This is a genomic window from Parasynechococcus sp. (genome assembly GCF_042954325.1).
Classification (GTDB): Bacteria; Cyanobacteriota; Cyanobacteriia; order PCC-6307; family Cyanobiaceae; genus Parasynechococcus.
Genome location: NZ_JBGKDS010000025.1, coordinates 1 through 54,741, shown reverse-complemented (window position 1 = coordinate 54,741; position 54,741 = coordinate 1). Strand labels below are relative to the sequence as shown.

Here is a 54,741-nt window from a genome sequence, read left to right as displayed (position 1 = left end):
GCCGATACCGCCATGCCCGCTGCCGATGCAGGCGGCGGTGAGGATCTGGACGCTCCGATTGCTCCGCCGTCTCAACCAGCCGCCCCCGCGGGTAAGCCCCGCCGTTATTTGCCGGGACTGAACCCGCGATATGTGTTCAGCCGTTTCGTGGTGGGTCCGAACAGCCGGATGGCCCATGCGGCGGCCTTGGCGGTGGCTGAAGCACCCGGTCGGGAATTCAACCCGCTGTTCATTTGCGGTGGGGTGGGCCTCGGCAAGACCCACCTGATGCAGGCGATCGGTCATTACCGGCTGGAAATCGATCCGGATGCCCGGGTGGCTTATGTCTCCACCGAAACGTTTACGAACGACCTGATTCAGGCCATCCGCAAAGACGGAATGCAGGCGTTCCGGGATCGCTACAGGGCCACGGATCTGATCCTGGTGGACGATATTCAGTTCATCGAAGGCAAGGAGTACACCCAGGAAGAGTTTTTCCATACCTTCAACGCCCTCCATGAGGCTGGTCGTCAGGTGGTGATTGCCAGTGACCGTCCTCCCAGTCAGATCCCCCGGTTGCAGCAACGACTGATCTCGCGCTTTCAGATGGGCCTGATTGCGGATATCCAGGCTCCAGATCTGGAAACACGCATGGCGATCCTGCAAAAGAAGGCGGAGCACGAGCGGATGGCCTTGCCCCGGGATCTGATTCATTACATCGCGGGTCGCTTCACTTCAAACATCCGTGAATTGGAGGGAGCTCTGACCCGTGCGGTCGCCTTCGCATCGATTACGGGATTGCCGATGACCGTTGAGTCGGTCGCTCCGATGCTTGATCCCACGGGTCAGGGTGTGGAGGTCACGCCCCAGCAGGTGATCGACAAGGTCTCGGAGGTGTTCGCCGTGACGGCCGAGGAGATGTGCAGCAGCACCCGCCGTCGCGCGGTGAGCCAGGCCCGCCAGGTGGGGATGTATTTGATGCGTCAGGGCACCGATCTGAGCTTGCCCCGGATTGGGGAAACCTTCGGCGGCAAGGACCACACCACCGTGATGTATGCCATCGATCAGGTCGAGAAGCGGCTTGCCAATGACCCGCAGCTCGCCAGCCAGGTGCAGAAAGTCAAGGATCTGCTGCAGATCGACTCCCGTCGCAAGGGCTAGGCGTTTCAGCCGGTGGGTGTGTCCTAGGCGTCGTCGGGTTTGGCGCCACGCCAACCCGGCATCTCGGCAGCGGCACAGGATCGGACCAGGCGTCGGGCCGGGGGCAGGGCAGGCTCAAGGGCCCGTGAGCTGAAGGGAGGTAGTGGCCGCCGCCGCAACCATGCCCCCCAGCGGAATTCGTGATATGGGATCTGGGGTTGAGGTGTAATCAGCCCTTCTTTCTTGAGCTTCCAGACCAGCGAGCGATAGGGGTCGTCATCCAGCTCCATCAGCGATGTCGGTAGCTCTCTGGGTTGATGTGGGCCGTTGCCACGGCCATCGATCAGATACAGCCAGCCCTGTTCTTGCAAAAAAGCCAACAGCTCGGCTGCGCTGGAGTGGGAGCGGTCCTCGATCAGATAGGCCCAGGTGGTTGCGGCCGGGTTTTGCTCGAGCAGGGCTCGCAAGCGGTGATGGCGGTCCAACATCCAGAACGTGCCGTTGCCGTCCTTCACCACCGGCACGGGTTTGCGACGCAGGTAGCTCAGATGCTGCTGTTCGCTTTCCTTGGCGAAATCGCTTTGGCGAGCCCAAATCTCAGCAAACCCGACACTCCATTGGGTCGGATGCAGCGCTGAAATCGGCAGCTTGAACAGCGTGCTGTCGGAGCCTGCCTTGGGGATGGGGGTGTAAGCGGGGTGAGGCCGGGACACACACCACTAAGCAGCGGCTCGCCACTATGGCCGAAGTTGCCTGGGAACGAACATGGCGGAGGTCCTCTCCTGGGAGCAGCTGGCGGAGCATGCCGTGCCCGAGCCGGATCGTGTCAACGGCCCCACCAATGCCCAGGCTGAGTTGCGCCTGTTCGGTCACCCGGAGAGTGCCATCCGCGTGACGCTCTACCGCGACCTTCACGCGTGGTGTCCCTATTGCCAAAAAATCTGGCTTTGGCTCGAGTTCAAGCGGATCCCTTACCGCATTCGCAAGGTCACGATGCGCTGTTATGGCGCCAAGGAGCCCTGGTATCTCGCTCAGGTGCCATCGGGGATGCTCCCGGCCCTGGAGCTTGATGGTGAGCTGATCACGGAAAGCGATGTGATCCTGCTGGCGTTGGAGCGCCGCTTCGGACCGCTGGGGATGTCGCTGGAGTCCGACCAGGCCCTGGCGAATCGTCAGTTGGAACGGCTGTTGTTCCGTGCCTGGTGCCTCTGGCTGTGTTCCCCTGGTCTGAATGCCCGGCAGCAACGCCAGGCCCGCGAGCAGTTCCGTGCGATCGCCCAGCGCGTGGAGCAGGCCTTGTCGATGACGGCCTCACCCTGGCTCGCCTCCGACGGCCCCAGTGGCGTTGATCTGATTTTTGTGCCGTATCTGGAGCGGATGAATGCGTCGCTCGCTTACTACAAGGGCTATCGGTTGCGGCAGGAGCACCCCGCCATCGATCGCTGGTTTTGCGCCCTTGAAGCCTTGGAGACCTACCGCGGTACCCAGAGTGATTTCCATACCCATGCCCATGACTTGCCACCGCAGATGGGCGGTTGTTGGCCTGATGACGATCCGATGGCTGCTGTTCTGGCCGAGACGATTGATCAGGGACAGGGTCTGGTCGACGACGAAACCCGTTGGCCTTCCTCCGCTGAAGATGAGGCTCTGATGGGACGGATCGCCTTGAGTCGTGTGCTCAAACATCGGAGCAGACTTCTGGCGGTTCATCCGTTGGGAGCATCCGGCTTCGATCAACCGTTGCGGGCTGCATTGACCACATTGATCACTCAGCAAATTTGCTTACCAGCATCAGGAAGTGCCGCTGGATTGCGCTACTTACGTGATCGGATTTCAGTGCCAAGGGATATGCCGTTGATGGCTGCCCGGTTGCTGCGTCAGGCCCTTGAAGCAACCGCCCGATGCGATGGTTCAGCTCAGGGTGCTCCGATCCCTGTGAATCATCGCTTCGATCAAGATCCCAAGCCCTTTCAGTCGCGGCCGACGTAAGGCGCATGCAGGATTGAGGCCAGATCATCGACACCGTAGTTTTGCCAGTCGCCAAGTTCGTCCAGTAGCGCTTGGCGATCCGCGAAGCGTCCTTCCCGTTGCAGCTGACCGAGCCGATGGGTCATGTCCTCGGAGGTGATCATCAAAACGATCTCTCTCCGCTGAGCTCGCTGTAGATCAGATGGCTCAGGTAGGTGTGAACGAGCTGGCTGTTGTTTTTTCATTCTTCAGAGACCAGTCAGGGAGAGTGGGCGGGAGATCTATGGGACTTCAAACAACTTCTGTAGCGACCATAACTGTCTCGTTCTGGAAAAGCCCGTGCTTTCCGTCATTGCCCTGAACCAGTCTCCCGAATCGCGTTCTGCATCGATCGATCGGGAGAATGACGGAGATTGGTATCGCTCTGGTGGCTGACGTGAGCCCGACATTGGATCTGGTGGTGATTGGAGCGGGTTCGGGCGGTCTGGCCGCGGCGAAGCGCGCGGCCCGGCACGGAGCATCGGTGGCCCTGGTGGAAGGCGATCGGGTGGGAGGCACCTGTGTGATCCGGGGTTGTGTGCCCAAAAAGCTGTTGGTCTACGGGGCACAGGCCCGTGACCAGCTGCGTGATGCAGCGGCCTATGGCCTGCGGATCGACGGTATTAGCTCCGACGTCGCCGCTCTGCTGGAGCGGGTGCGGCAGGAGGTTGACCGACTGAATGTCCTCCATCTCGGTTTCCTCGAGCGCGCCGGTGTGCAGCTGGTTCGTGGCTGGGGACGTCTCACGGGCCCCCACGCCGTGGGGGTGTCGGAAACCCGTGGGGGTGAGTTGATCCAGGAGCTCCAGGCCAAACGGATCTTGATCGCTGTTGGCGGACAGCCCAATCGCCTGGACATTCCAGGTGTCGAGCTGGCCTGGGTCAGCGACGACATGTTTCTCCAGCAGACCTACCCCGAGGCCGTGGTGGTGGTGGGAGCGGGCTTCATTGCCTGTGAATTCGCATGCATTCTTCAGGGGCTTGGCGTCGCCGTCACACAGGTGGTCCGCGGTCCTCGTCTGTTGCGCGGCTTTGATGCCGAACTGGCCGATGCGGTGCTGGATGGCATGCGCGAGGCGGGGATCACGGTGCGCTTTGAGCAGCAGGTCACGGCGATTCAGGGTGTTCCCGGCGAGCTCACCGCTGTGCTCGATGGCGGCGAGCTCGTGCAATGCGGCGGGGTGTTGATGGCCACAGGGCGCCATCCGTGGCTCAACGACCTTGGCTTAGAGGCCGCTGGGGTTCGCGTCGACCAGGGGCGGATTGTGGTGGATGACGACCAGGTCACATCCGTCCCTGAGATCTATGCCGTTGGTGATGTCACCGATCGGGTCAACCTCACCCCGGTGGCCATCGATGAAGGGCGTGCCCTCGCCGATCGTCTGTTCGCTGGCCTGGAGCGTCGGGTCGATCACGAGCTCGTGGCGATGGCTGTCTTCAGTACCCCGGAACTTGCCAGCATCGGCCTCTCTGAGGACGAAGCGATCAAACGCCATGGCAAGGAGGCGATCACGGTTCATCGTGCCAAGTTCCGCTCGATGGACCGGGCGCTTCCGGCGACGGGCCCGCGCTGCCTGCTCAAACTGGTGCTGGAGCGGGAGAGCGAGCGGGTGCTTGGGTGCCACATGGTGGGTGCCCATGCGGCGGAAATCATTCAGATGGCTGCTGTTGCCGTGACGATGGGCGCAACAAAAGCTGAGTTCGATCGCACGATGGCGTTGCATCCCACCGTGGCCGAAGAATTCGTCACCATGACTTGATGTGTCAAACAATCACTAAGCGAGGGCGTAGGGCGGCGTGATCATCGTCCGCGCGTGATAACGGGCTCAGTGAGATGCATTCAGCATGGCTGCCATACAACAACAAGCGACGCGATTGAAGCTGCACACCAGCATTCACGATGATTCCCCATGCTTGTGCCTGGATTGCCAACGACTTCGGCAGGTCATTGAGCGCAACGCTCGCTGTCATCCCCCTCTGCATCGGGCTGTCTGACCGTTAAGCCAATCGTCAGGTTTCCATGGCGGAATCATTCCGCTTGGTTGAACGCCAGTACATCACGGCCTGGGTGATGATCAAAATCATCACGATGGGCAGCACCAGGCAGAGCATGACAAGCCTGAATTCGTCGGCCCAAGATGACAATGTTGTCCGCGGTAAAACATTGTCCGTGATGTAAAGGATGTAAAGGCCGAGCAGCAAGCCTCCCTCCAGTCGGGAGATGCGTCCTTTCGTCCAGAAAATCGGGAGACAGGCGAGGCTGGTGAGCAGCATGACCGGCAGATCCTCTGAAATCAGTTCCGGGCTGACATCAAGTCCGCGTCCTGCCGCAGCGATCGCGCCACCACCAAGAACCATCATCAGGTTCAGCAGACAGCTGCCGACCACATTGCCGATTGCCAGATCGGTTTTGCCGCGCAGTGCGGCCACAAGAGAGGTGATCAGTTCCGGCATGGATGTCCCCGCCGCAACGATGGTGAGCCCAATCACCGCTTGACTGACGCCCAGGAAGGCTGCCGCCGTTGTCGCGCCGCTAACCAGCACGCGCGACCCCAAGGTCAGCACAGCGATCCCACCCAGCAATTTGAACACCGCCAGAAGCCAGCCACCTTCCCCGGCGGTGTCATCCACATCCGGTTCAGCACGTTCACTGTCGATCGGCTCTTCACGGGCTGTCCTGATCTCCCAGATGGTGTTGATCACCAGTGCCAGCAGCAAGGCGATGCCGGCTTGCCAGGTCAGCCGTCCCGCGGAGGCCATGCCCCAGACCGCTGCTGAAATCGCAATCATCAGGGGGACATCCCGTCTGACCAGGCGACTTTCCACCCGTAGGGGAAGGATCAAGGCGCTGCAGCCGAGCACCACCAGCACGTTGAAGATGTTGCTGCCAATGGCATTGCTGACCGCCAGTGCATCTGCCCCTTGAAGGATGGAGCTCAGGCTGACGAACAGCTCAGGAGCACTTGTTCCCAGCGAGACGACGGTGAGTCCAATCACCAGCTGAGGAATGCCAAAGATCACCGCCAGGGCGACGGACCCCTGCACAAAGACCTCCCCACCTCCAAACAGCAGCGCGATGCCCAGCAGAACCTCGATCGAGGCCCTCAGAAAGTCAGGCATAACGGCCCATGGGATTGAAGGGATTCTGCTTGGTCGTGAATCGACCTAAGGTTCAACGTCGCAAGCGAAAAACTCCCCTTGCTGAATCGCATCAGTGCCAACAACCTTCGGGGCGATGCCTTCGGGGGATTGACCGCCGCGGTGATTGCCCTGCCAATGGCTCTGGCCTTTGGTATTGCCTCAGGTGCCGGCGCTGCTGCCGGTCTCTGGGGGGCCGTGATCATCGGTTTGGTCGCGTCTTTGTTCGGTGGCACGCCGACGTTGATCTCTGAACCCACCGGTCCCATGACCGTGGTGTTCACCTCCGTGATCATCAGCCTGACCGCCACAGCTCCGGATCCGGAAACGGCTTTGGCAATGGCCTTTGCCGTTGGAATTCTGGCCGGCGTTTTCCAGATCCTGTTCGGTCTGTTCAGGCTGGGTCGCTACGTGACGATGATGCCCTACACGGTGATCTCGGGCTTCATGTCCGGCATCGGCATCATTCTGGTTCTGCTTCAGCTGGGGCCGTTTCTGGGCCAGGCCACGCCAAAGGGTGGGGTCATTGCCACGATCACGCAACTGCCTGCCTTGGTTCAGGGCACACGGCCTCTCGAGCTGCTTCTGGCGCTGATCACCCTGGCCATCCTGTGGTGCACGCCATCGGCATTGAAAAAAGTCTGTCCGCCTCAGCTGCTTGCCCTGGTGGCCGGAACGATTTTGTCGCTCACGGTGTTCTCCTCGGCTGAGCTGCGCACCATTCCCGAATTCGCTGCCCAGTTCCCCACTCCAAATCTCGACGGCTTCGGTGTCCTGCTGTCCGGCGGTCAGCTGCGCTTAGTGATTGTGGATGCTGCCGTTCTCGGCATGCTCGGTTGCATCGATGCCTTGCTCACCTCCGTTGTTGCGGACAGCCTCACCCGCACTGAACACGACTCCAACAAAGAATTGATCGGTCAGGGCCTGGCCAACATGATGTCGGGCTTGTTCGGTGGTCTCCCCGGAGCAGGAGCCACCATGGGCACCGTTGTGAACATCCAATCCGGTGGTCGCAGCGCGCTGTCCGGTGTCATCCGTGCTGTTGTCTTGATGTTGGTGGTGCTGCTCGCGGCTCCCTTGGCTTCGAGCATCCCCCTGGCTGTGCTTGCCGGCATTGCCATCAAGGTTGGCCTCGACATCATCGACTGGGAGTTCCTGAAACGCGCCCATCACCTGTCGATGAAGGCTGCAGTGATCACCTATGGCGTGATTCTGCTGACGGTGTTGGTCGATCTGATCGCGGCGGTCGGCATTGGTGTGTTTGTGGCCAATGTGCTCACCATTGATCGGATGAGTGCCCTGCAGTCGCGCGGCGTCAAAACCATCAGCACCACCGATGACGACGTTGAGCTTTCTTCTGCTGAGCAGGAGTTGCTTGATCAGGCCGGTGGCCGGGTGTTGCTGTTCCAGTTGGCCGGTCCGATGATCTTCGGGGTTGCCAAGGCCATCGCCCGTGAACACAACGCGATCGGCAACTGTCAGACCGTGGTGTTCGACTTATCAGAGGTGTCCCACCTGGGTGTCACCGCTGCGATTGCGTTGGAAAATGCCGTCAAGGAAGCACTGGAGGTGGGTCGCGATGTTTTCATGGTGGGAGCGTCCGGCAGCACCGAAAGTCGCCTGCGCAAGATGAAGCTGCTCGAGCGGCTGCCTGAGCAACACATCACCAGCGATCGTTTTGAGGCACTGCAACGTGCCGTCGCTCTGACTCCTGCCAATGCCTGATCGCCTCACGCTGATCGCTCCGGACGATTGGCACGTTCATCTCCGGGACGACACGATGTTGGCCCGGGTGATCCCCCATACGGCCCGGTCGTTTGCCAGGGCGATTGTGATGCCCAATCTGCGTCCGCCGATCACTTCGGTGGATGCAGCGATGGCCTACCGCAAGCGCATCCAGGCGGCCTGTCCGGACGGTTTGACGTTTGAGCCGCTGATGACGGCTTATCTCACCGATCACATTGCGCCTGAGGAACTGGAGCAGGGCTTTGCTGACGGGGTCTTCACCGCGGCCAAGCTCTATCCGGCCAATGCGACGACCAACTCAGCGGCTGGCGTGACCAGCCTGGATGGGATCGATGCGGTCTTCACCTGCATGGCGCGCATCGGCATGCCCCTGCTGATCCATGGGGAGGTGACCGATGCCGATGTGGATGTTTTCGATCGTGAAGCGGTCTTCATTGAGCGTCATCTCAGACCCTTGAGAGAACGTCATCCCGAGCTGCGCATCGTTCTCGAACACATCACTACAGAACAGGCGGTTGACTTCGTCGGTTCCGCAGATCGCAATCTCGCGGCCACAATCACACCGCACCACTTGCAGATCAATCGCAACGCGATGTTCCTCGGTGGATTGCGCAGCGACTTCTACTGCCTCCCTGTGATTAAACGGGAACGGCATCGTCTGGCCTTGCGCCGGGCTGCCACCAGTGGTGACGCACGCTTTTTCCTCGGCACGGATTCCGCTCCCCACCCCCGCGAGGGCAAGGAGACCTCCTGCGGCTGCGCTGGCATCTTCAACGCGCCCTATGCCATCGAGAGTTATGCACAGGTGTTCGATGACGAAGGAGCGCTGGATCAGCTCGAGGGGTTTGCCTCTCGCCATGGCCCCGCGTTCTATGGCCTGCCTGTGAACAGCCATGAGATCACCCTCGAACGTGTGCCCGTTGAGGTGCCCGATCGCATCGACGGCCTTGTGCCTTTCCATGCTGGCGAACACCTTCCCTGGCGAGTCGTTCGGGATCTCTGAGCGGACTGCTGTCGCTAGCGTCGAAGCACTGGGATCAGGTCAGCCATGCATGTGATCAAGTTCAGTTCGGAGGATTGCGGCACCTGCCACCGCATGTCCCATTACGACAGTGCTGTGGCCCAGGAGCTCGGCTGTGAGTTTGTGTCTGTGATGCTTCAGGACACGGAGGCTTACCGCAAATACCGCAAGATCCTGCTGAAGCAGTATCCGAACAAGGAGGGCATGGGCTGGCCCACCTATCTGCTGGTGACCGATCCCGAGGGTGAGTTCGCCATCCATGGCGAACTGAAGGGCGGAATGCCCAAGGGAGATTTCCGCAAACGACTCTCGGCCCTGCTGTCGGAGTGAGCTCGGATGGGGGCAGGGGGACTTGAACCCCCACAGCACTTGCGTGCCAACGGATTTTAAATCCGGTGCGTCTACCGATTCCGCCATGCCCCCGCGACTTCATTCTAGATTTCCATCAACTTGCCGACGACCGTGGATCCCCAGTCTCTGCTCAATTTGATATCTCAGGAGACGTTGCTGGTTCTGCTGGCCTACGGCGCACTGGGTGGTCTGTATCTCGTTGTCGTTCCCTTGGCGCTCTTCGCCTGGATGAACAAGCGCTGGCACCACATGGGCAAGCTGGAGCGGCTGGTCATCTACGGCATGGTGTTTCTGTTCTTCCCGGGGATGATCGTGTTCGCTCCCTTCCTGAATTTCCGCCTGAGCGGGCAGGGAGAGGTCTGACTTGACTCGAGCGAAGGTTTTGCTGGTCGGGCTTGCCGTGCTCGTCCTGGGTGGCGTCGGCTATGTGGCCTTTGATGCGGCTGGCTTTGAGGGGTTCTCAGCAGGCATTGCCGCCCAAGCTGTTCTGGTCCTGATCGTGATGATCTGGACGGGGTCGTATCTGTTCCGAGTGGTGACCGGTCGGATGACCTACATGGAGCAACGCCGCCGTTACCGGGGTGTTTATGACGTCAAAGCGGTCGAGGATCTGGAAGCTCGTTTCGATTCTCTTCCCGAAGAAGAGCAGCAGGCACTGCTGAAAAAGATCGGCATCAAGCCTGATCAGTCGACCGCTGACTCATAGTCTCTAGGCGTTTGACGGCAGTTGCAGGCCTCCCATCGGATCCAATGGCAGACACCATGACCACGACAGCAGGGCGCAACTCAGTGATCGGCCAGCGCTTTGAGCAGCTCAGCCGAGAGGGAAAACTCGCTCTGATGCCTTTTCTGATGGCAGGTGATCCCGATCTGGACAAGACAGCTCAGATCCTGTTGGGGCTTCAACGGGCCGGGGCTGACATGGTTGAGCTGGGAATGCCCTATAGCGATCCCCTGGCCGACGGTCCGGTGATTCAAGCGGCAGCCTCCAGAGCATTGGCTTCGGGGACAACCCCGGGCTCCGTTTTGTCGATGCTGGGGTCGTTGAAAGACCAGCTCACCATTCCGGTGATTCTGTTCACCTACAGCAATCCATTGCTTAACGTTGGCATGGAGATGTTCTGTCAGCAGGCGGCTGAGGCGGGTGCCGCTGGCCTGGTGGTTCCTGATCTGCCCTTGGAAGAAGCCGAACGGTTGGCACCGATCGCGGCGGCGCACGGTCTTGATTTAGTTCTGCTGGTGGCACCGACGACTCCGTCGGATCGGATGGTGCGCATTGCGGAACGCAGCAGTGGTTTCACTTACCTGGTGAGTGTGACCGGTGTCACCGGGGAGCGCGTGGCCATGGAAAGCCGTGTGGAGGGACTCGTGAAACGCTTGAAGCAGGTGTCGCCGGTGCCCGTTGCCGTTGGCTTCGGGATCTCCGGTGCCGATCAAGTGCGTCAGGTCCGCGGTTGGGGGGCTGATGGTGCGATCGTTGGCAGTGCGTTGGTGAAGCGCATTGCTGCGGCATCGCCTGGTTCGGAAGCGCAGGATGCGGAGCAGTTCTGTCGTGAGCTCAGAGCGGCTGCCAACTGAATCGTTGTGCAGGGTCAGAGATGCTTGCTCGACCTGCTTTTGATCCTGGTTGATTGACTGGGATCGCATCGGCAGTTTCTCCTTCAACTTGTACGCTGACGCTCAGCCAAGTGCCGATCAATGGCTCGTTTTGTCCTCTGGGGCACGTATTGCAACGATGCGCTCGAAAAGCGCACTCCGTTCCGTGATGAGCATCTCAGTCGTCTGAGTGAGCTCAAACAGTCGGGACGATTAATTACCCTCGGGCCGACCGAAGGCAGTACTCATGTGTTCGGTATCTTTGAGGCCGACAGCCGTGAGGATGTTCAGGCTCTGGTGGAAGCCGATATCTATTGGACGCAGAAAATCTGGACTCAGATTGAGGTTTATCCCTGGATCCAGGCGTTCTGAGCTTGTTGCCAGATCCAGTCGGCGACCCGCTGATCGTCGCCATCATTGAGAACGTCGCCATAGCCGCTCATTCGACCGACGCCATCGCGTGCAATGGCGGCGATCGCCTCAGGAGAGGCCACATCATTGCGTTCGAGTGCCGCCAGTTTGAGTGTTTTGCCGCGGCGAACGATGTTGCCTCCATTGACATGGCAGCCAACGCAATGGCGCTCGAAAATCGCAGCGCCTTCAGCTGAGGCCTGAAGGGTTGCTGCGTCCACCCCAGCGGGTGAAAGCAAAGCAAATCCAAGCAGCAGGACGATCACCATGGCATGGATCCGCTTGTACATCCGTTCCATCGCCCGATCCCTGGTCTGATGGCATTCTGCAGGAGCTGCCACCGCCGTCTGGGGTGACGCGGCGCCCACCGAAGGCCAGGATCACAGCAGTTGGTTGTCGGTCCGCCGATGTCTGAATCGGATCTCCTCCGCTTTCTCGACAAGGTCGATCAGCTCCAGCAACTGGTGCGCAGCCTGGAGGCACAGCCGGGACGACGGGAGTCTCTCGCAGAGTGCTCGAACCACAATCAAGTGGTGCGTCTCGCCCGATCTTGGGGATTCGAGATTGGGCGACGATGGGGGGAGCCCGACCGCGCTGGGCCTCGAGACGGCAACGTGTTTGAGGCCCTACGTGCTGAGCCGGGTCAGGAGACGTCGCTGCGACTCCATGGGGGATCCAATTGGTCTTTGGACCTCATTCGTTCCAACGCCTATTGCACCCCTGAGGAGGATTGGTTCGATCAGGAAACCCACGAGTGGGTGATGGTGCTACAGGGCAGCGCCACACTTGAGTATCAGGATTCGATTGAGGGTGTGGATCTCAGTGTCGGAGATCATCTTCACTTGCAGCCCCATCGATTGCATCGTGTGGTCCGGACCGATCCAGACCCAGGGACACTCTGGTTGGCGTTGCATTGGCTCGTTTGACCAGCCAGTAGGCCGCTGACAAGGACACCACGGCAATGCCGAGACCAACCAGGAGTTGCGGTTTGTTTTCGGCGCCGGAGGGCAGCACGATCACCTTTCGGGCCACTGCGGTCAGTGCCGTGACCAGAACCAGTTCGATCTGCACCACGTGGCGGCGAAGATAGCTGGTGATGTTCTGGAGCACTTCCAGGGCGATCAGCACCGTGAGCAGATCACCTAGGACCTTGATCAGGTCATCCCCTAACCAGGTGGCCTCTGATCCTGTTAATAACTTCGACCCCAAAGAGATCACCAGCTGAATCAAGGCTGCGGAGATCACCACCGCCGTAATCAGGGTGAGGATTCGCGCAACCTCGCGTTCGCCACCATCCACGAGTCGCAGGAATCTGTTGGCTCCTTTTGGCTTTTTGCGATTCACCGGAGTTAGTCGTTGAAGGGGTTGTAGTACGGACGAGCAGGTGTACCGGTCGTTCGTGGTTTCAGCTCCGTATCGCAGGTGATGCTCCCATCGGACGCGGTGCTGCAGTTGGTGGGGACCACTTCACTGGATTGATCGACACGACTACCGGGTCCGAGCATCCAGCCTTCACTTTGGGCAAGGGCGGCGGTTGGCATGCCGGCGGATAGTCCCAGCAGCACTCCAAGGCCGGGAAGCAGCTTGACCGGATTCATGCACTCTCAGTGAGGTCGTCCCACTTTGCCTCTGATGGGCCCTAGTTGGGAGAGTCCTGGCGGATTTCCTTGAGAAGCAGATCCAGTTGGCCGAAGGGATCGACGGCCTCTCCCTTGGCGGCATCGTCCATGGGGCTCTGGCTCCACTCCGCTTCGACGCGACAGAGTCGTGCGGCCAAAGCGGCCAGGCCCCCCTGTTTGTGCTCGTGTTCCAACACCTCCAGCAACGACGGCATCCGTGTGGACACTGCCCTGAGACTGCGGCGGAGATCGGCTTGGGTTTTGCCCTGCTGCTTCAGCCAATCTTTGAGAACTTGGGTCAGTTCGTTTTCAAAGTCAGGGGTCCAGGCGGCCATTCGGAGCAGAAAGCGAGCGGTGGTGTGGCAGTCAGCCGTGACTGGATTCCACCAAACCACTTTGGATCCCAGTTTTGCGGAGTTTGCGCAGTGCCCGTTGCACAACCTGACGGCAATATTCACGAGAACAGTTCATGTGCCGGGCCACCTCCGCCAGGGTTCTCCATTCGTTGGTGCCATCCAGGCCGAAGCGCAGCGTTACAACGGTGCGTTCTTTTGGGGTCAGATTCGCTTTGTTGAGCAGGGTCCAGACCGATGCTGAACGCTCGGCGATTTCCGCCCGTTCCATCGGTGGAAGTTCATCGCTTGGAAGCACATCCACGAGCTCACTCGGATCTGATTTGGACTTGACGACGCCCTGCAAGCTGACGGTGACGCTGCGCAATTCACAGGCGAGCAAGTCCTCCACTTCGGAGAGGGACAAGGCCATATGTTCCGATAATTGTTCAGCACTGGGGCTCAGGCCGTTGCGCTGCATGAGTCGTGCTTTGGCCGCGCGCAGTTTGGTGAGTTTTTCATTCACATTCACGGGAATGCGAATGGTCCGGCTCTGTGTCGAGAGTGCCCTGTTCAACCCCTGGCGGATCCACCAGTAGGCATAGGTTGAAAAGCGATGGCCTCGCGTTGGGTCATATTTCTCAACGGCCCTGGTGAGCCCCAGGGTGCCTTCCTGGATCAGGTCGAGGAGGTCCAGTCCTTTGCCCTGGTAGCGCTTGGCGAGATTCACCACCAGTCGGAGATTGGAGGTGATCATCTGATTTTTCGCTCGTTCACCGCGGCGAATCACGATCTTTTCTTCGTCGGTATAAATACACTCAGGCCCGCTGCCTCCGGCCAGCATGCAGCGGTCGGTGATGGCCACCATGGCCTGCACTTTCCTTCCCATCATTAATTCCTGCTCAGGTGTGAGCAGCTGGTGGCGGCCAATTTCGCCGAGAAATGCACTCAGAGAGCTCACCATCAGAATTGATTCGCTCTTTTGAAGCTAGAACCAAAGTGTTTTCTTCCTAGGGGTGTAATAAAGACTGCGGAATTTATTTTTAGTGCATGATTAATATTTTCTTCCTGAACCTTGAGAGTTTTGTTTGAGTTGTGGCCACCCAGCCGCTAGGGTCACGGCCTTCACTTGGTTTTCGGTCATGCCGTTGGCGGTTGCGCTCACCACAGACATCGCCAAAAGCGCTGGCGTTGCATACGTTCATTACGTCAGCTTCATGCTCTGTTTCGCAGCGCTGGTGGTGGAGCGTCGGTTGATCAAGCCCAACCCCGATCGCGGCGAAGCCACGGCGATGGTGATCACCGACATCGTTTATGGCATTGCAGCACTGGCGTTGTTGGTCAGCGGCATCTTCCGCGTGATCCACTTCGGCCAAGGGTCAGAGTTCTACACCCAAAACCCTCTGTTCTGGTGGAAGGTTGGCCTCTACCTCTCCGTGGGGGGTCTCTCTCTTTACCCCACGATCACCTACATCCTTTGGGCCATTCCCCTGCGTAAAGGTGAGTTGCCACAGGTCAGCGAGGGGTTGGCCAGCCGTTTGGCGTGGATCATCAATGTCGAACTTGTCGGCTTCGCCTCCATTCCCCTGCTGGCGACACTCATGGCCCGGGGTGTCGGCCTGCCGGCTGCCTGAGCGTGGAGCTTCCCTGCCCCCCGGCCGCTGACATTCGTGTGGTCGAGTCCACCGGATTGCAGCGGCCATCACGATCTGCACCGGCAGACGCTGGTCCGGGGTATTCCGGTCGTCTGGCCACAACTGCGTTCGGTGCCCCGTCCTTATCGCATTGGTGCCTGTGGATCGAGCCCCTGCCCTCGCCTCCCGACCGTTGGAGCCAGCGTTGGTCGCTCGCGGTTGAGGCCGCTCTCACCAGTTGGTCATCCTTGCTTCCAATTCAGCGTGTCGATGATCCGTCCAGGGCGCAGATCGTTGTCCGGCGCCGACGTCCCCCACGGCGTCAGACGCCATCCGGCTGGCGCGCCAGTAATGGGCGCAGCCATTTCAGTATTCGGGAGCTCACTCGGGCGGGGCGTCTGCGTCGTGAGCCCTTCATCGAGGTGTTGATCTCGCCTGGCCAGAGGCCAACAGCCTTGCAATCGACAGCGCTCCATGAATTGGGGCACGCCATTGGTCTCTGGGGACACAGTCCAAACAACGGAGATGCACTGGCTCCGTTCCAGACGGGCGATCCGGTGCTCACCCCATCGGTGTCCGATCGGACCACCCTGGACTGGATCCGCTCCCAACCCAGTCAGTTCGGTGATCTGGCTGAACCAACCGATGATCCCGCTCAGCCGCGTCTTGGTGCGCCACGTCGGGCGGCCAACACGGACTGAACCTGTCGCCAACTCACCCCATGGTGAGCGAGGGCGACCTGCATGTGGAAAATCAGATCCGCTGCTTCTCCGGCAATCTCCTCGGCGTTGTCGTCTTTGCAGGCCATCACGAATTCGGCGCCTTCCTCTCCGATTTTTTTGAGGATGCTGTTGTCGCCGCCGTCGAGCAGCTTGTTGGTGTAGCTGCCCGGTTCTGGGTGATCGCGACGTCGTTCGATCACCCTGGAGAGTTCGGTGCAGGCATCTGTGGGTGGTTGGAGGGCTGTGGGACCTCCAGAGGTGCGTGCATCACCGTCTTCATAGAAGCAACTGCGGGCTCCGGTATGACAGGCCACATCACCCGTCTGTTCGATGCTGAGCAGCAGCACATCCGCATCGCAGTCGTAGCGAACACCGCGAACGATCTGTCGATGGCCGCTGGTCGCGCCCTTGTGCCAGAGCTCCTGGCGTGATCGACTCCAGTAGTGCGCTTCCCCAGAGTCCAGGGTGGTTGCGATCGATTCTCGGTTCATCCACGCCACCATCAGGACGGCTCCATCCAGCCAGTCCTGTGCGACGGCTGGAATTAGGCCTGCTTCGTTAAAACGGAGTTGATCGATGAAGGCGGGACTCAGGGGCTGCATCAGGCCTTGGGGCACACAGGCGCAGACCTGATCCTCCCCCAGCGTGCTCCGCCCACCGTGTCCTTCCCCCGTGTCCTTTGCATCCACCGTCGCGCTTTCACTGTGATTGACCCGCCCACTGGACACACCTGCAGCAAGCACTTCGAGGGCTATCCCTGCTGCCATCGCCAATGGCGACATCCCGGACATTGCCGGTTTGTGCACGGCTATGAGCGATCGTTCACGGTGCATTTCATGGCGACGGAGCTGGATGGCTGCGGTTTTGTCGTGGATTTCTCCGGCCTGCGTCCCCTTGAGCAACAGCTCCGTGCTCAATTTGATCACACGTTTTTGGTCAATGCCGATGACCCGCTCTTGGCGGAGTGGGAGCGCCTGGATGCGCTCGGAGCCTTGGATCTCAGGGTGATGGAGAACGTCGGCATGGAGGCGTCCGCTCAGTTGGTGTGGGCCTGGTCGAATGCGTTGCTGTTGGAGCGTGATGGGGGGCGGTGCTGCTGCTGGTCGGTGGAGGCCCGCGAAAACAGCCGCAATGCTGCGCGTTATGAGCAGGTTCCCGATTGGTTTGGTGCCAAGCAGGCTTCGCTATAACTAAGTGCTCGGTTCCAGTGGTGATCAGCTGCTGGAGGAAACGGGGAAAGTTCGGTGAAAGTCCGGCACTGTCCCGCAGCTGTAAAGCGATTCAAACCGGACGTTTCGGGTTGATCGTCAGTCAGAACGCCCGCCGAGTTTGTTCGACGAGGATCGATTTTTGACTATTTCACGCCAACTGTTTCGACCGGCCCGCTCAGTGATGCTGGCGGGTCTGACCCTCGCTTTGGCTGCATCTCCAGCATTGGCTCATCACCCATTCGGCATGCCTGAGGGTGGTCAGCTGTCGCTGACGCAGGGCTTGATCAGTGGGATTGGTCACCCGCTGCTTGGACCGGACCACCTGTTGTTTCTTGTGGCTGTTGCGCTCGTGGGCTGGGCCCAGCCACGGCGTTGGATGCTGATGCTGCTGGCCGTTGGTTTGCTTGGCAGCGGCATCGCACAGGTTGTTCCCCTCGCCGAGTCGTTGACTCCTTGGGCCGAAGCGGCCGTGTCCCTGACATTGGTCCTGGAGGGTCTTGTGATTCTCGAGAAGCTGCCCGTCATCAGCCTGCTCCCAGCAATCGCTCTGCACGGTTATCTGCTCGGGGGCACCATCGTTGGTGCTGAGCCCACTCCGCTGCTCGGTTATGGGCTTGGCCTTCTGCTGTCCCAGGGGGCCGTCCTGCTGACGGCGGTCTCGATCTCCCGCGGGCTTCAGAGCTGGATCGGTGAACACAACCGTCAGCTTTTGGCAGCGGTTTGGATCGGGATCGGTTCCGCCTTCGCGTGGTCGATTCTGATTCCCTGACGGCTGAATCAATGGTGATCCCGCTCTGGAAAAGAACTCTCCTTGAGGCCTTCGGGACGGGATTCTTGGCCTTCACGGTCGGTCGGCTCAGCAGCACTGAGTTCAACGGCTTTGAACAAGCGGTTTCCATTGGCCTCTGTCTCGCCCTCTTGATCCATTTGCTGGGCCGTTTCAGTGGCGCCCATTTCAACCCTGCAGTAACGCTGCTGCTCAACCATCAACGATTCGGGGTGAAGGCCTTCACCACCAGAGCCGGACTGGTCGAGATTGGGGCCTATGGATCGGCACAGATTCTGGGAGCCTCAATCGGCCTCGGCTTCAATCCACCGGGCATGGCACCGGACGCTGTCCAGCTCGGAGGATTGACCTCCGAGCTGATCTTCACTGTGGTGTTGTTCGCTTTGATTCTGCGTTGGAGCAATGAAGGCAAGATTTGCCCGGTTGCTCAACCGATGGCAGGTCTGGTGATCGGGGCTGGTCTGAGCCTGCTGGTGTTGTTGGGCGGTCTGACCCAGTCCGGCATCTACAACCCCGCCATGGCGATTGCCTTCGGTCTCCATGGCACCGACCGTGTCGGGCTTGTGATTGTTGATCACATGGTTGCGGTGGGTCTGCTGCTGTTGGCGGAACACTTCTGGAGGCCCTCAACGGAGTGAACGCCGTTCGTGTTGTGCGGAAGCCTGAGTCTGGTGGGCTGAATTGTTGAACCAGGGCACATGGATGTGGTGCGAGATCAAGTTGATCTCTGCCGAAGACTATTCCCAGGGCCGGTGTGTTTCTTGCTGGACCGGTTGGGCTGTTTTAAATGTTTCCGGTCAGTCACATCTGGCTTTTGTCACCATTCAGAGTTTGGGCTAAGTTGAATGTATCTGGTGATGTGATTATGTCTGGATTTCGTCTGTTCTCTTTTGTTCCATTCGTCGTTGGCTTGCCTGTGCTGATGGCACAGGGTGTTGATCAAGAGATGCACGAGCGTTGTCTCGCGGCGGCAGATTATTCCGGATGTATTCGGGCGAATACAAGCACCATTCCCGCGGGGAGCGTTGGGGGGTCACAGGCGGGTGAAGAGTGTGATTCCAAAGGTGTGTGTGTTGCGAAGCCTGGCAATGATCAGCTTGGACTGCCCAAAGTGGTCGGTTGGTTCTATCGGTATAAACCTGCTGATAACACTGTGTTTTACTGGGCGCCACAGAGCAAGCGTGTTCCACATAAGGGTCAGCCAAGTCGCTATGTAGCGATCGAAACTGTCCTGCATTACTATCAACAACCTGTGGCGGCAAAGCCTGGTTACTACAGAGAGATTTCGCCGGCTAAAACAACATGTACTCCCACGTATGGCGGTGGGAAATGGGTGAATGGAATTTGGAGGCAAAATCCTACGGGGCAGAGTTGTACGACATCATCTGCTCAGCAGATTTGGGTGGCGGGTACGCCAGGGATCCCCGGAGGACCCCGCTCGATCAAAACTGTTGAAGTTCGCGACTGTAAAGACATGACCCGAGCGTCTTATCAGCAAGGTCGCCTGAGGGGGAATTGGTCAAAAATTGTCGGCTCAGATCGACAGAACACCCGCAAGGTCTGCAAACAAGGGTCCCAGCTCGACGTTTTAGCGATGAAGCTCTAGGGCGATTCAAGGGCCCACGCTTTGATGGCTGTTCTGCGGTACGAACCCGAGCAGAGCATTTTCGAGGCTCTGCTCAGTCTTCGTTGGGTCGATCGTCCTTAGCTGAGTTTGATCCCCTCAGAATTCAAGTCAACTTTGATGGACTGCCCTTCGCTGTAACGGCCAGACAAGATCGCTTTGGCGATGGGTGTTTCCAGGTTCCGCTGAATGGCTCGTTTCAGCGGACGCGCGCCATAAACAGGGTCATACCCCGCGGTGGCCAGCCAGTCGGCGGCCTCATCGCTGAGATCAAGATCGAGTTTGCGTTGCACCAGCCGCGCCCGTAACCGCTCCACTTGAAGGGTCACGATTCGGCGGAGTTCCGCCTGGTCCAAGCTGCGGAAGATGATCCGATCATCGAGCCGATTGAGAAATTCAGGCCGGAAATGGGCACTGAGAGCTTCATTCACCCGGGTTTCCATCGCAGCATGCTGCTCGGGATCGCCGGCCAGCTCCAGGATCGACTGGCTGCCGATGTTGCTGGTGAGAATCAGCACGGTGTTGGTGAAGTCCACCGTGCGGCCCTGCCCATCGGTGACGCGTCCGTCATCAAGGATCTGCAGCATCACGTTGAACACATCCGGGTGGGCCTTCTCCACCTCGTCAAAGAGGATCACGGCGTAGGGCCGGCGCCGCACCGCTTCGGTGAGTTGCCCGCCGGCCTCGTAGCCGACGTAGCCGGGAGGTGCTCCGATCAACCGGCTGACGCTGTGCTTCTCCATGTACTCCGACATGTCGATGCGCACCATCGCCTCATCACTGTCAAAAAGACGGTTGGCGAGGGCCTTCGACAGCTCCGTTTTGCCAACACCGGTGGGGCCGAGAAACAGGAAGCTGGCAATGGGACGGTTGGGGTCGCTCAGCCCTGCTCTGGAGCGTTGGATGGCATCCGACACCGCGGTGACGGCTTGGTTCTGGCCAATCACGCGTTGGTGCAGGTCATCCTCCAACTGCAGCAGTTTCTCCATTTCGCTCTGCACCAGCCGCGCCACCGGGATTCCGGTCCACTTGGCGATCACCTCGGCGATGTCGTCCTCGCTCACTTCTTCGCGCAGCAGGCTCTTGTCGGAACCGTCTTCCTGGGCCAGCTGAGCCTCTTTCTGCTGAAGCTGGGTCTGGAGGTTGGCCAAGGTTCCGTATTCGAGTTCGGCGGCCTTGTTTAGGTCGTAGTTCCGTTTGGCCTGTTCCACCTGCAACTGCACGCGTTCGATCTCTTCCTTGAGTCCGGAGAGGTCATCGATGGCCCCTTTTTCTTGCTGCCACTGGGCATTCAGGGAACTTTGCTGTTCTCCGAGTTCCGCTAATTCCCGTTCGATTCGTTGAAGCCGTTCCTGGCTGGCGCTGTCAGATTCACGCCCGAGGGAGAGCTTCTCCATCTCCAACTGCAGGATCTTGCGATCGATTTCATCGATCTCCTCCGGTTTGGAGGTGATCTCCATCTTCAGGCGCGCGGCCGATTCATCCACAAGATCGATGGCCTTGTCCGGCAGAAAGCGGTCAGCGATGTAGCGGCTGCTCAACACGGCAGCAGCCACCAGGGCACCGTCGGCGATGCGGACGCCATGGTGCACTTCGTAGCGCTCCTTGAGACCGCGCAGGATGGAGATCGTGTCTTCCACTGTGGGTTGATCCACCAGCACTTGCTGGAAGCGTCGCTCCAGTGCAGGATCTTTTTCGATGTGTTGGCGGTGTTCATCCAGCGTGGTGGCCCCGATACAGCGCAGCTCTCCACGGGCCAACATTGGCTTGAGCAGATTGCTGGCGTCCATGGCGCCGCCGCTGGCGCCGGCTCCCACCACCGTGTGGATCTCATCGATGAACAGAACAATTTGCCCTTCCGAGGCCGTGACCTCTTTGAGCACCGCCTTTAGCCGTTCTTCAAATTCACCGCGGTATTTGGCGCCGGCGATCAGAGATCCCATGTCGAGGGCGATCAGCTGACGGTTTTGCAGGGCTTGGGGGACGTCGCCGTTGACGATGCGCTGGGCCAGGCCCTCAACAATGGCGGTTTTACCCACGCCGGGTTCTCCAATCAGCACTGGGTTGTTTTTGGTCCGACGGCTGAGGATCTGAATCGTGCGTCGGATTTCGTCATCCCGGCCAATCACGGGATCCAGCTGACCATCCCGGGCTGCTGCGGTCAGATCCCTGCCGTACTTCTCCAAGGATTCGTAGGTGCCTTCAGGGCTCTGATCCGTCACCGTTTGGTTACCACGCACCGCTTTGATCGCCTCGATGAGTTTGTTGCTGTCGACGCCGGCTTGGCTGAGCAGCTGTCGTCCGCAGCGATCATCGTCGGCCAGGGCCAGCAACAGATGTTCGATGGCGATGTAGCTGTCACCGAAGCCATCACGCCGTTCGGCGGCCCGATCGAAGCAGAGATTCAGCGCTCGGCCGAGGTAGACCGACTCCGGTGCGCTGGTCAGACTGGGCTGACTCTCGAGGTGCGTCTGAACGGAGGAGGTCAGCGTGCTGGGGTCGACCCCGAGTTTGCTGAGAATCCGACTGGCCAGGCCGTCCTGCCTGAGCAGAGCGAGGAACAGATGCTCGGTTTCCAGTTGCTGATGGCGTGAGCTCTGGGCCAACGACTGTGCGGAGACGATGGCGGCCCAGGCTTGTTCGGTGAACTGTTCAGCCGTGGGTTGCATCGCAGAGGAAAATCAATTGACCAAACCGTATGGCTGTTGACGCCGGTTCAGGGCAAGTCAACCGAAGCGAATGGTTCGGTCTGCCCCCCGCCGTGCGGTCAACCGGCTCGGTTTTTAGAGTTCTCCGATCCCTGTGGTGTCGATGACAACTCCTGATCCCGTCGTGGTGGCAGCGCTTGTGGAGAAGTCTTTGGGGCTTTTGGCGACTGCCCGTGGAGAGCTGGAGCGTTGCTGTTGGATGGTGGTGCATGAGCACCATCACGGTGTCAGGCCCAGCGAGTACGACATTCGGGAGATTGATGAGGCGCTCTATTTGGCTGTGCTGGAGGAAGCACGACGCAGCGTGACATGAGAGTCGTTTACAAAGCGAAATAAAGTCGTTAACATTGGTGAAGTCCTTCGGAGGTGTGATGACTGATTATTCCGCTGCCATTGCCGGCCTCGCCGTTGTCACGCTGGTTCTCACCTCTGCTGTGGTGTTTGCGCTTTGCCGACCGAGCGATCTTCCAGCACTTCCCAGTGATCGCTGAGAGCTATGACCTTCAGCCTTGATCTGATCATCAATCTGGCCGCCGGGCTCACCTCACTGGTCGGTGCTATTTCAATCGCCTGGCTTGTCTCAACCGATCGTCTTGCGTCTCAGCAGAACTGAGTCAAGATCTGAAGCCTTTGGGGGGAGTTCTGCGGCTTGAGGCGTCCTCCAGTAAGGAACGTCGCTCGTTGGGATGCCCGACGTGAGGGGCAATCTCAACACCAGCTCCCTTCATCTGCTGAAGCCAGTGCTCTTCCTGTTCTGAACCGGTGTCTGCAGCGAGATAACCCTCAAGGGCTTTGGCACCTTCCTCCGTCCGACAGAAGTACAGGGTCCCGGGTCCACAGCGTTTTGATGTCATCCCCCGGGACCGGCGCTTGTCTTGTACATCCGCCCACAACCGACCCTGACTGGCCGTCATGTAGGCATTCAGATCGGCAACGTCGGTCTCTTCCATCAGCGCCATGCTGGTTCCATCGATGAAATCGCTCAACAACGTGACTGTTGCCGTCATTGGTTCAGACGTGGCGTGCGGATTGCGTTGATTTGGCTGTTGTCGAACCAGGTTTGAAGCCTGCAGTTTTGTTCATCCAGCTGAAGATCCTGTTCGGTGATGGCAAAGCCATAGCGCTGAGCCACGTCCATGAGGTCACGTGAATCCTCGCAAAGCCGAACATCGCGTCTCAGCCTGCTGCTGTGATCAATGGAATGGAGGAAATCGTTCAGGCCTTCTCGGGACATGAATCACCACCCTTGTTCCGCTTGTTGTTCCACGTAGGTGGCAACCGCAATGATCTCCTCTTCGGTCAATTTGTCGGCGTAGGCGGGCATGGCATTTTTTCCATCCTCGATTTGATGTTCGATGGCTTCCAGCGGGGTTTGTCCATATTCCTCGAGGTGTTCATTGAGATCTCCGATCTTCAGCGTTCGGCTGGCTTGAATCACGTTGCCGCCGCCCATGTGACAAGCCGCACAGTTGCTGGCGAAGATCTGCTCACCTTGCTCAAGGGAGTCCGTCGTCAGGGCATGGCCCGCTGGTGCCAACCACAGAGCGGCGATCACGACGATCGAGGCGAACAACTGGGGGAGACGTCTCATGGGCAGAGCTGCATGGTCTCCACGCTATCGATCTCCACGTCCAAATGAAACAACCGCAGGCTGTGAGTGCAACATCACAACCTGCGGTTTTGTTGGTTCAGCGTTGAGCGCTCAACGGGTTCAGCCAGGGAGTCCCTTGATCTGACTCAGCTGAGGATCATTCGACGATGACTTTGCCGACCATGCCAGCACCACGGTGGGGCTCGCAGTAGTAGTCATAGGTGCCAGCGGCAGAGAAGGTCTCTTCCCAGGATTCGCCGGGGGCGAAGGCCAGATCAGAGTGACTCAGTTCGTCGTGGCCCTCAAAAACAGCGTTGTGGGGGGCCAGCTTGTTGTTGATGAACTTGACGGTGTCACCGGCACTGATGGTGACGGTGCTGGGTTCGAAAGCGAGCATGCCGGCATCGGTGCCCAGCTTCACTTCGACAGTTGCAGCCTGAGCGGAACCAACGTTGAGGCCGATCAGCATCAGGAGGGCGCAGCAAGCAGCTGCAAGCGTGCGAATCACGGACCGCATTGGGATCTAGTGGTTACTCAAATATTACGACTGCTTCTGGGCTGGCCGCGATTGGGCAGCCCAGAATCGATAAGAACTGTTTCCAGGGTGGGAGTGTGACTGGTCCCGCCAAAGCGCTCGGGTGAAGTGACTGGCTCGTGAATGAAGTGGCGTTGCCGAATGCTGAAGCGATCCCAGGCGTTGACTTCGATCGGTAAAACCCGGATCAGGGTTTCGATCAGCCATGGCCACAGCGGGATGCCAGGTGTGCGGCGCACGCCGCGCCAGCGGCAGAGCGTTGCCACAGCCTCGTCAACGCTGATGTTGGGCTGCCCCATCACGATGCGACGCAATGCTCCCTGTCCTGGTTCGCGATTCGCCGTGTGGGGATGCGTGGCCAACAGCCCGCAGATGCGAGCGATGTCTTCAGCATGGATGAAATGGAAGCTGGCATCGGCGCGAAGCCAGCGGGCCAGCCAGAGCCAACGGCTCACGTCCGAGAGCCCTTGCGTGAGGTAGCTGGTGGGGAAGGGGCTGGTGCCATCCACTCGGCCGCCGAACACAAGCGTTGGGAAAACGGCAATGATTCGATCGGCCAGGGGATGTTGTTCCAGATCCTCCAGGCATTTGGCTTTGGTTTGGATGTACTCCGTTCCGTAGGCCAAAGCCTCCGGTAACGGACGCAGGTCACGGTCAAGAATGCTGGCCGTGGAGAAGTAAATGATCTGCTCCACCACGGCAGGGTTCAACAGCTGAAGCATTCGCTTCACTGCCACAACATTGACCTGGTGGGCCCGTTCTGGATCCCCCCAGGCCGTAGCGGTGTGAATGACCCTGGTCACCGTGGCCAGATCAGCAATGAAACGGTCCGTTTCCCTGAGATCGCCGACAAGCAGTCGAATCCGTGGGTGGTCAGCCGGCACAGCAGTGAGCTTTGCCGGGTCCCTCAACCAGAGCAGAAGCTCTGCATCGGAGTTGTCCAGCAACCACCGCGAGACGTATTGACCGACGCAGCCGCTGGCGCCGGTGACCAGGATCCGGCTCAAGCGACTGCCCCAAGGCGATCCATCACGCTCTTGCCGGAGCGGAAGAAGGCCGCACCGTTCTCTTCAGGTGTCCCCGGGAGGATGCCATGCCCCAGGTTGAGGATGTGCTTCCGGCCACGGGCCTTGCGCACGCAGTCATCGATGCGGGCTTCGATCGCTTCAGGCGTGCCAAACAGCAGGCCGGGGTCAACGTTGCCCTGCACACCGATGTGTTCCGGCAGCCTGGCCAGTGCCTCGGCCATATCCACGGTCCAGTCCAGCGAAATAATGTCGACGCCGGTGGTTGCCATGCGCTCGATCACACCGGCGCTGCCGGAGATATAGAGGATGAACGGGGTGTCGGGGTGGGTCTTCTTGACCAGGTCAACCACCTTCTTCTGGTAAGGAGCGGCAAAGGTGTCGTAATCCGCCGGGCTCAGTTGGCCCGCCCAAGAATCAAACATCTGCACAACCTGGGCTCCGGAATCGATCTGATAACGGAGATAGTTGGCGATCGATTCGGCGAAGTGGTCGAGCAGCTTGTGCAGGAGCTCAGGCTCCTGGAACGCCATGGCCTTGATCACCGCGTAATTTTTGCTGCTCTTTCCTTCCACCACATAGGCGGCCAGGGTCCAAGGAGCACCGACGAATCCAAGAACAGCGGCTTCATTGCCGACGCTCTGGCGCAGTCGACCCAGCACTTCACCCACGAAGGGCATGGATTCCGCAGGATTCAGCGGGCGGAGAGCATCCACCTGGGCCATGGTGCGAATCGGATCACCGATCTGAGGGCCTTTGCTCTCGATGATGTCGAAATCGATGCCCATGCCCGGCAGGGGCGTGAGGATGTCGGAGAACAGGATCACGCCGTCGGGCTTGAAGGCGTGGTACGGCTGCATGGAGATCTCGTAGGAGAGATCCGGATTTTCCGAGCGTTCGCGGAAGCTGGGGTACTTGTCCCGCAGGTCCCGGTAGATCTTCATGTAGCGACCGGCCTGGCGCATCATCCACACAGGTGGACGCTCCACTGATTCACCACGTGCGGCACGCAGCAGAAGGGGCAGGGAGTCGCTCATCAAGCCGGTTCGGATCAGCCGGAAACCTACCCGAATCGGGATGACTGCTAGTGCTTCAGCCCCTAACTGTCATCTGGTTCGTCACATGACGACGTCGCTGGCGTTCGTGGGCTCCTTCAAAAGGGTCCGCTTCGGGTCGTGACGGAACACCATCAAGCTCAAGGGGGGCAGGCAGAGGCCGAGGGAATGGTCGTAGCCGTGGATGCCCCACTGGTCGGTTTCCTTACCGCCCATGTTGCCCATGTTGCTTCCGCCGTAGCGGCTGGCATCGGTGTTGAGGATTTCCTCGTAGTACCCCTCAAGCGGCACACCAACCCGGTACTCGGCGTGGCTCTGCGGTGTGAAATTAGCCACAACCACGAGCCAGGTTCCGCCACTGCTTTCCCGGCGCATAAAGCTGATGACCGAGTGACGGTTGTCGTTGCAGTCGATCCATTGGAAGCCGAATTGATCGAAATCGTCCCGCCAGAGTGCTGGTTCAGCCTTGTAAAGAACATTGAGATCGTCGACCAGGCGTTGGACCCCTTGATGGGGTTCGTAGTTCAGAAGATCCCATTGCAAATCTCCCCAGACGTTCCATTCAGCTCGTTGGCCGAATTCCATGCCCATGAAGATGGTTTTCTTGCCGGGATGTGTCCACATGTAGGCGAGTAGAGCCCTGGTATTGGCGTACTTCTGCCAGTCATCACCTGGCATCTTGTGCAGGAGATGGCTCTTCCCGTGGACGACTTCGTCGTGGCTCAGGGCCAACATGAAGTTCTCGGTGTAGGTGTACCAGATCGAGAACGTGATGTTGTTCTGGTGGAACTGTCGGAACCAGGGATCAAGCTCGAAGTAATCGAGCATGTCGTGCATCCAACCCATATTCCATTTGAGGTTGAAGCCGAGTCCACCGATGTTGGTGGGCTGCGTCACCATCGGCCAGGTGGTTGATTCCTCTGCAATGGAAAGGGCTCCAGGGAAATGCTGAAACAGCACATGGTTGGCCTGTTGAAGGAAATGAACGGCTTCGGTGTTTTCACGTCCGCCTTGATCATTGGCCAACCACTCCCCATCCGGTCTGAGGTAGTCGCGGTAGAGCATTGATGCCACCGCATCCACACGGATGCCATCGATGTGGAACTGCTCGAACCAGAACACAAGATTGGCAACCAGGAAGTTGCGAACCTCATTGCGGCTGTAGTTGAAGATCAGGGTTCCCCATTCCTTGTGCTCACCAATGCGGGGATCACCGTGTTCGTACAGATGGGTGCCATCGAAGAACGCCAGGCCATGGCTGTCCTTCGGGAAATGGCCCGGCACCCAGTCGATGATGATTCCGATGCCTTCGGCATGGCAGCGGTCCACGAATGCTCTGAATTCGTGGGGTGTGCCATAGCGACTGGTGGGTGCATACCAACCGGTCACCTGATAGCCCCAGGATCCATCAAAGGGATGTTCCGTGATCGGCATCACCTCGATGTGGGTGAAGCCCCGTTCCTTCACATAGGGAATGAGGCGGTCAGCCAGCTCGGCGTAGGTGAGCAAGCGGGCACCGGGCTTCATGTCGGCAGCTGGAACCGGGGTCCGCGCTGTGCCGTCGGGTTGAATCCAGGGCTGCTCCGCGGAGCCATGCATCCAGCTGCCCAGATGCATCTCATAAACAGAGATCGGCTGATCGAGTGGATTGCTGCTGTCGCGCGCCTGCATCCAGGCGGCATCCGTCCAGTTGAAGCCGTCCAGGCGAGAGACGATCGAGCTGTTATCTGGGCGGACTTCGTGTTGGAAGCCGTAGGGATCTGCCTTTTGGTAGCAGTGTCCTTCCTGGGTGCGGATTTCGTACTTGTAGAGCGATCCATTGGCCAGGCCGGGAATGAACAGCTCCCAGATCCCTCCCGTCCGCAATTGCATGGGGTGATGGCGTCCATCCCATGAGTTGAGATCCCCAATCACACCAACGCTCAGAGCGTGGGGAGCCCAGAGGCAGAACATCACCCCGGAGACTCCATTGCGCTCGCAGTGGTGCGCTCCCATCCGTTGCCAGATGTGGTGGTGGTTGCCCTGGGCGAAGAGATGGCGATCTATTTCGCCCATCCACTCATCGCGGAAGGCCCAGGGGTCGTGTTGCTCGTGGGTGATTCCTCCACGCTCGACACGAACGCGATAGTCACTGCCAGGGTCGCCATCGACCGTGGCTTCAAAAACCCAGTTGTGGTGAGGACGCTCCATGGCGATCTCCCGTCCACCGAGCAGCAGAGTCACCGACTCGGCTTCCGGCATCCAGACGCGGACGACGGAGCCGCTATCCGTTGTTTGCGGTCCGAGAACAGACAACGGGTGGTCGTGTCGGCACTCAGCCAGGCGATGAGCGTCCTGAACCATCCAGTCGAGGACTGCGGTGACGCTCATGAAATGCCGAATCAGTGGGCGAGAGCTTAAGCGGAATTTTCAAGCCCTGATCGCTGTGTCGTCAGACGAAGTCGCGGGAAATGTCGACGTTGATGATCCGACCACTCTCATCGAAGATCACGAACAGATTGGTGGTGACGTCGGTGAAGGCAACACTGACCAGCACCAGTTGCTGCTCACCGCCTTGGCCGGCGATCACCGCATCCTTGACGGCGACGAAACCGCCGGAGGTTTTCGCCAATTTGCTCCACTTCCTCTCCAGATCACCGGGTTTGAGCTCTTGCTGGAACTGGAGGGAGAATTTTGATCGCGCTGCCACCCAGCGACCCTGGGCAAGGTCTTCAGCGAATTCCAAGGCGGTCGCTTGGATCGGGACAACCCGGTCACTCCATTTCCAGGCGAGAAGCTGGCCGTCGTTATCCAGAACCATAAGGAGGTTTTCCTCCCCCTGGTCACCCGTAATCACGGCGTCCACCGTTGTGGTGGCGTAGCCCGCTGTCGTGCCAGTCACGCGACCAGCTCGCAGGCGTTGGGCCTCGAGGCGTTGTCGCACCGCGGGGATCGTGGTGTTGGAGCGAACGTCGGGCGCCAGCAGATTGAAGACGGATGTTGCGTCCCGTGTCTCCAGGGCTTTCAAGAGGCGTTCTGCCGTCGATACAGCATCGGCTGCTGAAAGATCGGTTCGGGTCAGCTGCTGTGCCGAAGCAGGACTTTGCAGTCCGTCAACAACACCCAGTGGAGCTGCGAGGGAAAGAACCAGCAGAGCAGCGGACAGCTTCACGGCAGTTGGATCATGTCGTTATCCAGTCTGCCGGAGCTGAAAGGGTTCAGGGTGAGTGCAGAGTCAGCTAAATCCAGTGTCATGGTCACCACACGGTGGTCATGGCTGGGTGCACCGCATGGCACCTCCGGAGACCCAGAATTGACTCCAATGGCGGGCCACGCCGCCGGGGCGATCGAGAGACGCAGCTGATCCCCAGGTTTGAACGTCGCACAGACCGCTTGCAGGTCGATGTGTCTTGGGCGGTTGTGCAAGCAGGTTTCCCCCCGAAGGCGTCGTGTTCCCGTCGTCAGTTGTTCCACGCTTGTGCTGCCTGCCGGCAGGCGTGACAGGGCGACGCAGAGATCAAAACCGGGTTGGTCGGCCCAGGCCCCGAGCTTGAGTTGCGGCTGTCCGATCAGCAGACATGGCTCGTCCAGTGGCTGGCTCGTGAAGGTGACGACATCGCTACGGCCATCGAGTTGCTGGCGATCAACAGGACCGGGTTGGACACCGAGATGGCCGCCGATTCCGGGCACGGGTCGCCAGGGGTCATGAACCAGCGTGACCATGCCCTGCCCGGCACCTCCTGGCTCGAGGCCGCCAATGGCGTTGTCCATGTTGGCCACTCGATTTCCGCGAAGGGCCCAAGGTCCGCGTCGTTCCGGAACGGCTGTGTCCACTGTTGTTGGATCCAGCGTTTGCCAGGTCGCGTCGGTCACATTCCAGATCTGAGCCGGGTTCAGCCGGTTGGCCTCAGGGGGCGCCTGGAGATGGCGTTGGAAAAAGCGCAGCATCAAGGTTTGGGCCTCTGGCCACCACTGCAGATGGGTGGCTGGTCCGATGTGGAGCTCCGGGCGACCTCCGGCATGCCGAGCCCGCCTCCAGAGGTCGAGAATGCCGTTGAGATGGGGATCCCAGCAGCCTCCGATCAACAACATCGGTTGACGCAAGACCGCCGCTGCGACCGGATGCACTGTCCACTCCTCTCGACGATCCGGATCGGACGTCAACCACTGCAACGCCATGCCGTCTGGTGCATGGCGTTGCAGCAGGGCTGGGCCATCTCGGAGATAGGCGTTGCTTTCAAGGCTTGTTCTGAGTTTCAGCCAGGCCTGGTGATCGTTGCGGTGTCGCGCTTCCAGTGCGGCGAGCTGCAGGCCCCAGCCAAGGCCAAGGTGCCACCACTGCGCTCCACCCTCACAACTCCAGTGCTCACATTCATTGAGGCCGGCCATGGCCGGTGCCAGGCAATCCGGCGGGGGACTCTCCGCTGAACTCAGCAGCTGGGTTAATCCTTGATAGGAGAAGCCGTAACAGCCAAGGCGGCCATTGCATTCCGGAAGGGCTCGCACCCATTGCTGGGTTGCTGCGCCATCGGTGGCTTCCTGACGGAACCCCCTGAACTGTCCCGAGGAGTCACCCATCCCGCGGACGTCCTGGACGACGACCAGAAAGCCATGTTCGGCCCACCAGCTGGGGTGGGCATAGGTCACGGTTGAGGCGATGGCCCGTCCATAGGGCTGCCGCATCAAGAGTGCAGGCCAGGGCCCCCCACTGCTCGGGTGCCAGAGCCGAGCCATCAGAACGGTGCCGTCTTCAAGCTGCAGACTGGCGTCTCGGCAAACGACAGGCGGGTTGAACGGCGGGCCGTTAGTGGACATCCGGGCAGTGCATGCCGACCACATAGGTGATCAGAATCTCAGCATCTCCCATCGATATCTTGCGATCTTTCACCACCTGGCGCGTGGTCTTGCGGGAGTAGGGATCGAAGTTTTTGTTCTTGCTCTTGGCCGTCCGGAATTGACGACACATGGCTTTTGCTTCAGCAGGATTGCGCTTGATCGTCTCCAAAACATCTGCCTGAGCCAACGCCGCTGCAGGACCAAGACAGCTGATCAGGCAATACAGAAGTCCAAGAGCCGGTCTCATCCTTCAGACATCAGCTGAAGGTTGTCTACCAACGTTGATTGACGGACTGCGTCTAGCTGGGGTCAGTTCATGGTCCGCCTGGCGTGCTGGATCCAGGTCTGAGCAACCTTCAGATCCACCACGGCTCGCCTGCCACTGCCCAAGGCTCGCTCCAGTCGCCCGGTCTGTCGCACAAGGCGTTCCGGTGTGGAGGTTGCCAGAGCGCTCACGCTGGCAATCCCGGCATGCATCAGTAGCGCAGCATCCTGCGGGGCAAGGTTGAGATCGCAGACCAAGGTTGCGATCCCGCGGAGTCGTTTGAAGTTGCGAACCGAGGAGCGTCCTTGGCGCACCATTCGGCTGATGTCCTGATCATCCAGTCGCTTGAGTTCCCCCCAGCTGTTGATGCCGTTGTTGCGCAGTTGCTTGTGTTCGTCCCTGAAGGATTGCGGTAGATCGACCAGAGGCTGATCATCCATGGCTCAGCGGCACGCGGAAGTCACGTTCGAGTTCACCCCGCACCACCGGTCTGCTGCGGCCATCACCGCTGGTGTCAAAGCTGCGCAGTCGCACGGTGACGGTGCTGGTGCTGCGCCCTGATCCCCGCAGGTTGCCCGCCAGCTGTTGCAACGTCGGTTCGATCGTTGCTTCGCTTGCATCGATCGGAAGTTGCGCGACGACCAGGTCAGCTCCGTTATCGAAGACCACTGGAGCGCGGGTGGCGCCTTCGATGACCACCGGGGGTGTGTAGCTCACGCCAAAGGCCCAACAACTCACCGCAAGCAGCAAGGTGAAACTGCTGACGCCGACAAGGCGAAAGCGCAGCCCCCAACGGGCAAGAAAGGCAATGGCCGTCAGGCCCAGCAGACCGAGACCGCTCCAACCCAGCCAGGGGGCAGCGTTAAGCAACAGCTGATCAAGCGCCATCGAGCCTGGTGTTCGTCAAACAGTCTCCTTATATTGCGCGGGCTCCGGGGCTGGCGACGCTGTTGATGAAGCAAGCGCGTCGCCCACGCACCAGAGCTTTGGTTTCGATCGCTGTGACCGGTGGTGTCGCGGGCTTGGTTGCCGGTACCTGGGCCTTGGATCGGGCCGCAGCGTCGGCTGTTGCCCGGCTGACGCCGACGCTGGAGCGCAGTTTGAGCCGGCCATTGGGCCATCCCCTGCGTCTTGGTGCTTACAAGGGGCTCAGGGTTTGGGGAGTGGCCATCGGCCCTAGCACCGTCGGGTCTAGCGAGGGGGATCAATCGAGTCTGGCGGCGCAGGGCCTGACCGTTCGCTTTGCTCCACTCGCCAGCCTGAGCCAATGGCGACCGGTGGTGGCGGTTGATGTTGAACGACTTCGGCTTGATCTACATCGCAATGATCAAGGACAGTTTTGGCGCTTCGGCTCAGATCCTGATGGCGCTGAACCACCGAATCTCGGGGTTCGCTTTCGCTTCAACCAGCCGGCCGATGTTGTGTTCGCCGACAGTGGGGAGCGCCTTCAGGTCGAGGCCCGCGGCGCCGTTGGTTTGGCGGAACGATCGTTCACGACGCGGGCACGGATGTCCTGGAGTGATCGCCGTGGTGCCTTGGATCTCGATGGTGCCGGTCGCTGGGATCGCCCGCAGCTGAATCTGCGGACCCGGTTCGATGGTTTGCGGTTGAGTCGCCTCGCTGCCGTCGCGCCGTTCAACAAGGACCTGGATCTGGCCGGTGAGCTCAACGGTGACCTCCGCTTGCAGTGGACGGCGAATCATCTCGGGTGTCGGGGCTCGTTTCGGCTCAACGACCTGTCACTCCGCTCGGCGGCGTTGGACGACGCCGTCGCGTCCGATCGCATCCGCCTGACTTGCCATGACGACACCCTCACGGTCAAGCCGACTGAAATCCGTTCTGGTGCGTTAACGGCACAGTTGGGTGGCACCGTCACCTTGAATCAATCCTTTGATCTCACGGCATCGTTGCGTCGATCTGGCGCGCCCGAGGGTCTGAAGCTCAAGGTCCATGGCCCCTGGGCCCAGCCGCTTTGGACGGTCAACGGCCGCCTTGATCAGTTCGTTGATGGTCCGTGGACGGACCCGGTTGCCCTCACCGCCCGGCTGCGAACGCCCTGGGGTGTCGATGGATTGCGTCGCGTCCAACTCGAGAGGATGCAGCTCTCGTCAGTCGGATCAAAACTTCAATTGCAAGGTCAGCTTTTTCCCGAGTTGACCTTGCGCAGTCGTTCGCTTGTGGTGAGTCCTCAGCTTTGGGCTGCCCGTCCGGTGTTGCGGGAGCTGTTGGGGTCTGAGGCTTCGGTGTCTGGAGATCTGCAGGTGGATGGAGCGCTCGCTTCCCCTCAGCTGGCCTTGAGGCTTCGGCAGGAGGTCAACCCGGTGTTGCAACGCTGGGATCTTCAGGCCCGTTGGTCCAAAACCGATGAACTGCTGCTCCTTGAGCGTTTTGAAAGTCCAGCGCTCAAGGCCGGTGGGACGCTGCCGTTGGCGGTGACGACCGCTGGTTTGACGCCCGGTGCGTTGCAGGCAGATCTGGCGCTGTCTCGGTATTCCCTCGATCGCCTGTCAGGCCTGGCGGGTGTCGAGCTGAGTGGTGTCGCTTCCCTCCAGGGTCAGATCAACGGTCCTTTGTCTGCCCTCAGCCCTGAGCTCAGCATTGGTGTTGATCACCCAAGCGTGGCGGGGCTTCGGCTGCCGGAACGTTGGCGGGGTCGCCTGGAGGGCACTGCAGACGCGTCACTTTCCCTGCGGATGGCCTCGTTGGCCCCCAGTGTGGAAGGGCAGCTGTCAGCGATCATCCGCAGGGATGGTCGCCCCAGCTCTGTTCAGCTCAAGCGTCAGGGCGGAGATCTGAGCCTTCAAGGCGATGCGGATCTGGTGCGTTGGCGTGCCGATCAGCTGGCTCTTCTTGGCTTGCAGTTCCAGGCTCCGGGCAGCGAGCGCTTCGAGCCTGTCGTGGGATCGCTGTCGGGAACAGGGTCGTTGGCCTTTGCACCGTTGGTGATGCAAGGCGATTTCAGCCTCGATGGCCTTGGCTATCGAGGGGTCAGGGTTGCGCAGGTTCAGGCCAAAGCTCTGGTCAACACCAATCGCTTTCAGCTCGATGGAACGCTCCAGCCGGTGCGTGAGCAGCCCGGGGACGTGGCGGTGGAGCTTCGGGGCCAGCCTGGAGGTTGGTTGCGGGGCGGCTTGAAGGCACGGGGGCTGGATGCCGCCTGGCTTTCAGACACCCTGCGCCAGCTCAGACAGAAGGATCCACTGGCGGGTGAACCGCCGGGTCGTGCTGCCGATTTAGGTCGCTTGGTCATCGACACGTTCGGCGGTGGCCTCGATGGACAGTTGAGGGCCCTTCAGCGGTCCCGTCAGGCCCTTGTGGATGATGCGCTGGCCAATCCTGAGCGGGGGCTGTCCGTTGATGATCTCGATGGTCGCCTTGATGCCGATCTCACCGTTGCAGGGCCAGGCCTCGATCAACTCAACCTTGATCTGAAGGTCAAAGGCCATCTCTGGCTCACCACCGAGGACAGCGATCGTGTGCTGCAACTCGAGCCGTTTGTTGCCTCCATTCAAGGTCCGCTGCGTGGAGGTGAAGGCAAGTTCAGCCTGGAGCACCTTCCGGTCGGTCTGCTCGCGTTGTTCGTTCCAGTTCCAGCCTCCCTACGGGGTGCCGGCGGCGTTCGGGGGCGTTATGCGTTTGGCGAAGCAGGCCCGCAGATCGAGGCGGAGCTGCTGTTCGAGCAGGTCGCTCTTGGAGAGACCGACCTGTCCCTGCAACGGGATTCGCTCCGTTTCGATGCATCGGGTCTGTCCCTTGATCTCGCTCTGAAAAGCAGCGGTTCATCGCATCCGATCACCCTTGTCGGCACCGTTCCCCTGGCAGCCGACGACGGCCTGGATCTCACCATCGAGGCCCATGAGGATGCCTTGCGGTTCCTGACCGTGCTGACTGGTCCCGGCGTGGAGGTCACCCGTGGGACGACGGCATTGGACCTGTCCTTACGGGGGTCTCGACTGGATCCTGAGGTCAGCGGTTTTCTGGACGTGCAGGACGCTGCCGCCACGATCCAAGGACAGGAGCTGCGTCGCATCAATGCTTCGCTGCTGTTTGATTTCAACCGACTGGTCGTCAATGAAGGCTCGGCGGAGCTCGCTGCCGGGGGCAGCATCAAGCTGAGTGGTGCTCTGGCCCTGCTTCGCCCTGCGATGCAGGAGGAGCCACTCACGATCACCATCACCAAGGGGCGGGTCCGTCAGCCCAAGGCAGATTTTGTCGCCGATGGGAGCCTCGAGATCCGAGGCGCCATCACACAGCCGGAGCTGTCGGGTGAGCTCACCATCAATCAGGGCACAATCCGTCCGCGCGAGGGATTGCTGTCCCGTTCTTCGGGTGGGGGAGTCCAGGGGTTGATGCCCTTTCCGGACTTGGATTCCGGGATTCAGCAGTCGGTGGCCACGGTCTCGGAACCGGTTGGCCTTCGCGCTCTGATTGAAGAGCAGTGGGATTTCCAGGAGCCCCTGGTTCTGATCGGACCTGGAGCACCTCTGGAGGCGTCCGAACAGCTCCAGGATCTGATCCCCAATCTCCCAACGGTGAGCTTCCGCAACTTCCGGCTCCGTCTCGGTCCGGATCTGCGGGTGGAGATGCCGCCCATGATCAGTTTCCGTGGCAGTGGTCAGCTCCTGTTGAACGGTCCACTCGACCCGTCTCTGCAGGCCCGTGGGCTCGTTCGTCTGACCAATGGTCGGGTCAGCTTGTTCTCCACCACCTTCCGACTCGACAACAGCGCGGCCAACGTCGCTCTCTTCACTCCCTCGTTGGGCCTTGTGCCCTTTGTGGATATCGCGATGCAGACCCGAGTGTCCGACAACGTTCAGCAGGGAGGCGATAGCAGCACGACCACGGCGAATGTCTTCGAAACCAATGGCAGTGGTGCTCTCGGTCCCGGTGGGCAGCTTCGACTCGTCAAAGTCAGTGTTCAGGCTTCCGGACCGGCGAATCGCTTGATGGGCAATTTGGATCTGCGCAGTACGCCTCCAATGCCGCAACCGCAGGTGCTCGCCTTGATTGGTGGCAACTCGTTGTCGGGTCTCGCTGGAGGTGGTGGTGCCGCCTTGGCCACCGTGGTTGGTCAGACGTTGCTGTCGCCCGTGTTGGGCAGCCTCACCGATGTGATGGGAGAGCGACTTCAGATCGCCCTGTATCCCACCTATGTCAATCCGGAGGTCAAATCCGAGTCGGAGCGGACGTCTGGCCGTGTTCCTCCAACGTTCACCCTGGTGACGGAAATTGGGATCGACGTCAACGACCGCTTTGATTTCTCCGTGCTGTCAGCGCCGAACAACAGTGATGTCCCTCCCCAGGCTTCGATCAGTTATCAAGTCACTCCCAACACCACCGTGACCGGGTCCGTCGACAGCAACGGCACGTGGCAGAGCCAATTGCAATTGTTCTTCCGCTTTTAGGAATGAGCTCCACACCGCATCAGGTCATTGGTGTTGATCTCGGGGGCACGGCGATCAAGCTTGCCCGCTTCGACGCCGGTGGCACTGTGCTGGCGGAGTGCGAGCAAGCCACGCCTCAACCGGCGACCCCTGGAGCCGTGACCATGGCCATCTCCGAGGCGATTGAGCAGCTTGACCCCGATCGAGAGGCCGGCTGCGTTGGTGTTGGCCTTCCAGGGCCGATGGATGCTGCGGCCCGCGTGGCCAGGGTCTGTATCAATCTGCCTGGGTGGGAGGACGTCCCCCTGGCTGACTGGTTGGAATCCAGGCTCGACCGTCGTGTCACCCTCGCCAATGACGGCAACTGCGCGGTGGTCGGGGAAGCCTGGAAGGGGGCGGCCCAAGGATTTGATGATGTGGTGCTGCTCACCCTTGGAACCGGTGTTGGTGGAGGTGTGCTGCTGTCCGGTCAGCTGTTCACCGGCCACAACGGTGCAGCGGCTGAGCCAGGTCTGATCGGTGTGACCCCAGACGGCCCCCCATGCAATAGCGGCAACAGCGGCTCCCTTGAGCAGTACGCCAGCATTTCCGGCCTGCGTCGGTTGTGCGATCAGGACCCCCGTCAGCTCAGCCTGCTGGCCGAGCAAGGGGATCCAGAGGCCCTTGCCGTCTGGCAGCGCTATGGCACCACCCTTGGGGTTGGCGTCAGTTCCCTGGTGTACGTCTTCACTCCGCAACTGGTTCTGCTCGGCGGTGGGTTGGCCGGAGCGGCGGAGTACTTTCTGCCGGCGGTCCGTTCCGAGGTGACCCGTCGTGTTCAGGCGGTCTCTCGGGAGAACCTCTGCATTCAGGCCTGTTCCCTCGGAAATGGTGCGGGGCGTCTGGGTGCGGCGTGTCTTGCTCTGCAGAGGCTGGGCGGGATGATGGATCGTCTCTGACTCTTTCCGACCGCATGACCAGCGTTCCCGAGCCGTCGCCGGAACTGCTCCAGAGAGCCGGTGCTGTGCGTCTGGCAGCTGTGGACCTTGGTCAGACCACGGGCAGCCAACGCGCTCAGGCCCTACATGCCATGGCGGATGCTCTGGAGCGGCACGCGGACGCCATCGTTGCTGCCAATCAGGAGGACTTATCTCGATCGGCTGAGGCCGGTCTGGCCTCGGCCTTGATGGCGCGTCTGAAGTTGGATGCCGCCAAGCTCAGCGGCGCCATTGATGGTGTCCGCAAGGTGGCGGACCTGGCGGATCCCCTCGGTCAACGCCAATTGCACCGAGAGCTGGATCAAGGCCTTGTGCTGGAACGGATCAGCGTTCCAGTGGGCGTTGTTGGGGTGATTTTTGAAGCGCGGCCGGATGCGGTGGTGCAGATCGCCTCACTGGCGATTCGTTCTGGCAATGGCGCCATCCTCAAAGGTGGCAGTGAGGCCCGCTGTACCAATGAAGCGGTGATGCATGCGCTCAAAGATGGTCTCGTCAGCAGCGCCGTTTCACCGGAGGCGCTGACGTTGCTGACCACCCGTCAGGAGAGCTTGGCTCTGTTGCGCCTCGATGGCCTGGTGGATCTGATCATTCCCCGTGGCAGCAACGAACTGGTCCAGTTCATTCAGGACAACACCCGGATTCCCGTGTTGGGCCACGCCGATGGCATCTGTCATCTGTTTGTCGATGCAGCGGCCGATCTCGGCAAGGCTGTGACCATCGCGATCGACAGCAAGACGCAGTACCCCGCTGCATGCAATGCCGTTGAGACGTTGCTGATCCACCGGACCGTGGCCCAAGCGTTTCTGGCCCTGGCCTGTCCTGCCTTTGCGGACGCTGGGGTCAGCCTGCGCGGTGATCCGGCCAGTCAGGCGCTCGGCGTTCCATCCCCTGCGACCGATGAGGACTGGTCAACGGAATATCTCGATCTGATTTTGGCGGTCCGTGTGGTCGATTCCATGGCTGAGGCGATGGATCACATTCGCCGCTATGGCTCACGCCACACCGAGGTGATCGTCACTGAGGATCAAGCCGCAGCGACGCGTTTCCTCGCCGCTGTGGATAGCGCTGGGGTGTACCACAACTGTTCCAGTCGTTTTGCCGACGGCTTTCGCTACGGCTTTGGTGCGGAGGTCGGCATCAGCACCCAGACGCTCCCCCCCCGAGGGCCTGTCGGACTGGATGGTCTGGTGACCTATCGCTATGTGCTTCGAGGTGATGGACATATCGCCGCTGATTTTGCCTCCGGCAAGCGCCAGTTCAGCCATCGCGACCTTCCGCTCGGATGATGTCCCCGGATTCATCAGCGGATCAGGCGGTGATCCATGTCACGGATCTCCGGCTCTGGGCCCACGTCGGTGTGCTGGACCATGAGCGGCGTGATGGCCAGTGGTTTCGGGTCGATCTGCGGTTGTGGCTCGACGTCTCCCAGGCGGCTCAAAACGATGATCTCGCCGCCAGCCTGGACTACAGCAAGGCGATTCAGGCGCTGCAGACATTGTCCAGAGAGACCTGCTGTCTGACGATCGAACACTTCAGTGCCCTCATGCTCGATTGCCTGGAGAGGTTGTACGGCCCCTATCCCGTCTGGTTGAAGCTGACGAAGTGTGCGGCACCCGTGCCGGGTTTCTCCGGTGAGGTCGCCATTGAGCGTTGTCGCCATGGTGCGCCAACCCAAGTTCCATGACTCGTCCCCTGGTCCTAGTCCATGGCCTCTGGGACACTCCGCGGTTGTTTCGTCCCCTCGTGCAGGCCCTCGATCCCTCATGGGATCGGCCGTTGCTGATTCCTCATTTGCCCCATGGCCTTGGCGTTGTGCCGTTGCGACAGCTTGCGGCTCAACTGGATCAACACATCAGAGACCGTTTTGGAGACACCCAGGAGCTCGACCTGCTCGGCTTTTCGATGGGTGGTGTGATCGGTCGGATCTGGTTGCAAGAACGCAATGGCGCTGAGCGGGTTCGGCGTTTCTTCAGTGTTGGCAGTCCGCAGAACGGCACTCTGGCGGCCTTGCCGCTTCCTCGAGCGCTGCTGGCGGGCGCAGCGGATATGAAGCTCGGCAGTGCTCTGCTTCGCGATCTGAACCGAGATCCCTCGGCGCTCATCCGAATCTGCTGTCGGAGTTATTACTGCAGCTGGGATCTGATGGTGTGTCCCGGTTGGCGAGCGGTGTTGCCCACCGGGTCCAGGCAGCGCATCCCTGTCTGGACCCATCAACAGCTGATTGCCCACCCCAGAGCACTGGCCCAGCTCAAAGGGGATCTCGAGGCGCGTTGAATCAGGCTGCTGCCACGAGGCCAGAGTGACGAATCAGGGCTTCGGTGCTGGCTGGACGCCCCCGGAATGCGGCGAACACCTCGGCTGGAGATTGACTGCCGCCGAGGCTGAGCACCGTGTCCCGGAACCGGGCGCCCGTGGCCTGAATGTCGTCCTCGCTGTCGAGACCCACTTCTTCGAAGGCCGCGAAGGCATCGGCACTGAGCACTTCTGCCCATTTGTAGGAGTAGTACCCAGCGGAATAGCCGCCGGCAAAGATGTGGCCGAAGGCACAGAGGAAGTGGTCCTCCGGGATCGGTGCCATCACCGTGGTGGTTTCGGCGATCTGCAAGCGCAGCCCATTGGGCGTGAGTCCCAGATCCTTGGTCCAGCTGCTGTGCAGCCTCAGATCGGTCAGGGCGAAATGCACCTGGCGCAGGGTGGCCAGACCGGCATTGAACGTTCGGCTCTGTTGAAGTTTCTGGAATTCCTGTTCCGGGAGGGGTTCACCGGTCTGCCAGTGGCGCGCCATGCCCATGAGGGTGCTGCGATCCAGGCACCAGTTCTCCATGAATTGGCTGGGCAGTTCGACGGCATCCCATTCGACATTGCTGATGCCTGCGGCATCGGGTTCGTCCACGGTGGTGAGCATGTGCTGGAGGCCGTGGCCAAACTCGTGGAAGAGGGTTTCGACTTCCTCGAAACTCATCAGGCTGGGGGTGTCTCCGACCGGCGGTGTTTGGTTGCAGATCAGGTAGGCCACAGGATGCACGAGCTCACCATCGTTGAGCCGACGTCGTCCCAGGCATTCATCCATCCAGGCGCCGCCGCGTTTGCTGGCCGGACGACTGAAGGGATCCAGATAGAAGGCTGCGATCAGCTCGCCATCGGCGCTGAAAACCTTGAAGTAGCGGACGTCCTCATGCCAGATCGGTGCTTCACCATCGGCAGCTTGAATGTCCACCTTGAACAGGCGTTTGCACAGCCCGAAGAGTCCGTCGAGAACCTGTGGCAGTGGGAACCAGGGGCGCAGGGCTTCCTGGTCCAGGTCAAACCGTTCTTGGCGCAGTCGTTCTGACCAGAAGGGCAGATCCCACGGTGCGAGTTGATCGGCTTCTGAGCAGCCTTGTCGGGCCGCGCAGGCTTTGAGATCAGTTAATTCCTGCTGTGCAGCTGGGAGGGCAGCGACCCGCAGTTCCTCCAGCAGGGCTTCCACCGCCGGCACATCCTCGGCCATTTTGCTGGCCAGGCTCAGGTCCGCCCAGTGGCTGTAGCCGAGTCGCTCAGCTTGCTGCTGACGCAGCGTCAGAATTTCTTCGATCAGCGCGCGGTTGTCGAGCTCACCGGAACTGGCACGGCTGACATGGGCCTTGTAGGCGGTTTCCCTCAGGGTGCGGTTGGTGGCATGGGTCAGGAATGGCAAGTAACGCGGCATGTCCAGGCCCAGCAACCAGGGGCCAGCGGCGGCCGTGGCATCGGGATCACCGGCTTCACGGGCTGCGGCGGCCAGGGCTTCCCGCGCCCGCTCCGGCAATCCGTCGACTTCGCTGGGTTCGGTCAAGCGCAGGGTCCACTGCTGCGTGGCATCCAGGACGTGATTGCCGAATTGTGTGGAGAGCTCAGCAAGTCGCTCGGAGGCTGCATTGAATGCCGACTGCTTGTCGCCGTCGAGTCCGACGCCGCGCTGGTCCATCGAGAGCAGTTCAGCCTTCAGGATCCGGCTCTGGGCCGGATTCAACGGTTCCGCGGGCCGATCGCGCAGCAGACAGAGCGCTTTGTAGATCACACGGCTCTGCCCGAGCCGGTTGCCGAGTCGTACCACCTCCGGTTGCTGGGCGGCATGGGCTTGTCTCAGTTCGCTGGAATTACAAACACCATTGAGGTGGGACACCACACCCCAGCTCCACCGCAGTGCTTCGCCGATGGTCTGAAGCGGACGCATCACCTGCGACCAACGCAATGGCTCAGAGCTATCGAACCGCTGCTCGAGGTTCTGTTCCAGTGCCTTCAGTTCTGCCTCGAGCTGGCTGAGCAGCTGAGGGAGATCCGCCGACACCATGGCGGGCGTGATGGTCGAAAACGCGGGCAGACCTGAGCCAGCAAGCAGGGGGGAGGTGTTTGTCATGTCGATTAACCGATGCTCAGTTGTTGGGCCAGAGCCACAAGGCTGTGCTGGCTCAGCAGTTCGGCCAGGGCATCCGTTGATGACTCGTAGAGGTCCATGGCCACCCGTGGCCAAATCCCGATCACCAGGGTGGGAACGAGCAGGGTGAGTCCGATCACCAGCTCACGGGGACGCATGTCCTCGATCACCGCCAAGGCGGGAATCCTCGGTCCGAAGAACACGCGCCGGCACATTGAGAGCAGATAGATCGGTGTGAGCACGAGGCCGATGGCCGCCAGCAACACGGTGATGGATCGGAACAGGGAGGTGAAGCTCTCCTGACTGGTCACACCCAGGAAGATGGTGATCTCGCTGATGAATCCGCTCATTCCAGGCAAGGCCAAGGACGCCAGAGAACTGGCCAGGAAGAAGGCGAAGGTGATGGGAAGGGCTTTGGCCAATCCGCCCATGTTGGGGATCGACAGGGTCTTGGTGCGTTCGTAAAACACGCCAGTGAAGAAGAACATGGCCGCGGCGATCAGACCATGGCTCACCATCTGAAGCATGGCGCCGCTGATGCCAAGGGCATTGACCGCACCGATCCCCAGCAGCACGAAGCCCATATGGCTGACTGAGCTGCAAGCGATGCGGCGCTTGACGTTGTCCTGGGCAAAGGCGTTCAGAGCGCCGTAGACGATATTGACAATGCCCAGGATCACCAGCGCTGGTGCCAACTGAAGGTGTGCTTCGGGCAGCATCTGCACGTTGAAGCGGAGTAAGGCGTAACCGCCCATCTTCAGCAGCACCCCGGCGAGAAGCATCGAGACCGGGGCGTTGGCCTCACCGTGAGCATCCGGTAACCAGGTGTGAAGAGGGAACATCGGCAACTTCACCCCGAAGCCGATCAGGAATCCGAGGTAACACAGCAATCCAAAGGTTCCACCCGGGGACCGCGCGGCCAATTCACTGAGGTTGAGGGTGAAGGTATCGCCGGAGAGAGCCAGTGCCAGGCCACTGATCAGGATGAGCAGCGAAGCCAGCGCCGTGTAAAGGATGAATTTGGTGGCGGCGTATTGGCGGTTCTGTCCTCCCCAGATCGCAATTAAGAGATAAACCGGGACCAGCTCAAGCTCCCAGGCCAGGAAGAACAGCAGAAAGTCCTGTGAGAGAAAGACCAGGCCCTGGGCGGATGCCTGAACCAGAAGCAAGGCGAAGTACAGCCTTGGTTTGAGCTTGACCGACCAACTCGCCGCCACCGACAACAGCGTGACGAGTCCGCTGAGAACCACCAGTGGCGCGGAAAGTCCGTCTGCACCGAGCGACCATTCCAGACCAATGATTGGGACCCAACTGATCCGTTCGACGAGTTGCAGTCCCGGCAACGATGAGTCGAATTGGGTGGCGAAGGCCACCAGCATCAGGATCAGATCGGCCAGCAGCACCACCAAGGTGATGTTGCGGGGCAGTTCAGGATTCCGCTCCTCATTGGCCGGCAGCAGCGGCATCAGCAGTGCTCCCGCGATCGGGAGCAGCACAATCAGGGAAAGCCAAGGGAAGTCTGCGGTGGACGCGGCCAGCATTGGCAGATCGGCGTCCATGGCACTCCCAAAATTTGTAAACAAAGCTATCAGCCCAAGTGCCAAGTTTGGGTAGTTCTACTCAGGAGAAGCTGTCTGCCAATGGCTTCCCGAGGTCTGCAGGTTCAGCACCGGTGCGCGACTGGCGACGCCAACGGCCTCCCATGCTCGAACCATGGCACGACTGATGGCTGTGCCTTTGTCCGCTGAACACAGCGCCAGGATGCTTGGCCCGGCGCCACTGATGGCGCAACCCCAGGCACCGGCATCGATGGCTGCCTTGCGAACCTCTTCGCCGCCTTTGATCAGCCGCCAGCGGTAAGGCTCATGCAGCCGGTCGTGCATTCCATCGGCGATGAGATCACCGTTGCCCGTTCTTAACCCCTGCAGCAGAAGGGTGAGGGCGCCAAGGTTGGTGACTGCATCACTGACTGGGATCGTTTTGGGCATGGCCCGCCTTGCCTCACTGGTACTCAGGCGGATGGACGGGATCGCCACGACAGCTTTCACCGCGTGGGTCCACTCGCAGCGCACGACACGCCAGCGTTGGGAGGCTGCCTTGGCCGTCATGCAGAGCCCCCCCAACAGCGACGGAACCACGTTGTCGGGATGCCCCTCAATATCGATCGCCAATTCCAGCAGTTTCTCCTTACTCAGGGGCTCACCGACCAAGGCATTGGCACCCATCAGCCCGGCGACGATGGCTGTGGCACTGCTGCCCAACCCCCGAGCTGGGGGGACAGCAAGGCGAACCCGTGCTTCCAGTGCAACCGGTTCAATGCCCGCTGCTTTCCACACCCGTTGCGCGGCGCGATACACCAGGTTGTCTGGCCCTCCACGGAGGTGAGTGCCCTCGGAGCCTTCGATGATCAGCTCAAAGCGTTCGCCGCTCCCTTCGATCCGTTGCATGGCGAATCGGTTGTTGAGATCAAGGGCAGCCCCAAGGCAATCGAAGCCTGGACCAAGGTTCGCGGTGGTGGCGGGCACGTCCACCACGACTTTTTGGCCAATGCGCGGCTGCGCCATGCCTGCTGATCTACTCAGGACAGTGTCCCACCCGACTCCGCAAGCATCTTTGCTCGGCATGCAGCGCTGAACAATCCCGCCTGGGGGTCAATCACCGCGGTGATCTGCAGACCCTTCATCAAGGATTCAAAACGACCTTTGTTGCGCAAGGCGTCCAGGAATGCTGCGGACTGCAAGCCGGCCAGTTGTTTGGCAGCGGTCCCGCCACCAATCCACAACCCACCCGTGCAGAGCTCCTGCAGCGCGAGGTCTCCTGCGGCAGATCCATAGGCTGACAACCACAGATCGAGTGCGTGCTGCATCAGCGGATCCCCGTTTGAGGCGGCTTCACTGGCCTGGGCCGGAAGGTCGTGGGTTTGCGTTTGCGGCCAGGTTCGTGCCAGCTCCTGGAGCGGATGGGATGTGGACTCCGGTTGCAGGAGCAACCAGCGGGCGATGTGCCCCAGACCGGTGCCGCTCACGACCCTCTCCACGGACAGCCGCTCCAGGTTCAGGTCATCTTTCAGCCATTGGGCCAGTCGCCATTCCTCGTCACTGCGAGCAGCGAACTCTCGATGTCCGCCTTCGCTGGGAAGAGCGATCAGGCCATGCTGCGTTTGGAGGCCCTTGGCCATGCCAAGACCCGTTCCGGCTCCGAGAATGGCCATCGTTCCCGCATCCATGGATCCAGCTTGGAGAACGCTTTGCTGGTGTTCATCGAAGTTGGGTAGTCCGTAAATCAGAACGACGAAATCATTGACCAATTCGAGCTGCTGCATGTCGGCAGCCCTCGCCAGATCGTCTTCCTGCAACTGCCAGGGGAGGTTGGTGATGGTCGCCTGCCGGTTGCGTACCGGCCCAGCAACGGCGATGCATCCATGGACTGGTGCCGCGACACCAGCGGGTCGACTGTGAACGAAGTCGCTGAGCATGGGCTCCAGCGAGGACCATTCTCTGGAGACGTACCGCCGCTGATGGCGTTGAACGACACCGCTGGTTTGCACCTCATACAGGGCAAGCAACGTTTTGGTGCCACCCATGTCACCGGCAAGGAGCGTTGTGGCGACCATCGGCTGAACGCGGTTCAGGCTGCTCTCAGGCTGAAGTCAGCTCGGGGGATCGGCAACTAAAAGAAGTCGAGTGGCAATGGCCCCCATGTCTGCGACGGTTGGCTGGCGTCGTTGCCGTGGCCGCTGATCAGGATGCCTTCTCCGAGGCCATGCTCGATCCGGATGCGTATGGAACCACCGGTTTGATTGGCCTTGAGAAACACCGGCCCATCGTCAGTGGTGCTTTCCACAACGTCCATTGGCTCCCAGCCCTGCTGCTGTTCCAGACGGCGCAAGGCCGCCAGGGCCGAAGCGGCGGACGGGGCCATGACGCCGACGGTGAACCAGGTGGCCGCTGACATGGCTTCGATCAGCTGCTGACGCAAGCTCAGGCGTGTCGCATGGCTGAGCTCAGGGGCCGTTCGCAGGCGAGCGAGATCTTGCAGGGTTGGTGGGGTGTTGTCTGTCATCGGGATCAAACGGTGAGGCCCGGTTGACGGTTGGCATTGGCCCGTTCCCCAGCCCGGAGCAAATCCGAAACAGCCATCACTCCCAAATCACCATCCCGCCGGCTGCGGATACTGACGGCATTTTGTTCAGCCTCTTTCGCTCCGATGACGGCCAAAACAGGGATTTTCATCTGTTCACCGGTACGGATCAGCTTGCCCAGACGATCGCCACTGCGATCGATGGTCGAGCGGACACCTGCGGCATTGAGCTGGTTGTGCAGCGACTCTGCGTAGGGAAGAACCTCATCGGTGACGGGAAGCAGGCGGATCTGTTCCGGAGCCAACCAGAACGGGAAATCACCCGCGTAGTTCTCGGTCATGATTCCGTAGAACCGTTCCAGCGAGCCAAAGATCGCGCGGTGGATCATGATCGGGCGCTGCTTGCTGCCATCGGCGGCCACGTAATCGAGCTCGAAGCGTTCCGGCAGGTTGAAGTCCAGTTGAATCGTGGAGCATTGCCACATTCGACCGATGGCGTCTTCGATTTTGAGATCAATTTTGGGGCCATAAAAAGCACCACCGCCTTCGTCGATCTTGTAGGCCCAACCCTTCCGATCGAGAGCTTCGATCAGGCCCTTGGTGGCTAGATCCCAGACTGCGTCTTCACCGATCGATTTCTCAGGCCGCGTGGAGAGGTTGATCTCATAGGTATTGAAGTCGAAGGTGGAGAGAATCCGTTCGGTGAGATCCAGGATGCGCAGGATTTCATCGCTGATCTGGTCCGGCAGGCAGAACACGTGGGCGTCGTCCTGGGTGAATCCGCGAACGCGCATCAGGCCGTGCATCACCCCCGGACGCTCATAGCGGTAAACAGTTCCCAGTTCTGCCCAACGAATCGGTAGTTCGCGGTAGCTGCGCAGTTTGCTGGCATAGGTCAGCACATGGAACGGACAGTTCATCGGCTTGAGCTGGTATTCCCGCTCATCCACTTCCATCGGGCCAAACATGCTCTCGGCGTAGAAGTCGAGGTGTCCCGATGTCTTCCACAGGCTGATGTCAGCGACATGTGGCGTGTACAGAAGTTCGTAGCCGCCTTCGAAATGGGCCTGTCGCCAGAACTCCTCAATGAGCAGGCGCATGCGGGCCCCGCGTGGATGCCAGAACACCAGGCCCGCTCCGGCCTCGTCCTCAATGGAGAACAGCTCGAGATCCTTGCCGATCCGACGGTGGTCGCGACGGAGGGCTTCCTCCTTACGGCGCTTGTGTTCAGCCAGTTGCTCTGGGGTCTCCCAGGCGGTTCCGTAGATGCGTTGGAGTTGCGCTTTGGTTTCATCGCCACGCCAGTAGGCACCAGCAACGCTCTCAAGTTCAAAGGCCTTGGGATGCAACTCCTTGGTGTTGTCGACGTGGGGACCGGCGCACAGATCCCACCATTGATCCCCGAGCGTGTACAGGGTGATGGGCTCCTGAAGTCCCGCAAGAATCTCCAGCTTGTAGGGCTCGTTCTGGGATTCGATCCGTCGTTGCGCCTCTTCCCGGCTGACCTCGATCCGTTCAAGCGGCAGCTTGCGGCCGATGATCTTGCCCATTTCCTTCTTGATTGCCTTCAGGTCGGCTTCCGTGAAGGGATCGGGATTGTCGAAGTCGTAATAGAACCCTGTTTCGGTCCAGGGGCCGATGGTCACTTGAGCGTTGGGGAAGAGTTTCTGCACAGCCATGGCCATCACATGGCTCATCGAATGGCGAATCTTCAGCAGCTGCTCGCTTTCGCTGGTTTTTGGCAGGACTACCGGAGTTGAGGGGGCAGGGGTGGTGGCTGCTGCGCTGCTCAACGTTCAACGGTCGGGGCCCGCCATCCTATGGGCGTGCCTTGCGCTGATTGATGGATAGACAACCGGATCCGCAAGCCGGTGAGCTGCTCGAACAGCTTCTGGGGTCACTGCTGGATGATTTTGATCACTGGTTTCGACGGGGAGAAGAGCTGCTGGCTTGCTGCCCTGAGTCCGTGATGGATCCAACGGAACAGGCCCGTTTCCTCGACCGCCTTCAAGAGGGCCAGCGTGCGATTGCCGCGACCAGGGTGCTGGTTGCTGCGGCGTCGGAACCCATGGCTGTGTCGATGGACGCAATGACGCCCTGGCATGGTCTTGTCACCGAGGTTTGGGGCTTGTCGGCGCGGGTCGCAGCAGCTCGGCGTTGATTCGAATCAAGCGGAGAGGCTTTGGCGACGCAGAGATTGCAGGTTCTCGCGATAGAAGCGAGCCAGTTCTTGGTGTGATTTCACCGGTTGGCCGTAGGCACTGCGCCCACTGATGTTGGGGAAGGACGCCCATTCCGGCGCCAGTCGGGCCATGGCGGTTTTGGTAAGACCGCTGCGATCCACTTCCTTCAGGGCACCACGGCGTTTGATCAGGTGAAGAGCAGCTTGGTCTTGATGTTGGGGCTCAAAGGTTTTCAGGTTGAGTTCCTTGGCCACTCCTTTCCATGTTGCGGGAAGGAATTGGTATGCACCTGCCGCTGCACTGGCGTATTTCTTGACCACGACGGTCTCAGGATGGCGGGAGAGATCCCTGAACTGTCCGCCGCCGTACATCACCTGATATCCCTGGTCGGTGCCGTCTTTCCAAGTTCCCTCGGCATACCGGATCGTGTTGAGCAGAGCACGGCGTTCCGGGGTGAGGTCATAGGGGCCGTCATTGACAGCGCGAATGAGCTCTGCGCGGTGAACAGGACGCGTCTCACCCTTGACCCCAATGGAGGTCACCTTCGTGGGTGAGAGGGCTCCGGCGCTGACGGACATCAACAGACCTGCGGCAGCCAAACCGCCAACAACGCTGGAGTGAGCCGACAGGAAACCGAAGGACAGACGCACGCAATGGAATCGGAGTAGACGGTCACGTTGCTGGACCAGACACCCCTTGCGCGAGAACGTTGCCTTGGGGCTTGACGTTTGCTTGAAGGTGTGCGTAGCAAAGCCAAAGCTGGCCTTAAGACCCGTGAGACACGAGTCGTTGCAGAGGTCGTTGTGGCTGGTCGTCGCCGTGTGTGTCTAGGTCTGGATGCTTAGGGATTGATCAGCTCAGCTAATCGATCTCCAGTTGCTTGATCAGCGACGAGGGCTGAAGCCCAGGGCGGAGCGAACGCGCTCCAGCGTTGCATTGGCAACGGTTTCAGCGTTTTGGCGCCCCTGATCGAGGACCTTGTCAAGTTCATTGGGATCCTCCATCAGGTCTCGATGGCGGGCCTGAATCGGCTCGAGGGCTGCAACGGCGGCCTCAGCAAGCATTGGCTTGAACTTGCCCCACCCGATGTCAGCGCATTCAGCCGCTGCGGCGTCCCGACCCTGTCCGCTGAGGAGGGCGTAGAGGCTCAGCAGATTGTGGGTCTCTGGCCGCTCGGGATTGTCGAACTCAAGGCCCATCTGGGGATCGGTCTTGGCGCGTTTGATTTTTTTGGTGATCAGCTCCGGTGGATCCAACAGGGTGATCCGACTGCCTTCGTTGGGATCGCTCTTGCTCATCTTGCTGCGCCCATCCGTCAGGCTCATCACCCGGGCACCGTCCTTGAGGATCAGGGGCTTCGGAACGTTGAGCACCGGTTGTCCGTCGCTGCCGAAACGGGCGTTGATCCGTTGCTGGGCAATGTCTCTTGCCAGTTCGAGGTGCTGTTTCTGGTCTTCCCCGACGGGAACGAGATCAGCGTCATATAGAAGGATGTCTGCTGCCATCAGCACTGGATAGTCCAGCAATCCCACCGAGACGTTGTCGCCCTGTTTGACGGACTTTTCCTTGAACTGGATCATGCGCTCCAGCCAGTTCAGCGGGGTGACACAGTTCAGGAGCCAGCACAGCTCGCTGTGGGCTGCGATCTGGCTCTGGATGAACACAGAGCAGCGTTTTGGATCCATGCCGCAGGCCAGATACAGCGCTGCGGTGCTTCGGGTGTCTCCGGCGAGCTTGGCCGGGTCATGGGGAACGGTGATCGCATGCAGATCAACCACACACACGAATGTGTCGTGGGTGTCCTGGAGATCAACCCAGTTCCGGATGGCCCCCAACCAGTTCCCTAGGTGGAGAGCCCCGGTGGGTTGAACGCCGGAGAGAACCCGAGGCCGTGGCATGGATCAGCCCTCAGCGTCAGCGGGTTTGCTGTCGTCGCTGGCATCAGCCGCTGGCGCGGTCTCGACTGGAGCGGTGTTCTCGGCGGTGTTCGCCTCATCGGCAGAAACGCTGTCGGCCTCAGCCGCAGCCACAGGCTCGCTGGGCTGGGGTTTGGCTGGACGGGCGAAGGGGTCCGGACGGGAGCCACGACCCCCCTGGCGATCATCATCAAAGCGACGCCCACGGCCTCCACCGTCTCGGCCACCACCATCGCGACGACCACCGCCCCGGGGAGCTTGGGATTTCTGTTGAGCGACCAGTTCATCCAGCTGGCCGTCCTCAAGCATCTGACCGAGGGTCCGAACGGCAAATCCGAGAACGGCAACGGTGGACCGCAGATTGAAGGCCTCCTGCAGGGCCCGTGCGGAGCGCATTTCGTTGTCGCTCAGTCGGATGCGGAAGCCACCACCTTCGCGGCTTCCACCCCGGCCGCCGCGTTGACCGCCACGATCTGAACCACCTCGACCGCCTTCGGTCTGCCCCCCTTGGTGTTGGGGGTCGCTGTAGGAATCACTCATGGCCCCTTGGCCTGGAATCAGGCGCAAGTGTGACGCATCGTCGGGGAAATGTCGGCGATCCAGTGCAGATGGTGCCCCTCACCCTGGCTCCGACGTGGCAAAACGACCATGGGAATGGCCGGTTGCCCTGTTTCCACCTTGGTTCGATAGGTGCTGACGAGCTCGAGATAGTCGCGGAAGGTCCAGTTCTGTCCTGGTTGGTCGCGACTGCTCCAGTACTGGCGCAGCGCGCGACAGCAGTCCTCCATGCCGAAGTCCTGCCAGCAGCGTTGCTGTGCAGCTAAAGGATCCAGTCCGTCATCGACAAGAGCGCGAAAGCTGGCGAGTTCCGGTGCCTCTTCATGGACGTCAGCGGGAAGCACCTGGTTCAGGTCATGCAGCGGGACGTGGGAGAGCCGTAGCCAGCACCGTTCGTGAAGCAGCACCGGAAGCGACCAGCTCCAGACGGGCTGTTGTTTGAAGCGTTCCAGAATCTCCTGAAGACCACAGAGTTGTGTGGTTGTGAGAGAACGCAGCGGGTCCGAGCTGGTTGTCGCCTCAGCCATGGGTCCCGCTGTAGGTGATCTCCTGTTCCACGTAGTCCTTGGGTTCCAAGTGAATGGTGCAGCGCACCGGTCCGAAGCGTTGATCCAAGCGATCTTCGACCAATTCCGTGATTCGGTGAGCCGTTCTGAGGTCATCGGCTTCCACAATCATGTGCATGTCGATAAACACCTGCTGACCCAGGACCCCTCGGCTGGCGATGTCATGGCAGTTCAGGACTCCGGCCACCTGCATGGCCTCCGCGTGGATCGATTCCGGGGCGATCGCGATGTGGTCGACAAGCCAGGGCAATGTGCGTTTGAGCACTGACCAGCAAACGCGGATGAGGAGAAGCGCCATGGGAATGGCCAGGGCGACATCCAACCAGTTGACATCGAAAAACAGGGCTCCCGACATCCCGATCAGAATCACCACGGTCGTCCAGACATCGCTGGCCGCATGCTGCGCATCGGCCTTGAGCAACGCACTGTTGAGGCGTCGTCCCTGGTCGTGTTCATAGGCCGCCAACAGCAGGTTGAAACCAAGGGCGATCAGCAGGAGCACAAGCTCATTGGAGGTCACCCGGATCGCAGGTAGACCGTCCAGCAGTCGTTCCCCGGCCCGGAGCAGGATTTCCAGTGCTGTGAACAGGATGAAACCAGCGATGCCAAGGGCACCGATCCCCTCATATTTGTGATGGCCGTAGGGATGATCCCGGTCCGGTCTGGGGTCGGAGAGACGGTTGGTGATCAGTCCCGTCAGGCTGGAGAGTGCATCGGTCGCGCTGTGCATGGCATCGGCGATCACAGCAAGGGATCCACTGATCAAACCAACAGTGAGTTTGAGCAGCGACATCGCCAGGTTGATCACCAGGGCTGTGACCAGGACGCGCCTGACGGCCGTGCGTCGATCTGACCGGTCGCGATCAGGTCCCGCTGCCATGAGCATGCTCTGCCGTGATGTTCCTGAAGGGTATGGAGAAGTGGCAAGGCTGACCGCCCATGCTGGTGCCAGCGGCTTAGCTGAGCTAGGACGACTCACGCTTGATTGTCCACAACCGTCTTGAAACTGCCGGTTCCATTGCTCCAGCTTCTGCCTCAACGCACGACGGGCCTGAGTTCTCTGGTACTGGTCGGCGGTGGCTTGATCGCAACACAGTGGTTGGTGAGCGATCTCTTGCATGGGCCCGGTGGCATTGGATTGTTAGGCCTTGGGGCTGGGGTGTGGTGGCTGTCGCGCCCGTCGAAGCCATCCCGTTTCAAGCCTCCCGAAACCCTGGATGCCTGGATCAAGCGCTGCCGTGAGGTGTTGCAGCAGCTTGAGGCCTTTGAGGGTGGGCCAACGGCGCGGGTGGAGTCCTGGTCCCAGCAGTTGGCGTCCGTTGTGGAGCGTGAGGGTCCTCAACGCCTCGCGTTGGTGCATGGGACCACCGACGTCTTGATTCGGTCTGACGACCTCATTCAGGGGCTTCGCGGCACGGCTCCCGTCGATGTGTCGTTTGCCCACGGGCTTGAACTGGCGGATGGGTCGCGGCGCTGGCCCGAGGCCTTGATGGCCCACGACCGACTTCTCTATGTCTTGGATGCGCCATTGATGGCCTCGGATCTGCTGTGGCTTCAGCAGCTTCCGGATGACTGTCCAGCGTGGCTGTTGGTCCGTCATCCCGCCGATCAAGATGTGGATAGGCTCCAGACCGACCTGGCTCTGCAGTTGCCTGGGCGTTGGCAAAACCGCGTTTTGCTTTGGTCTGGGGATGTCCATCAACTGCGCAGTGTGCTGATGCCTGTGCGCCAGGCGTTGAAACAGCCTGAGCGGGTGCTCCATGAGACGGGTCAGCGCCAGTTGGCATCGCTGCATCGTCAATGGCAGCAGGAACTGGAGCTGGTGCGGAGGGCCCGCTTTAGCGAACTCCAGCGCCGCACCCAGTGGGTGGTCGCAGCCGGTGTGATGGCGTCCCCGCTGCCGAGTGTCGACCTGTTGGCGATGGCTGTGGCCAATGGACTGATGCTCAGGGAGATGGGCGCGATCTGGGGCACCGAGCTCAAGGGCGAGGCTCTTCAGTCGGCTGCGCAACAGCTCGCCCGTGCAGCGTTGGCCCAGGGTGTGGTCGAGTGGACCAGTCAGGCGTTGTTGGGTCTGGCCAAACTTGATGCCGGCAGTTGGCTTGTTGCCGGTGTGATGCAGGCCCTGAGCGCGGCGTATCTCACCAGAGTCGTGGGTCGTGCGATGGCCGATTGGCTGGCTTTGAATGCTGGTGTGGCTGAGCCGGATCTTGAGGCTCTGAAGCAGCAGGCTCCGTTGTTAATCGCCCAGGCGGCTGAAGAGGAGCGCGTTGACTGGGGAACCTTCCTTCAGCAGTCCAGGCAATGGGCGCTTAACACCACTTCATGAACACTTCATGGACTGCTTAATGAAGTTTGATTGAGCAGTGATTCGTAGTGTTGAGATGTGCGGTATTGAGCGGCCTTGTTCATAGGCTTGATCCGCCAATCTTCCTATTGGGAAGTGAGGCCAATCCGTCTTCTTTTCTCACATGTCCACCGCAATTCGCAGCGGACGCCTAAGCAACTGGGAAGCCTTCTGTTCCTGGGTCACGAACACCAACAACCGCATCTATGTCGGTTGGTTCGGTGTCCTGATGATTCCTTGCCTTCTGGCGGCCACCATCTGTTTCATCATTGCGTTTATCGCAGCACCCCCCGTCGACATCGACGGCATCCGTGAGCCCGTCGCTGGCTCCCTGATTTACGGCAACAACATCATTTCCGGTGCTGTTGTTCCGTCCAGCAACGCCATCGGCCTGCACTTCTATCCCATCTGGGAAGCAGCATCACTCGACGAGTGGCTGTACAACGGCGGTCCTTATCAGCTGGTTTGTTTCCACTTCCTCATCGGCATTTCTGCCTACATGGGTCGTCAGTGGGAACTCTCCTACCGCCTGGGCATGCGCCCCTGGATCTGCGTCGCCTACAGCGCTCCGCTGTCGGCTGCTTTCGCAGTGTTCTTGGTTTACCCCTTCGGTCAGGGCTCCTTCTCTGACGGCATGCCCCTGGGCATCTCTGGCACCTTCAACTTCATGTTGGTGTTCCAGGCCGAGCACAACATCCTGATGCACCCCTTCCACATGCTGGGCGTCGCAGGTGTTTTCGGCGGCAGCTTGTTCTCCGCCATGCACGGCTCCCTGGTGACCTCTTCTTTGGTGCGTGAAACCACCGAGACCGAGTCCCAGAACTACGGCTACAAGTTCGGCCAAGAAGAAGAGACCTACAACATCGTGGCTGCCCACGGTTACTTCGGTCGCCTGATCTTCCAATACGCCTCCTTCAACAACAGCCGTAGCCTTCACTTCTTCCTGGGCGCCTGGCCTGTTGTCGGCATTTGGTTCACGTCCATGGGCGTCAGCACCATGGCCTTTAACCTCAATGGCTTCAA

General features: G+C 60.2%; 60 protein-coding genes, 1 tRNA gene and 1 riboswitch (1 of these 62 only partly in view). Of the genes, 27 read left to right on the top strand and 34 right to left on the bottom strand.

Annotated elements, in window-relative coordinates; translation table 11 throughout:
* Positions 1–1,140: the 3' portion of a chromosomal replication initiator protein DnaA gene (gene dnaA / locus ACGVKB_RS04120; RefSeq protein ID WP_392350011.1), read on the top strand. It extends 240 nt beyond the left edge of the window; the window shows 1,140 of its 1,380 coding nt (coding positions 241–1,380); its start codon lies beyond the left edge, outside the window; its stop codon occupies positions 1,138–1,140.
* Positions 1,141–1,163: 23 nt separating this feature from the next.
* Here the strand turns inward: dnaA and ACGVKB_RS04115 are convergent, their stop codons facing one another.
* Entirely contained in the window at positions 1,164–1,832 is a 669-nt protein-coding gene (locus ACGVKB_RS04115; protein ID WP_392350010.1) for a ParB-like protein, read from the bottom strand.
* Positions 1,833–1,884: 52 nt separating this feature from the next.
* Between ACGVKB_RS04115 and ACGVKB_RS04110 the strand changes: the two genes are divergently transcribed.
* The gene (locus ACGVKB_RS04110) at positions 1,885–3,108 is read left to right on the top strand and encodes a glutathione S-transferase family protein (RefSeq protein WP_392350009.1); all 1,224 of its coding nucleotides are present in this window, start codon (positions 1,885–1,887) and stop codon (positions 3,106–3,108) included.
* Here the strand turns inward: ACGVKB_RS04110 and ACGVKB_RS04105 are convergent.
* Positions 3,090–3,251 (bottom strand): hypothetical protein, encoded by a 162-nt coding sequence (locus ACGVKB_RS04105; RefSeq protein ID WP_392350008.1) that lies wholly within the window; start codon positions 3,249–3,251, stop codon positions 3,090–3,092. The two genes, ACGVKB_RS04110 and ACGVKB_RS04105, sit on opposite strands and share 19 nt — an antisense overlap.
* A 272-nt stretch (positions 3,252–3,523) precedes the next feature.
* Here ACGVKB_RS04105 and gorA point away from each other — a divergent pair, with 272 nt between their 5' ends.
* Positions 3,524–4,885 (top strand): glutathione-disulfide reductase, encoded by a 1,362-nt coding sequence (gorA, locus tag ACGVKB_RS04100; RefSeq protein ID WP_392350029.1) that lies wholly within the window; start codon positions 3,524–3,526, stop codon positions 4,883–4,885.
* A gap of 250 nt (positions 4,886–5,135) precedes the next feature.
* Here gorA and ACGVKB_RS04095 read toward each other — a convergent pair whose 3' ends face one another.
* Entirely contained in the window at positions 5,136–6,245 is a 1,110-nt protein-coding gene (locus tag ACGVKB_RS04095; protein WP_392350007.1) for a calcium/sodium antiporter, read from the bottom strand.
* A gap of 78 nt (positions 6,246–6,323) precedes the next feature.
* Between ACGVKB_RS04095 and ACGVKB_RS04090 the strand changes: the two genes are divergently transcribed.
* Genes ACGVKB_RS04090 through ACGVKB_RS04080 form a run of 3 tightly spaced genes read left to right on the top strand, consistent with a single transcriptional unit; the run spans position 6,324 to position 9,360 of the window.
* Positions 6,324–7,988: a SulP family inorganic anion transporter gene (locus ACGVKB_RS04090; protein WP_392350006.1), complete on the top strand. Its 1,665-nt coding sequence runs from the start codon at positions 6,324–6,326 to the stop codon at positions 7,986–7,988.
* Positions 7,981–9,012 (top strand): dihydroorotase, encoded by a 1,032-nt coding sequence (pyrC, locus tag ACGVKB_RS04085; protein ID WP_392350005.1) that lies wholly within the window; start codon positions 7,981–7,983, stop codon positions 9,010–9,012. Before ACGVKB_RS04090 ends, pyrC begins: the two co-directional genes overlap by 8 nt.
* Positions 9,013–9,057: 45 nt before the next feature.
* Positions 9,058–9,360, top strand: coding sequence for a TlpA family protein disulfide reductase (locus tag ACGVKB_RS04080; protein WP_392350004.1), 303 nt, complete (start codon positions 9,058–9,060; stop codon positions 9,358–9,360).
* Between the two features lie 7 nt (positions 9,361–9,367).
* Here the strand turns inward: ACGVKB_RS04080 and ACGVKB_RS04075 are convergent.
* Positions 9,368–9,453 (bottom strand) — tRNA-Leu (locus tag ACGVKB_RS04075).
* 39 nt (positions 9,454–9,492) lie between these two features.
* On the opposite strand from ACGVKB_RS04075, the gene ACGVKB_RS04070 reads away from it, so the two are divergent.
* The 4 genes from ACGVKB_RS04070 to ACGVKB_RS04055 all read left to right on the top strand — a co-directional run bounded on the left by ACGVKB_RS04070 (position 9,493) and on the right by ACGVKB_RS04055 (position 11,349).
* Positions 9,493–9,744: an NAD(P)H-quinone oxidoreductase subunit L gene (locus ACGVKB_RS04070; RefSeq protein WP_392350003.1), complete on the top strand. Its 252-nt coding sequence runs from the start codon at positions 9,493–9,495 to the stop codon at positions 9,742–9,744.
* A gap of 1 nt (position 9,745) precedes the next feature.
* Positions 9,746–10,087: a DUF3007 family protein gene (locus ACGVKB_RS04065; RefSeq protein ID WP_392350002.1), complete on the top strand. Its 342-nt coding sequence runs from the start codon at positions 9,746–9,748 to the stop codon at positions 10,085–10,087.
* 56 nt (positions 10,088–10,143) lie between these two features.
* Complete coding sequence (gene trpA / locus ACGVKB_RS04060; RefSeq protein WP_392350001.1) at positions 10,144–10,959, top strand: tryptophan synthase subunit alpha; 816 nt, start codon at positions 10,144–10,146, stop codon at positions 10,957–10,959.
* A 120-nt stretch (positions 10,960–11,079) separates the two neighbouring features.
* The gene (locus tag ACGVKB_RS04055; RefSeq protein ID WP_392350000.1) at positions 11,080–11,349 is read left to right on the top strand and encodes a YciI family protein; all 270 of its coding nucleotides are present in this window, start codon (positions 11,080–11,082) and stop codon (positions 11,347–11,349) included.
* Here ACGVKB_RS04055 and ACGVKB_RS04050 read toward each other — a convergent pair.
* On the bottom strand, positions 11,325–11,678 hold the full coding sequence (locus ACGVKB_RS04050) for a c-type cytochrome (protein ID WP_392350028.1): 354 nt from the start codon (positions 11,676–11,678) through the stop codon (positions 11,325–11,327). The two genes, ACGVKB_RS04055 and ACGVKB_RS04050, sit on opposite strands and share 25 nt — an antisense overlap.
* Positions 11,679–11,795: 117 nt before the next feature.
* Between ACGVKB_RS04050 and ACGVKB_RS04045 the strand changes: the two genes are divergently transcribed.
* Complete coding sequence (locus ACGVKB_RS04045) at positions 11,796–12,314, top strand: Nif11 domain/cupin domain-containing protein (protein WP_392349999.1); 519 nt, start codon at positions 11,796–11,798, stop codon at positions 12,312–12,314.
* Here the strand turns inward: ACGVKB_RS04045 and ACGVKB_RS04040 are convergent.
* The 4 genes from ACGVKB_RS04040 to ACGVKB_RS04025 are packed head-to-tail and all read right to left on the bottom strand — an operon-like array spanning position 12,208 to position 14,303.
* Positions 12,208–12,732 (bottom strand): phosphate-starvation-inducible PsiE family protein, encoded by a 525-nt coding sequence (locus ACGVKB_RS04040; RefSeq protein WP_392349998.1) that lies wholly within the window; start codon positions 12,730–12,732, stop codon positions 12,208–12,210. The genes ACGVKB_RS04045 and ACGVKB_RS04040 overlap by 107 nt on opposite strands.
* A gap of 5 nt (positions 12,733–12,737) precedes the next feature.
* Entirely contained in the window at positions 12,738–12,986 is a 249-nt protein-coding gene (locus ACGVKB_RS04035) for a hypothetical protein (RefSeq protein ID WP_392349997.1), read from the bottom strand.
* Between the two features lie 41 nt (positions 12,987–13,027).
* Positions 13,028–13,342, bottom strand: coding sequence for a hypothetical protein (locus ACGVKB_RS04030; protein ID WP_392349996.1), 315 nt, complete (start codon positions 13,340–13,342; stop codon positions 13,028–13,030).
* Positions 13,343–13,373: 31 nt separating this feature from the next.
* Positions 13,374–14,303, bottom strand: a complete 930-nt coding sequence (locus ACGVKB_RS04025) for a sigma-70 family RNA polymerase sigma factor (protein WP_392349995.1) — start codon at positions 14,301–14,303, stop codon at positions 13,374–13,376.
* 178 nt (positions 14,304–14,481) lie between these two features.
* Between ACGVKB_RS04025 and ACGVKB_RS04020 the strand changes: the two genes are divergently transcribed.
* Both ACGVKB_RS04020 and ACGVKB_RS04015 read left to right on the top strand, forming a co-directional pair.
* Positions 14,482–14,973 carry a DUF2214 family protein gene (locus ACGVKB_RS04020; RefSeq protein ID WP_392349994.1) on the top strand — a complete coding sequence of 164 codons (492 nt, stop codon included), beginning with the start codon at positions 14,482–14,484 and terminating at the stop codon, positions 14,971–14,973.
* Positions 14,974–15,011: 38 nt separating this feature from the next.
* Positions 15,012–15,674, top strand: coding sequence for a peptidase (locus tag ACGVKB_RS04015; RefSeq protein ID WP_392349993.1), 663 nt, complete (start codon positions 15,012–15,014; stop codon positions 15,672–15,674).
* Here the strand turns inward: ACGVKB_RS04015 and hisIE are convergent.
* On the bottom strand, positions 15,629–16,297 hold the full coding sequence (hisIE, locus tag ACGVKB_RS04010; RefSeq protein ID WP_392349992.1) for a bifunctional phosphoribosyl-AMP cyclohydrolase/phosphoribosyl-ATP diphosphatase HisIE: 669 nt from the start codon (positions 16,295–16,297) through the stop codon (positions 15,629–15,631). The genes ACGVKB_RS04015 and hisIE overlap by 46 nt on opposite strands.
* A 102-nt stretch (positions 16,298–16,399) precedes the next feature.
* Between hisIE and ACGVKB_RS04005 the strand changes: the two genes are divergently transcribed.
* The 4 genes from ACGVKB_RS04005 to ACGVKB_RS03990 all read left to right on the top strand — a co-directional run bounded on the left by ACGVKB_RS04005 (position 16,400) and on the right by ACGVKB_RS03990 (position 19,299).
* The gene (locus ACGVKB_RS04005; RefSeq protein ID WP_392350027.1) at positions 16,400–16,885 is read left to right on the top strand and encodes a 6-carboxytetrahydropterin synthase; all 486 of its coding nucleotides are present in this window, start codon (positions 16,400–16,402) and stop codon (positions 16,883–16,885) included.
* Positions 16,878–17,038: riboswitch (cobalamin riboswitch) on the top strand. Its footprint overlaps the gene before it by 8 nt.
* 49 nt (positions 17,039–17,087) lie before the next feature.
* Positions 17,088–17,675: a HupE/UreJ family protein gene (locus ACGVKB_RS04000; RefSeq protein ID WP_392349991.1), complete on the top strand. Its 588-nt coding sequence runs from the start codon at positions 17,088–17,090 to the stop codon at positions 17,673–17,675.
* Positions 17,654–18,331, top strand: coding sequence for an aquaporin (locus ACGVKB_RS03995; protein WP_392349990.1), 678 nt, complete (start codon positions 17,654–17,656; stop codon positions 18,329–18,331). The genes ACGVKB_RS04000 and ACGVKB_RS03995 overlap by 22 nt, the downstream gene beginning before the upstream one ends.
* Positions 18,332–18,480: 149 nt before the next feature.
* Complete coding sequence (locus ACGVKB_RS03990) at positions 18,481–19,299, top strand: hypothetical protein (RefSeq protein ID WP_392349989.1); 819 nt, start codon at positions 18,481–18,483, stop codon at positions 19,297–19,299.
* 98 nt (positions 19,300–19,397) lie between these two features.
* Here the strand turns inward: ACGVKB_RS03990 and clpB are convergent, their stop codons facing one another.
* Positions 19,398–21,986 carry an ATP-dependent chaperone ClpB gene (gene clpB / locus ACGVKB_RS03985; RefSeq protein WP_392349988.1) on the bottom strand — a complete coding sequence of 863 codons (2,589 nt, stop codon included), beginning with the start codon at positions 21,984–21,986 and terminating at the stop codon, positions 19,398–19,400.
* Between the two features lie 142 nt (positions 21,987–22,128).
* Here clpB and ACGVKB_RS03980 point away from each other — a divergent pair, with 142 nt between their 5' ends.
* Both ACGVKB_RS03980 and ACGVKB_RS03975 read left to right on the top strand, forming a co-directional pair.
* Complete coding sequence (locus tag ACGVKB_RS03980; RefSeq protein ID WP_392349987.1) at positions 22,129–22,338, top strand: hypothetical protein; 210 nt, start codon at positions 22,129–22,131, stop codon at positions 22,336–22,338.
* A 37-nt stretch (positions 22,339–22,375) separates the two neighbouring features.
* Positions 22,376–22,516: a hypothetical protein gene (locus ACGVKB_RS03975; protein WP_392349986.1), complete on the top strand. Its 141-nt coding sequence runs from the start codon at positions 22,376–22,378 to the stop codon at positions 22,514–22,516.
* 123 nt (positions 22,517–22,639) lie between these two features.
* Here ACGVKB_RS03975 and ACGVKB_RS03970 read toward each other — a convergent pair whose 3' ends face one another.
* The 12 genes from ACGVKB_RS03970 to ACGVKB_RS03915 form a co-directional block, all read right to left on the bottom strand.
* Positions 22,640–23,032, bottom strand: a complete 393-nt coding sequence (locus ACGVKB_RS03970) for a hypothetical protein (RefSeq protein ID WP_392349985.1) — start codon at positions 23,030–23,032, stop codon at positions 22,640–22,642.
* Complete coding sequence (locus tag ACGVKB_RS03965; RefSeq protein WP_392349984.1) at positions 23,029–23,259, bottom strand: Nif11-like leader peptide family natural product precursor; 231 nt, start codon at positions 23,257–23,259, stop codon at positions 23,029–23,031. Before ACGVKB_RS03965 ends, ACGVKB_RS03970 begins: the two co-directional genes overlap by 4 nt.
* Before the next feature lie 3 nt (positions 23,260–23,262).
* Complete coding sequence (locus ACGVKB_RS03960; RefSeq protein ID WP_392349983.1) at positions 23,263–23,616, bottom strand: c-type cytochrome; 354 nt, start codon at positions 23,614–23,616, stop codon at positions 23,263–23,265.
* Positions 23,617–23,773: 157 nt separating this feature from the next.
* Positions 23,774–24,133, bottom strand: coding sequence for a plastocyanin (petE, locus tag ACGVKB_RS03955; protein ID WP_392349982.1), 360 nt, complete (start codon positions 24,131–24,133; stop codon positions 23,774–23,776).
* 17 nt (positions 24,134–24,150) lie between these two features.
* Positions 24,151–25,158 carry an NAD-dependent epimerase/dehydratase family protein gene (locus tag ACGVKB_RS03950; protein WP_392349981.1) on the bottom strand — a complete coding sequence of 336 codons (1,008 nt, stop codon included), beginning with the start codon at positions 25,156–25,158 and terminating at the stop codon, positions 24,151–24,153.
* Positions 25,155–26,213: a uroporphyrinogen decarboxylase gene (gene hemE / locus ACGVKB_RS03945; RefSeq protein ID WP_392349980.1), complete on the bottom strand. Its 1,059-nt coding sequence runs from the start codon at positions 26,211–26,213 to the stop codon at positions 25,155–25,157. Before hemE ends, ACGVKB_RS03950 begins: the two co-directional genes overlap by 4 nt.
* 81 nt (positions 26,214–26,294) lie before the next feature.
* Complete coding sequence (gene glgB, locus ACGVKB_RS03940) at positions 26,295–28,601, bottom strand: 1,4-alpha-glucan branching protein GlgB (protein WP_392349979.1); 2,307 nt, start codon at positions 28,599–28,601, stop codon at positions 26,295–26,297.
* A 61-nt stretch (positions 28,602–28,662) separates the two neighbouring features.
* The gene (locus ACGVKB_RS03935) at positions 28,663–29,382 is read right to left on the bottom strand and encodes a DUF3887 domain-containing protein (protein ID WP_392349978.1); all 720 of its coding nucleotides are present in this window, start codon (positions 29,380–29,382) and stop codon (positions 28,663–28,665) included.
* Entirely contained in the window at positions 29,379–31,025 is a 1,647-nt protein-coding gene (locus ACGVKB_RS03930) for a CocE/NonD family hydrolase (RefSeq protein ID WP_392349977.1), read from the bottom strand. The genes ACGVKB_RS03935 and ACGVKB_RS03930 overlap by 4 nt, the downstream gene beginning before the upstream one ends.
* Positions 31,015–31,293: a hypothetical protein gene (locus tag ACGVKB_RS03925; protein ID WP_392349976.1), complete on the bottom strand. Its 279-nt coding sequence runs from the start codon at positions 31,291–31,293 to the stop codon at positions 31,015–31,017. The genes ACGVKB_RS03930 and ACGVKB_RS03925 overlap by 11 nt, the downstream gene beginning before the upstream one ends.
* A gap of 62 nt (positions 31,294–31,355) precedes the next feature.
* Positions 31,356–31,751 carry a DUF4332 domain-containing protein gene (locus ACGVKB_RS03920; RefSeq protein WP_392349975.1) on the bottom strand — a complete coding sequence of 132 codons (396 nt, stop codon included), beginning with the start codon at positions 31,749–31,751 and terminating at the stop codon, positions 31,356–31,358.
* Positions 31,744–32,199 carry a DUF2518 family protein gene (locus ACGVKB_RS03915; RefSeq protein WP_392349974.1) on the bottom strand — a complete coding sequence of 152 codons (456 nt, stop codon included), beginning with the start codon at positions 32,197–32,199 and terminating at the stop codon, positions 31,744–31,746. Before ACGVKB_RS03915 ends, ACGVKB_RS03920 begins: the two co-directional genes overlap by 8 nt.
* Positions 32,200–32,264: 65 nt before the next feature.
* On the opposite strand from ACGVKB_RS03915, the gene ACGVKB_RS03910 reads away from it, so the two are divergent.
* Genes ACGVKB_RS03910 through ACGVKB_RS03890 form a run of 5 tightly spaced genes read left to right on the top strand, consistent with a single transcriptional unit; the run spans position 32,265 to position 39,946 of the window.
* Positions 32,265–36,716 (top strand): translocation/assembly module TamB domain-containing protein, encoded by a 4,452-nt coding sequence (locus ACGVKB_RS03910; protein WP_392349973.1) that lies wholly within the window; start codon positions 32,265–32,267, stop codon positions 36,714–36,716.
* 2 nt (positions 36,717–36,718) lie between these two features.
* On the top strand, positions 36,719–37,633 hold the full coding sequence (locus tag ACGVKB_RS03905; RefSeq protein WP_392349972.1) for an ROK family protein: 915 nt from the start codon (positions 36,719–36,721) through the stop codon (positions 37,631–37,633).
* Between the two features lie 14 nt (positions 37,634–37,647).
* The gene (locus tag ACGVKB_RS03900; RefSeq protein ID WP_392349971.1) at positions 37,648–38,958 is read left to right on the top strand and encodes a glutamate-5-semialdehyde dehydrogenase; all 1,311 of its coding nucleotides are present in this window, start codon (positions 37,648–37,650) and stop codon (positions 38,956–38,958) included.
* On the top strand, positions 38,958–39,356 hold the full coding sequence (gene folB / locus ACGVKB_RS03895) for a dihydroneopterin aldolase (protein WP_392349970.1): 399 nt from the start codon (positions 38,958–38,960) through the stop codon (positions 39,354–39,356). Before ACGVKB_RS03900 ends, folB begins: the two co-directional genes overlap by 1 nt.
* Positions 39,353–39,946, top strand: coding sequence for an esterase/lipase family protein (locus tag ACGVKB_RS03890; RefSeq protein WP_392349969.1), 594 nt, complete (start codon positions 39,353–39,355; stop codon positions 39,944–39,946). Before folB ends, ACGVKB_RS03890 begins: the two co-directional genes overlap by 4 nt.
* 1 nt (position 39,947) lies before the next feature.
* On the opposite strand, the gene ACGVKB_RS03885 is transcribed toward ACGVKB_RS03890, so the two are convergent.
* From ACGVKB_RS03885 to thrS, 6 genes are read right to left on the bottom strand one after another with little or no spacing between them, the layout of a single operon-like run.
* A complete protein-coding gene (locus ACGVKB_RS03885; protein WP_392349968.1) occupies positions 39,948–42,050 on the bottom strand; it encodes a M3 family metallopeptidase in 2,103 nt (700 codons plus the stop codon).
* A 5-nt stretch (positions 42,051–42,055) separates the two neighbouring features.
* Positions 42,056–43,627, bottom strand: coding sequence for an NAD(P)H-quinone oxidoreductase subunit 4 (locus ACGVKB_RS03880; RefSeq protein ID WP_392349967.1), 1,572 nt, complete (start codon positions 43,625–43,627; stop codon positions 42,056–42,058).
* 57 nt (positions 43,628–43,684) lie between these two features.
* The gene (gene thrB / locus ACGVKB_RS03875) at positions 43,685–44,632 is read right to left on the bottom strand and encodes a homoserine kinase (protein WP_392349966.1); all 948 of its coding nucleotides are present in this window, start codon (positions 44,630–44,632) and stop codon (positions 43,685–43,687) included.
* Between the two features lie 14 nt (positions 44,633–44,646).
* Entirely contained in the window at positions 44,647–45,681 is a 1,035-nt protein-coding gene (gene glk, locus ACGVKB_RS03870; protein WP_392349965.1) for a glucokinase, read from the bottom strand.
* 56 nt (positions 45,682–45,737) lie between these two features.
* Entirely contained in the window at positions 45,738–46,130 is a 393-nt protein-coding gene (locus ACGVKB_RS03865) for a DUF1824 family protein (protein WP_392349964.1), read from the bottom strand.
* 5 nt (positions 46,131–46,135) lie between these two features.
* Positions 46,136–47,941 carry a threonine--tRNA ligase gene (thrS, locus tag ACGVKB_RS03860; RefSeq protein ID WP_392349963.1) on the bottom strand — a complete coding sequence of 602 codons (1,806 nt, stop codon included), beginning with the start codon at positions 47,939–47,941 and terminating at the stop codon, positions 46,136–46,138.
* 50 nt (positions 47,942–47,991) lie between these two features.
* Between thrS and ACGVKB_RS03855 the strand changes: the two genes are divergently transcribed.
* Positions 47,992–48,309 (top strand): DUF2605 family protein, encoded by a 318-nt coding sequence (locus ACGVKB_RS03855; protein WP_392349962.1) that lies wholly within the window; start codon positions 47,992–47,994, stop codon positions 48,307–48,309.
* Positions 48,310–48,315: 6 nt separating this feature from the next.
* Here ACGVKB_RS03855 and ACGVKB_RS03850 read toward each other — a convergent pair whose 3' ends face one another.
* The 5 genes from ACGVKB_RS03850 to ACGVKB_RS03830 form a co-directional block, all read right to left on the bottom strand.
* Positions 48,316–48,981, bottom strand: coding sequence for a muramidase (locus ACGVKB_RS03850; RefSeq protein ID WP_392349961.1), 666 nt, complete (start codon positions 48,979–48,981; stop codon positions 48,316–48,318).
* A gap of 234 nt (positions 48,982–49,215) precedes the next feature.
* A complete protein-coding gene (trpS, locus tag ACGVKB_RS03845; RefSeq protein ID WP_392349960.1) occupies positions 49,216–50,229 on the bottom strand; it encodes a tryptophan--tRNA ligase in 1,014 nt (337 codons plus the stop codon).
* Positions 50,230–50,232: 3 nt separating this feature from the next.
* A complete protein-coding gene (locus tag ACGVKB_RS03840; protein ID WP_392349959.1) occupies positions 50,233–50,787 on the bottom strand; it encodes a hypothetical protein in 555 nt (184 codons plus the stop codon).
* Positions 50,788–50,804: 17 nt separating this feature from the next.
* Positions 50,805–51,332 (bottom strand): hypothetical protein, encoded by a 528-nt coding sequence (locus ACGVKB_RS03835; RefSeq protein ID WP_392349958.1) that lies wholly within the window; start codon positions 51,330–51,332, stop codon positions 50,805–50,807.
* The gene (locus tag ACGVKB_RS03830) at positions 51,325–52,251 is read right to left on the bottom strand and encodes a cation diffusion facilitator family transporter (RefSeq protein ID WP_392349957.1); all 927 of its coding nucleotides are present in this window, start codon (positions 52,249–52,251) and stop codon (positions 51,325–51,327) included. The genes ACGVKB_RS03835 and ACGVKB_RS03830 overlap by 8 nt, the downstream gene beginning before the upstream one ends.
* Positions 52,252–52,371: 120 nt before the next feature.
* On the opposite strand from ACGVKB_RS03830, the gene ACGVKB_RS03825 reads away from it, so the two are divergent.
* Together ACGVKB_RS03825 and psbA are read left to right on the top strand one after the other, a co-directional pair.
* Positions 52,372–53,700, top strand: coding sequence for a DUF697 domain-containing protein (locus ACGVKB_RS03825; RefSeq protein WP_392349956.1), 1,329 nt, complete (start codon positions 52,372–52,374; stop codon positions 53,698–53,700).
* Between the two features lie 142 nt (positions 53,701–53,842).
* The coding region (psbA, locus tag ACGVKB_RS03820) for a photosystem II q(b) protein (RefSeq protein ID WP_392349955.1) at positions 53,843–54,741 on the top strand (899 nt) is incomplete at its 3' end.

Bases quoted from the DNA above. Each gene is read 5' to 3' on its own strand.
- ACGVKB_RS03880 (WP_392349967.1), bottom strand. From the start codon at position 43,627: ATGGACGCCGATCTGCCAATGCTGGCCGCGTCCACCGCAGACTTCCCT.
- trpS (WP_392349960.1), bottom strand. From the start codon at position 50,229: ATGCCACGGCCTCGGGTTCTCTCCGGCGTTCAACCCACCGGGGCTCTC.
- ACGVKB_RS04050 (WP_392350028.1), bottom strand. From the start codon at position 11,678: ATGTACAAGCGGATCCATGCCATGGTGATCGTCCTGCTGCTTGGATTT.
- ACGVKB_RS04020 (WP_392349994.1), top strand. From the start codon at position 14,482: ATGCCGTTGGCGGTTGCGCTCACCACAGACATCGCCAAAAGCGCTGGC.
- ACGVKB_RS03910 (WP_392349973.1), top strand. From the start codon at position 32,265: ATGAAGCAAGCGCGTCGCCCACGCACCAGAGCTTTGGTTTCGATCGCT.
- ACGVKB_RS04080 (WP_392350004.1), top strand. From the start codon at position 9,058: ATGCATGTGATCAAGTTCAGTTCGGAGGATTGCGGCACCTGCCACCGC.
- clpB (WP_392349988.1), bottom strand. From the start codon at position 21,986: ATGCAACCCACGGCTGAACAGTTCACCGAACAAGCCTGGGCCGCCATC.
- ACGVKB_RS03930 (WP_392349977.1), bottom strand. From the start codon at position 31,025: ATGTCCACTAACGGCCCGCCGTTCAACCCGCCTGTCGTTTGCCGAGAC.
- petE (WP_392349982.1), bottom strand. From the start codon at position 24,133: ATGCGGTCCGTGATTCGCACGCTTGCAGCTGCTTGCTGCGCCCTCCTG.
- ACGVKB_RS04045 (WP_392349999.1), top strand. From the start codon at position 11,796: ATGTCTGAATCGGATCTCCTCCGCTTTCTCGACAAGGTCGATCAGCTC.
- ACGVKB_RS04030 (WP_392349996.1), bottom strand. From the start codon at position 13,342: ATGGCCGCCTGGACCCCTGACTTTGAAAACGAACTGACCCAAGTTCTC.
- ACGVKB_RS03925 (WP_392349976.1), bottom strand. From the start codon at position 31,293: ATGAGACCGGCTCTTGGACTTCTGTATTGCCTGATCAGCTGTCTTGGT.
- ACGVKB_RS03965 (WP_392349984.1), bottom strand. From the start codon at position 23,259: ATGTCCCGAGAAGGCCTGAACGATTTCCTCCATTCCATTGATCACAGC.
- ACGVKB_RS03900 (WP_392349971.1), top strand. From the start codon at position 37,648: ATGACCAGCGTTCCCGAGCCGTCGCCGGAACTGCTCCAGAGAGCCGGT.
- glgB (WP_392349979.1), bottom strand. From the start codon at position 28,601: ATGAGCGTCACCGCAGTCCTCGACTGGATGGTTCAGGACGCTCATCGC.
- ACGVKB_RS03840 (WP_392349959.1), bottom strand. From the start codon at position 50,787: ATGAGTGATTCCTACAGCGACCCCCAACACCAAGGGGGGCAGACCGAA.
- ACGVKB_RS04105 (WP_392350008.1), bottom strand. From the start codon at position 3,251: ATGATCACCTCCGAGGACATGACCCATCGGCTCGGTCAGCTGCAACGG.
- trpA (WP_392350001.1), top strand. From the start codon at position 10,144: ATGACCACGACAGCAGGGCGCAACTCAGTGATCGGCCAGCGCTTTGAG.
- pyrC (WP_392350005.1), top strand. From the start codon at position 7,981: ATGCCTGATCGCCTCACGCTGATCGCTCCGGACGATTGGCACGTTCAT.
- ACGVKB_RS03830 (WP_392349957.1), bottom strand. From the start codon at position 52,251: ATGGCAGCGGGACCTGATCGCGACCGGTCAGATCGACGCACGGCCGTC.
- ACGVKB_RS03920 (WP_392349975.1), bottom strand. From the start codon at position 31,751: ATGGATGATCAGCCTCTGGTCGATCTACCGCAATCCTTCAGGGACGAA.
- ACGVKB_RS03855 (WP_392349962.1), top strand. From the start codon at position 47,992: ATGGATAGACAACCGGATCCGCAAGCCGGTGAGCTGCTCGAACAGCTT.
- ACGVKB_RS04095 (WP_392350007.1), bottom strand. From the start codon at position 6,245: ATGCCTGACTTTCTGAGGGCCTCGATCGAGGTTCTGCTGGGCATCGCG.
- ACGVKB_RS03865 (WP_392349964.1), bottom strand. From the start codon at position 46,130: ATGACAGACAACACCCCACCAACCCTGCAAGATCTCGCTCGCCTGCGA.
- thrB (WP_392349966.1), bottom strand. From the start codon at position 44,632: ATGGCGCAGCCGCGCATTGGCCAAAAAGTCGTGGTGGACGTGCCCGCC.
- ACGVKB_RS03980 (WP_392349987.1), top strand. From the start codon at position 22,129: ATGACAACTCCTGATCCCGTCGTGGTGGCAGCGCTTGTGGAGAAGTCT.
- ACGVKB_RS03890 (WP_392349969.1), top strand. From the start codon at position 39,353: ATGACTCGTCCCCTGGTCCTAGTCCATGGCCTCTGGGACACTCCGCGG.
- ACGVKB_RS03970 (WP_392349985.1), bottom strand. From the start codon at position 23,032: ATGACGGCAACAGTCACGTTGTTGAGCGATTTCATCGATGGAACCAGC.
- ACGVKB_RS04025 (WP_392349995.1), bottom strand. From the start codon at position 14,303: ATGGTGAGCTCTCTGAGTGCATTTCTCGGCGAAATTGGCCGCCACCAG.
- glk (WP_392349965.1), bottom strand. From the start codon at position 45,681: ATGGTCGCCACAACGCTCCTTGCCGGTGACATGGGTGGCACCAAAACG.
- ACGVKB_RS03960 (WP_392349983.1), bottom strand. From the start codon at position 23,616: ATGAGACGTCTCCCCCAGTTGTTCGCCTCGATCGTCGTGATCGCCGCT.
- ACGVKB_RS03905 (WP_392349972.1), top strand. From the start codon at position 36,719: ATGAGCTCCACACCGCATCAGGTCATTGGTGTTGATCTCGGGGGCACG.
- ACGVKB_RS04000 (WP_392349991.1), top strand. From the start codon at position 17,088: ATGCTGGCGGGTCTGACCCTCGCTTTGGCTGCATCTCCAGCATTGGCT.
- ACGVKB_RS04110 (WP_392350009.1), top strand. From the start codon at position 1,885: ATGGCGGAGGTCCTCTCCTGGGAGCAGCTGGCGGAGCATGCCGTGCCC.
- folB (WP_392349970.1), top strand. From the start codon at position 38,958: ATGTCCCCGGATTCATCAGCGGATCAGGCGGTGATCCATGTCACGGAT.
- ACGVKB_RS03915 (WP_392349974.1), bottom strand. From the start codon at position 32,199: ATGGCGCTTGATCAGCTGTTGCTTAACGCTGCCCCCTGGCTGGGTTGG.
- ACGVKB_RS03885 (WP_392349968.1), bottom strand. From the start codon at position 42,050: ATGACAAACACCTCCCCCCTGCTTGCTGGCTCAGGTCTGCCCGCGTTT.
- ACGVKB_RS03835 (WP_392349958.1), bottom strand. From the start codon at position 51,332: ATGGCTGAGGCGACAACCAGCTCGGACCCGCTGCGTTCTCTCACAACC.
- ACGVKB_RS04055 (WP_392350000.1), top strand. From the start codon at position 11,080: ATGGCTCGTTTTGTCCTCTGGGGCACGTATTGCAACGATGCGCTCGAA.
- ACGVKB_RS04035 (WP_392349997.1), bottom strand. From the start codon at position 12,986: ATGAATCCGGTCAAGCTGCTTCCCGGCCTTGGAGTGCTGCTGGGACTA.
- hemE (WP_392349980.1), bottom strand. From the start codon at position 26,213: ATGAGCGACTCCCTGCCCCTTCTGCTGCGTGCCGCACGTGGTGAATCA.
- hisIE (WP_392349992.1), bottom strand. From the start codon at position 16,297: ATGCAGCCCCTGAGTCCCGCCTTCATCGATCAACTCCGTTTTAACGAA.
- ACGVKB_RS03990 (WP_392349989.1), top strand. From the start codon at position 18,481: ATGTTTCCGGTCAGTCACATCTGGCTTTTGTCACCATTCAGAGTTTGG.